Here is a 46,525-nt window from a genome sequence, read left to right as displayed (position 1 = left end):
GCTGATGGTACTGCACCCGGGAGGGTGTGGGAGAGTAAGTTACCGCCGACCAACAACAACAAAAACAACTCAATACACAAGCACCCTGGACACACACCGTGCCCAGGGTGCTTTTCGCACGCCCAAAGACGCCATAACGCCGCATCGGGATGAACCCCTCCCAACGCAATCACGCCGCTCAATTTCGCCGCATCTTCCCTGGTGACGTACGATGCAAGGGCTTGATAGTTTGCCTGCTGGGAGGTTTCCGTGGACGTTCTACCCTCGATTCTGCTGTTCTTCATGGGCATCATGGCGGGCATTATCAACTCCGCTGTGGGTTCGGGTTCGCTGCTCACGCTCCCGGTGCTTCTCGCCATGGGCGTGCCACCCGGTGTGGCGGTACGCACCAACACGATCGGCCTGATGTTCGCGTCTTTTGGTTCGGCGTGGGGCTTCCGCCACGAGACGAAGCGTGAGATGCCGTGGCTGCGTCCACTGATCATCATGACCATTATTGGTGCGGCGTCGGGCTCGTTGCTGTTATTGTTCACACCGACCCGTGCGCTCGACTTCGTTATTCCCATTCTCATCGTTGTGGCATTACTGTTGGTGGTGTTCCAGCAGCGGATCGTCGACACGCTTGCGCGTGTGGGCAAGGATTCTGAGACCCGTAATGCCGAGGTACAGGCGGAAAGCGACGAGCCTGTGGGGGAGGCGTACAAGAAGCCTGGCCTCGTCGGAGCGATGGGTCTAGCGTCCGTCTACGGCGGATTTTTCACCGCGGCTCAAGGCATTATCTACTTGGCTGTCATGGGCGTGGGCACTGGTAGGTCGTTCAAGGATGTCAACCCGGTGAAGAACTTCCTGTCCATGATCGTCAACACCGTCGCCGCGCTGGTGTACCTCATCGCCTACCTCTTCTTTGGAGCTGAGGTTCTATGGCTCGGTGTTCTCATCCTCGCGGCCGGCGGTGTCATTGGCGGACTGGTCGGCGCCCGCATTGCTAAGCGGGTCTCCAACCGCTTCCTCAAGGGTGTCATCGTTGTTGTCGCGGTCATTGCGCTCATTCGCCAGTTCATCTAGAAGCGTGAGCAGATAGCAATGCGAAAAGCCGGGCTTATGCCCGGCTTCTCTTGTCTCACGCGGCTGGGTGATCAGCCACCTGCGAGCATTTACTCCTTAGTGATGCCGTAGGAGTTGTACAGCTTGACCTCGCGGTCCTCACCGTTGTGCAGGTCACCCTCGACCTGGTAGAAGTCGATCTTGAATTCCTTCTCGGTGACGGTGTAGACGGCGAAACTCTGGATCGTCGACTGGCGGTAGTTGTCGTGCTTGTGGTCGAACTTCGGAGTCTTCTCCGGCTGCTCAGCGACATCGAAGAGATCGTTCCAGGTGTCGACGTCCTCCTCGGTCATCCAGTCGAGCTTCTCGCGGACCTTGTGAACGTGGTCAGCGCCCTTCTGGTAGATCGCGTCGTAGGTCTTGGTGCCCGAGGTGTTCGGAATGACGTAGGTGACGCCGTCCGGGTTGACGTGGTGCTCAACGCCGTCGATCTCACGCTTCTCGGTGTCCTCGACTTCGCCGTAGGAGAAGTTGTCCGGGCTGTAGGTCAGAGACTTCGTGCGGGTCAGGTTGTGGTCGTGGCCCTGGAGAACCAGGTCGACATCAAGCTCGTCAGCCATCTGGACGAACTCCTCACGGGTGACCTGGACGTCCTCGTCCTGCAGGGAGTGGTAGGACGCGGAGTAGACCGGCTTGTGGTAGGCCAGGATGATCCAGTTCGCACCGTTCTCGCGGGCCTTACGGATGTCCTCCTTCGCCCACTCCATCTGCTCGCGGCCGACTGCACCCTCGTCCGGGTTGTCGTCAGACTCCTTGTTGTCGTTGGTGTTCATCACCACGAAGTGTGCACCGGAGTAGTCGAAGGAGTAGTAGGAGCCGCCATCGATCTTGTCATTGCTGACGGGCACGTTGGTGTGCTCGTTGAAGGCGGTCTCGTGAACGCCCTCTTCCCAACGCAGGTTGTACTCATCGTGGTTACCCGGCGTGTAGGCGTGCGGCAGCTTAATGTTGGCGTCGTGGGAAGCGTTGAGGTTATCGACCCACTCATCCTCGACGGCCGCGGTCTCAACGAAGTCACCGGTGTGGAGCGCGAAGTTGGCGTCCGGAGCGACCTCCATGGCCTTCTCGAGGGTGTTGGCACCGTACGCCGCCTCGTTGTTCACGTGCTCGTTCCAGTAGGCGTTCTGGGTGTCGGTGTAGTGAATGAACTGGAAGCCTTCCTCATCCGGGTTCGAGGTGGTGAAGGTGCCAGTCTCGGAATAACCCTCGGATTCGGACCCGACCTGGAAGTAGTAGGTCTTGCCGGGCTCCAAGCCGGTGGCGGTCGCCTTGTTGGAGTGCTCCTTGACGTCGACAAGCGAAAGGTGCGCAAGCTTGGAACCGTCAGCGGTCCACTTCGTGTTCTCGCGGTCGATCTGCTCGTCGGTGAAGTAGCCCTCGACCTCTTCGGGGTTACCCTCATCGTCGACAAGCATGTCGCCTTCATCGTCGAAGGTCGCAGCGGAGTAGATGAAGTAGCCATCCTGGTCGCGCTCAGCGTACCGGTTGGTCACCTCGGTAGCCTCGGCAGGGAACTCCATGGCGTCGGACATGTTCTCCTGCTCGGAGACGAGCAGGATGGAGTCGTCGAGGTCGTCCTTGGTGTACCAGTTGAAGCCCATCTCAGTGGAGGTGTCCTCCATGAGGTTCATGGCAATACGGTCAGGCTCATTATCAACCTCAACCTCAGCGACCTCAGGCTTGTCGTCCTGCAGCTCAATCAGGTCAAGGCCATTCTTCTCGCCGTAGACCGGGTCGACTTCTTCGACATCGGTTTCGGTGGCGGTAGCGGTTTCTTCAGCTACGTTCTCGCCGTTCTCATTCTCCGCGGTGCACGCGGTGATGAACAGTGCGGAACCGGAAACGATCGCAATGGTTTTGAAATACTTGGATTTGGTGAACACGTGAAAACCTTCGGCATGTTGTTGTCGGAGTGGTCACTATCCACTGTGGGCATGCCGCCCTAACCCGAGGTTTCCCGAGCCTAAATTCAAAATGAACAATCTTGTAGGATCTTTTAACTTCCCTGAAAGGTAGGCCGTCGACTTCTTGGAAGACGCTAAAGAACGAGCAAATTGTACGGGGTCTCTTTGACCTCGCTGTACCGCTTGCGGGCCTTTTCCAGTTTCTGCCACTGTTCCTGCGGGATCGCTTCTCGCGCGTTATCGACGACCTCCGCATCCGGTGTCGCCCACGCAATCGGCATCGGTGTGACCTCTTGGAAGTGTTCCGTGTCGCGGGAGGTGCGGCGCCCGCCGACCGCCACGGCCGGCAGTTTCATGCCCTTTTTGGGGTCTTCGATTCCCGGGATCGAGGTCACGGTCCGCAGCGCGGCGGCGTACGTTGGCGGCTGATTCTCGTCGACGTTGACGTTCACCAGCGCCATGATGACGCTGTCGCGCGGGTTGACCTCAGCGATGACCGCCGGCACTAGCGGGTACCGGTCGTACAGATCCTGGGCCGAACCGACAGAACGGGGGACCAGAAAGGCCACAATCAGCATCATCAACCCGAACAGGATCAGGCCGAGTCCGCCTATCCACCGCCACGGCGATGCGGGATCCACAAGGAACCAGACGGCCAGGCCCGCGACAAGGCAGATCACGAACAGTGAAACACCGGAGATGACCGCTTTGCGGGTGTCCCGGAGCATCTCGTTGTGCTGCTTTGCGTAGGCCTCGTCGACATCGAAGTGGAACTGCATGCTCTCCACTTTAGGAGGCAGGCACGTGCTCCGACGTGATCGGACCCGTCATACGTCCCGTCGCGTGAACCGCAGTCCTCCCAGCAGCGCCAGAACCGCAGTCGTACCCACGAGAGTAGCTAGCGCGGTGGGTTGGGGCACCGACTCAGAGGCGAAGATCTCTGCTAGGAAACCTCCGCCTAGGCTGGCGTCGATAAGCGAAGAAGGAAGATAGCTCTGCGCCCCAGAGGGGGCGATGACGCGGATGATGGGCTCAATAATCTGCGTCCACAGTATGACGATCACGATCGCTATCAGTGGTTTTGTGATCAACGCACCGATTGCTCCGCCTGCGATTCCAAGGAGCGCACCGACAAGTACTACAAGTCCGAGCGTTTTGAGGGTTTCACCGGTGAAGACATCGTGCGAATAGTCGGAGCCCGCAATAATCGCGCCGACTGCGCCAGATGTCAGCAGCGCTGCAACCGCAGAGAATAAACCTGCTGAACAGGCCCCAGTTATGAGTTTGGCGGTGTACAGTCCCGAGCGGCTTGAGCTGCCGATCAGGGAATAAAGGATCGTATTATTCTGGAACTCAAGGTTGACAATGAGCATGCCGAGGATCAGGGGCAGCACGAAGCCGAACCCCATTCCTACCGTGAGCAAACCGCGCACGGTTTCCGGATCATCCAGGTTGACCGGAGATGCTTCTAGGTTCGCTCCCGCGAAAGCGAAGAACGCGCTGACGCCCACGTAAGCGAGCACCATCACCACGCCTAGCGCCCACCAAGCAGTGCTTGAGGTTGCTTTGCGCCATTCTGATTTGAGCTGCGGTGCTAACACTTTTAATCATTCCCCCTTGCGGTGACGATGCGGTAGGCTTCCTCCAAGTCGTTCACGTCCTGGCCGGTGTACTCTCGGCACAGCTCGTTGAGTCTCTCCAGATCTCCCTCATACTCGACGCGGCCGTTTTTAATGATCACCGCGTAATCAATGAACCTTTGAGCCTCATTGAGCAAGTGCGAAGAAACAACAATCGTCTTGCCTTGATCGGCGAGCGCACGCAAATGTTCGCGTAGCCACACAATGCCATCGGGATCTAATCCGTTGGCGGGTTCATCCAACACCAAGAAGTCGGGGTCCCCGAGCATGGTCATTGCCAAGGCTAGGCGCTGCTTCATTCCCATGGAATACGAACCGACGCGCTTCTTCTTCGCGTGCCCTAAGCCGACGTCGTCCAACAGCTGGTCGATGCGTGAATCAGGGCAGTCCGCTAGCGGGGCGTAGGCCTTCAGATGGTCAACGGCTTTACGGCGCTTGTCCATCGCGTTGACTTCCAGGGACGCTCCAACCTTAGTGAAGGGCATCGGGAAAGAGTTCAACGGTTCTCCGTCGAATGTGACAGAGGCGTCGGAGTTATCGGGCTGCATCAGGTTCAAAGCGACTTTGAAAGTCGTCGTCTTGCCTGCCCCATTTGGGCCAAGGAACCCGGTGATCTTCCCAGACGGCGCGGTGAATGACACTCCGTGCAAGATCTGTTCCCCAGATAACGTCTTCTTTACGTTGCTTACTTCGATCATGACCTACCTTTCAATCTCTCGGCCACGAGTCTAGGGATTTCTTCCGGAACGCATCTTCCTAGAGGTCAGCGGCATCCACAAGCCGGTAGGCGTAGCCCTGTTCCGCGAGGAATCGCTGGCGGCGCGCGGCGTACTCGGCGTCGAGAGTGTCGCGCGCGACGATGGTGTAGAACAGCGCCTCTTTGCCGTCTTCTTTCGGCCGGAGCAGCCGCCCCAGCCGCTGCGCCTCTTCTTGGCGCGATCCGAAGGTGCCGGAGACTTGAATGCCCACGGCTGCTTCCGGCAAATCGATGGAGAAGTTCGCCACCTTCGAGACCACCAGCGTGCGCAGCTCGCCACTCCGGAACGCGTCGAAGAAGGATTCGCGTTGGGTGGTCGATGTTTTGCCGTCGATAAGCGGTGCGCCTGTGCGTGCGGCGATCTCTTCGAGCTGTTCGATGAACGCCCCAATAATGAGGATCTGCTCGCCATCGTGTTGCGCAAGAAGCTTATCGACGACACCCAGCTTCCCCTCACTACACGCCGCCACCCGGTACCTTTCGCGGGTCTCGGCGGTGGCGTACACCATCTTTTCCTCGGAGCTGAGTGCCGTGCGGACCTCGACGCATTCGGCGGTGGCAATGTAGCCGGCCATCTCGAGCTCTTTCCACGGGGCGTCGTACCGCTTCGGGCCGATGAGGGAGAACACGTCGTCCTCGCGGCCGTCCTCACGCACGAGCGTGGCGGTCAGGCCGAGCCTGCGGCGCGACTGGAGATCCGCCGCCATGCGGAAGACAGGGGCGGGGAGGAGGTGGACCTCGTCGTAGATGATCAGGCCCCAGTCGCGAGAGTCGAACAGCTCCAAAGCCTTGTACTCGCCCTGTGTTTTGCGTGTGACCACCTGGTATGTGGCAATGGTGACAGGGCGGATCTCCTTGCGCTCGCCGGAATACTCGCCGATCTCCTCTGGCGTGAGCGTGGTGCGGCGCAACAGTTCATCGCGCCACTGCCGTCCAGCGACCGTGTTGGTGACTAGGATTAACGTGGTTGTCTGCGCCTGCGCCATGGATGCCGCACCGACGATCGTTTTGCCTGCTCCGCAGGGCAGCACCACGACGCCGGAGCCGCCCTCCCAGAATGACTCGGTGGCGTATTGCTGATAATCGCGCAGCTCCCAGCCGTCGTGGTTGAGCTCGATTGGGTGGGATTCGCCGTCGACGTAGCCGGCGCGGTCGTCCACAGGCCAGCCGAGCTTGGTCAACTCCTGCTTGATCCGGCCGCGTTCGGAGGGGTGGACGGGGGCGGTGGTGTCGTCGATAAGCGCGCCCACCATGGGCTGAATCTTCTTGTTGCGGGTGATCTCGGTGAGGATCGCGGCGTCGTCAGCCTCGAGGATGAGGCCGTGGGCCGGATGCTTGATCAAGCGGATGCGGCCATAACGGGCCATGGTCTCGGCGACGTCGATAAGCAATGCCTGCGGAACCGGGAAGCGAGAGAAGCGCTCGAGGACGTCCACGGCCTGCTCCGCGTCGAAACCGGCTGCGCGGGCGTTCCACAACGCCAGTGGGGTGATGCGGTAGGTGTGCACGTGCTCCGGCGCGCGCTCCAGCTCCGCGTACGGCGCAATCGCCGCACGCGCCTGCGCAGCTTCCGGATGCGCGACGTCGAGGAGGACAGTCTTGTCGGACTGAACGATGAGCGGGCCGTCACCTAAAGGCATACGGGACATTATGCCTGCCTGGTACTAGCGTAGTGCTGGCAGGGTTAGGGGTCCCCGGCGGTAGACACGGAGCGGATACCTAAAATTGGTACTATTGGTGCATGGCTAAGAACACGTCCGTAACCCTTGGGCCGCACTATGAGGAATTCATCGCTCAGATGGTGGCAAGTGGACGCTATGCAACGTCCAGTGAAGTGATCCGCGCTGGCCTCCGCATGATTGAGGACTACGAGCAGCGGCTAGAGGTCCTGCGTCGTGAGATCCAGAAGGGGGAGGAGTCTGGTCTCGCAGAGGACTTTGATTTCAATAAGTTCATAGAAAAAATGAAGCGTGGCAATGACATACCGGCTTAAGGAAGAAGCCGTTGAGGACCTGCGGGGAATCTGGTCCTATTCCGAAACTCAATGGGGGCCAGCACAGGCGGAGCGCTATTTGCGAACCTTGGAAAGGCAATTTGCCTGGATTGCCGATCAACCGACTTCGGGGAAGCTAGTGCCGGGGATTTCTGGGTACCGTCAACGGGCCGCAGGCAGTCACATGATCATCTATCGTCTCGATGATCGAGGCGTGATTGTGATTCGCGTGCTCCATCAAAAAATGGACCCGTCCCGGCACCTCTAAGGCGCACGGAACAGATCCAGATAGGAAGCTAGCCCCGCAGTGCCTCCGACCACTTGGTGGTTTGGCCGTTGTTGAGGATGGTGCGGCGGTAAATGCGCGCGGCGATCCAGACGACGACCACGGTCGCTACGGCAGCCAGGGCGAGGGAGCCCGTGAGCTGAAGTGCGGTGAAGTCGCCGGCCGCGTACGACAGTGGTGCGGCGAAGATGGATACCGGCGGGATCCAGCTGGCCACCTGCATCCAGGTGGCGTCTGTGGCCATCCAGCCGAATGCCGGAATGTAGGCGCTGACAATGATCAGCAGCAGGACGGGCATCTGTGTGGACTGGAGGTCTTCAGTGCGCTGGACCATCGCGCCGGCAGCGGCGTAGAGGCCGGCGAAGAAGAGCATGGCCAGCAGGTAGGAGACGAGCATGATGGGCAGGATGGACCATTCGATGCTGATATCTTCCAGCAGACCTGTGAACTGCAGCGCGGCGAAACCAGCGCCGAGCAAGATCGCGGTGGAGATGAAGCCGAAGACGAGGTTGCCCAGGATCTTCCCGGCCAGGAAGTCCAGCGGACGGACGGCAGCGAGGACGAGCTCGACGACGCGGGAGGACTTCTCCTCCGTCACGCGGCTGCCCACCTGCGCGGCGAAGGTGATCACCATGAACACGATGAGCATGAGCAAGATGAATGCGGTGAGCAGGCGTGCGAAGTCCTGTTCGGAAGCAGCATCGTCTTTGCCTTCGTCGATATTGGCAATGTTTACTGCTTCGACGTTGATCTCTGGGGAGGCGGACTGGAAGTCGGTGGGTGAAATGCCCAGCTGTTCCAGCGCGGCGGCTTGTGAATAGGACTCGGCGAGGGCATCCACGGTGGTCATCACGGAAGTGTCGGGAAGACCGTCGGAGATGACCTGCCAAGTGTCGTTTTCAGCGACGAGCGCGGCATCGACATCACCGTCACGCACGAGGTTCTCGGCTTCCGCGCGGTCGGCAACATCGCGGGCCTCAAGGCCGGACCCCTCGAGCGTCTGCTTATCGACGTTGACTACCGCCACCGGCGTGGCTTTGTCCTCTGGGTCCTTATCCTTCTGCCAGGACGCGAAACCGACGGCTGCGAGAATGGCCACGAGCATGATGACCAGGGTGATGATCACGGATTTCTTGCTGAACAGAATCTGGATCTCGCGCTTAGCGGCGGTGAGGACGGTGTGGAGCGGGGAATAGGTGCTCGTGGTCATTACTTCACAACCTCCTTGAACAGGTCGGTCAGGTCGGGGACGACACGGGTGAATTCATGGACATCGCCGGCGGCAAGGGCAGCGTGCAGGATGCGCTGGTCGTCGCCGGTGGAAGAGGTCTCGAGGATGACGTGGTTCGCGGCGTCGTCGATAAGCGTCGTGCCCTCCGGGAACCATCCGCGGGCCGTGGTGCCGACCTTGTAGCGGATCGGGCCGTGGGTGCGCAGCTCGTCGACTGTGCCTTCGGCGACCATGCGGCCGCGGGTGACGATGCCGACGCGGTCGCACAGGCGCTGGACGAGGTCGAGCTGGTGGGATGAGAAAACGACGGGGACACCATTGCGGGCGCGGTCGGTGAGCATGGTGCTCATGACGTCCACAGCGACGGGGTCGAGGCCGGAGAACGGCTCGTCGAGGATGAGGATGTCCGGGTCGTGGATCAAGCTTGCGGCGAGCTGGACGCGCTGCTGGTTGCCCAGCGAGAGATCGTCAAGCTTGTCGTTCACACGCTCGCCCAGGCCGAGCTCGCCTAGCAGGTCCTCGCCGCGCTTTTTCGCGGCGGCTCGGTCGACACCGTGGAGCTGAGCCAAAAAGACCAGCTGGTCGAGGACTTTCTCCTTGCCGTACAGGCCGCGCTCTTCGGGCATGTAGCCAATGCGGCGCCGCGTGGCGTCGTCAAGCGGGGTGCCGTCGAGGAGGACTTCACCGGAATCGGCCTCGAGCACGCCGAGCGCGATGCGCATTGTGGTGGACTTGCCGGCACCGTTGGAGCCGACGAAACCGTAAATCTCGCCGTCACCGACACCGAAAGTCATGCCGTCGAGCGCGGTGACGTCGCCATAGCTTTTGTGCAAGTCCTTTATCTCTAACGTGGTCATTATTCCTCCACTGGCTGGTCTTCAGGGTGATCGCGGTTGATGGTGGCAGCGAAACCGATCATCGGCAGGGTGGCCACAAACAGGTAGGTGAACACCATGTACAGGCCGGCCGTTTCGTAAGCGGCACTATTAGCAGAGTCAGCGATGAAGTTCGCATACAGGAGAAACCCAGCCCCGCCCACGAAAGTGAGCGCGGAATACGCCTTGAACGCGCGTTGACGCCATGTAGCGAAGATGTCGCGCTCGTATTCATCGAGCTGCGAATCTGGTAACCGGTCCTTGCTGTCGTTAGCCCCGCGGATATAGGTCCACGCGGCCATGGAGAGGAGCATAGCAACGATGTACGACAGCGAGAACGGCCACGAATCCAGTTCTGCGATCAGTGAGATGCCGAACAGTAGCGCCGCAACGATCAGGCCAGCGAAGTAAACCGCGATGAGAGCACGCGTCGCTTTCTGGTTGCGTACTCTTTTCGAGCCGGGAAGTGATGCTCGGTTCTGTCTTGATATGGAAGTCATCGCTGGTATAGCTCCTTCGACATAGGGGCGAATTCATTGCGCGAAAAAACCGCTTCGACCGGGAGCTCAAAGACCTCACAGATTCGGAATGCGAGGTCGAGGCTGGGGGAGTGGTCGCCGCGCTCCAAAGCGCCGATGGTCTGCGGGTTCACGTCGATGAGTTCCGCGAGTTGGTTGCGCGACATGTCGCGCTCAGTCCTCAGTACGCGAACCCGATTGAAAATCGGACTCTTCGGTTCTTTTCGTGCTGCCACACAATCAAGTGTTGTATAAACCCAACAATCTGTCAACGAATTGGAGGAAAAAAGTTTGGTGAACCCGATGGGGATAGCATGAAACTATGACTGCAACAATCACATCCCCTGCTGCGCATCTGGCCCGCGAATTAGGCTCCGATCAGACGATTTCCACCCGCCAGATCGATCGGATCAAGTACGCGCACGATGCATCGCACTTCCTGTACACCCCGCAGGTGGTCGCGGAAGCGCGCAACGCGAACGATGTCGCCGCGGCCTTCCGGGCATCGGCATCGTCCGGCACGCCAGTCGTGCTGCGTGCGGGCGGTACCTCGCTGTCCGGGCAGGCTGGGGGCGGGGGCATGCTTGTCGACGTCCGCAAGCACTTCCGCGGCGTCGAGGTCCTCGATGCCGGTAAACGTGTGCGCGTCCAACCCGGCTCGACGGTGCGGCAGGTCAACGCGCACCTCGCGCCCTACGGCCGGAAACTCGGTCCCGATCCTGCTTCCGAAGGTGCGGCCACGCTCGGCGGCGTGATTTCCAATAACTCCTCCGGTATGGCGTGCGGCACGCAGTACAACACCTACAACACGCTCGAATCCTTGACGTTCGTGCTGCCGTCCGGCACCGTCATCGACACCGCGCATGCGGATGCGGAGGCGCAGTTTGCACGGGAGGAACCGGAGCTCGCGGAAAAGCTCGAGCAATTGAAGCGTCGCGTTCGCGGCAATGCTGAATCCGTGAAGAAGATCGAGCAGCACTTCGCGCTGAAGAACACGATGGGCTACTCGCTCAACGCGTTCCTGGACTACGAGTCTCCGCTGGAGATCTTCACGCACCTGCTGGTCGCCTCGGAGGGCACCCTGGCGTTCATCGCTGAGGCGGTGCTGCGCACGGTCGAGGTGCCCAAGCTGAAAACCACCACGATCGCGGTGTACCCGACGATCGATGCGGCGACGCGCTCGTTGCCCGCGCTGTTCGATTCCAAGGCCGCGACGCTCGAGCTGATGGATTCGCGCTCCATCGCGGTCGGCCGCGGTTTTGACTCGGTGCCGGAGCAGATCACCGGCTTCGAGCTGGACCAGCACGCCGCGCTGCTCATCGAGTACCACGCGAACGAGGAAGAGCAGCTGCGCGAGTACGAGCGCGCCGGCACGAAGCTCTTGGGCGAGCTGGATCTGGCCACGCCTGCGGAATTCTCCACCGACCCGAAACAAGCTGCGAAGGCGTGGGCTTTCCGCAAGGGCCTCTACGCCCAGGTCGCGGAGGCGCGCCCGTCCGGCACGACGGCGCTGCTGGAGGACATTGCCGTGCCGGTCGAGGATCTGGCCGACACCTGCGGCGGGCTGCAGGGGCTGTTTGACGAATACTCCTACGACGACGCTGTCATCTTTGGCCATGCCAAGGACGGCAATATCCACTTCCTCATCACCGACCGGTTCGAGGGCGATGAGAACTTGGGCCGCTACGACGGGTTCAACGAGGCGATGGTGGATCTCGTGCTCGGCGCGGGAGGAAACCTCAAGGCTGAGCACGGCACCGGCCGCGTTATGGCACCGTACGTGCGCCGCCAGTACGGCGACGAACTCTACGAGGTCATGGTGGAGCTCAAGCGCGCCGTCGACCCGCGCGGGGTGATGAACCCGGGGGTGATCATCACCGATGATGACCGCGAGCACATGAAGAACTTCAAGCTCAACCCACAGGTCGAAGACGAAATCGACTCGTGCGTGGAGTGCGGCTACTGCGAGCCGGTCTGCCCGTCGCGCGATCTCACCATGACGCCGCGCCAGCGCATCGTGGTCCGCCGCGCCCGCGCCAAGGCGATTCAGGAAGGCGATACTGAGCTGGTCAAGCACATTGACGCCGAGTACCAGTACGAGGGCATCGATACCTGCGCCGTCGACTCGATGTGCGTGACCGCCTGCCCGGTGGGCATCGACACCGGAAAACTCATTAAGTCGCTACGCCGCGGCCAGGCCGGTGCCGTCGAATCCGCCGGCTGGGCCGCCGCTGCGAAGGCATGGGGCCCGGGTAATAAGCTCGCGTCCACCGCGCTTACCGGCGCGTACTACCTGCCGTCTTCCCTCGTGGAGAAGGTCACTGGCGTTGCCCGCGCACTCGTGGGTGAGGACACCGTGCCGTCGTACCGTCCGGAGCTGACAAAGGGGGGCGCATCCCGCGCCAAGGCGTTCGGCACGCACATCGGGGACCCGAACGCCGAACCCGTAGGCGTGTTCGTCCCCGCCTGCGTGAACTCCATGTTCGGCCCGCAAGGCGAGGGCATCGGTGCCTCCGCCGCATTCGCCAAACTGGTCGAGCGCGCCGGGCTGTCGCTCGTCGTGCCGGAAGGCATCGACGGCATGTGCTGCGGCACTCCGTGGGCGTCGAAAGGCATGGCCGCCGGACACGACATCATGCAGAGCCGCGTCAACGATGAGCTCATCGCCGCCACCGATGGCGGCCGCCTACCTGTCATCGTCGACGCCACCAGTTGCACACACGGCTTCCAGGACATGGCGGAGACCATCGGCATCACTGTGATCGATGCCGTCGCATTCGTGGGCGACAAGGTGGTGGACAAGCTCGACGTCACTGACAAGATCGATTCGATCACGCTGCACCCAACATGTTCGGCGGCGCACCTTTCGCTTATCGACGACCTCTCCCAGGTCGCCGCTGCCGCCGCCGAGACGGTCAACGTGCCGCCGGAGTGGAACTGCTGCGGCTACGCCGGCGACCGCGGCATGCTCCACCCGGAGTTGACCCAGGCTGCCACGAAGCGTGAGGCGGAGGAAGTCGCCGGATTCGACTCCCAATGCCACGCGTCCTCCAACCGCACCTGCGAGCTGGGCCTGACTGCCGCCACAGGCAAGGACTACGAGCACGTGCTGGAGGTGCTCGAGCGGGTGAGCCGCTAGGCCATCACGACCTTGGTGATGCGCGGCAACGCGATGCGCACCACCCTGTCAGTGGCGGCAACGTGCACGTCGACCTGCCCGGCAGACACGGACAGCGGTAGGACAGTAAGTGTCTGCCCTCGGCCGTTCTTGTCCACGTAGCCGAGCGTGACCTTGCGCTTGCCGCGCGCCGCCGCGCGGAGCACCTCGATGGTGTCGCCGGCGGGCGCTGGCGCGGGCACTGCACTGGTGCCCTTGGAACGCAGGCGCGCAATGATCTGCTCAGCCTGCTCGTCGGTGACGGTGGCCGGGCGCGGTAGGCGCGACGGGGTGGCCGGAACGAGCGCCGGCTCCGGCGCCATGTTCAGCTGTGCTCCGGTTTCGTCCTCCGCGGTGGGCTGGAGACCGGCCTTGCGCAGGGCGTGCATGAGCTTCGGCAGCGGAAGCTGCGAGACCGCGACGGTGGGCGCGAGCGGGCGGATGATTCCACTGAGCTTCACTGATGCCGTCGTGATCAGTGCAGGGTCCGCGCTGCGGAGATAGCTCATTGCGGCTCCCGCGCGGATGGAGCCGTGGGTCCGAGCGGTGTCGTCGATGAGGAATGTGATGCCCTGGGGGACCTCGCCCATGACATGGTCGTTCAGCCAGGAATGAATCTCGTCGGCGGTCAGCCCACTGTCCAGGCCGCGGCGGACGGATGCGTCGGTGATGCGCCAGACGCTGGCTACGCCAGGCGACTCGAGCTGCGCGATGTTCTCCAGGAATGCAACCATCTCCAGTTCCAGCGGGCCGGGGGCGAGCACCGTCATGTCCGCCTGTGCGATAAGCATGTCCACCGGGGCCGGTACGAGCGCGCGGGTGGCGGCGGCGATGTCCGCGTTTTCTAAGAGTGCTTTCAACGGTGTCGATGCGGCAGGCGTTGCATCCAAGGCGCCGACGAAACGGGCTTCTTCGACGGTGGTGTCGATGAATGACGGCGGAAACTGGGAGGCTGCCAGGGGAGCAAAGTAGAAGAGTCGCTGAGGATCGCCGTGGTGGTGCAGGATGGTCAGGCGTGCGCCGCGGGCGTCGGGGGAGTGCATCTCCGGCGAGAGGAGCTTTTCCTCCTTGTCCGTCCGCCACGGGGAAGCAGCCCATCCCGTGAGCAGGATCGCCCACTGGTCGGGCAACGTCGCATCCAGCCACGTCAGGGCGTCCTTCGTAGCAGCAAGTACATCGGTGTCGTCCACATTGCCGCGGCCGATCAGCCCGGCAGATTCACCGATGGTGATCAATAACGCTGGGTCGAAGCCGAGTTCTTTGCCTACGTTCGTTCGTACGCGCACGCCGACGGAGCCGTCCTTGTTCAGCGGGACGGGCTCAGCGAGTAGTAGCGTGATCAACTGGCGCAATTGGCGCACGGCGTCGAGCCCCTGCGTCGCGGCGGCGGTGTCGACGCTGTCCTGGTCGATGCCCGGGGCAGACGGTTCCGTCATGGGGAAGGTCCGTGGCGGGTGGCCGCGCAGCACATCGCGGACAGGTCGGGGGAGCCGGACGGTGCTTGAATCGACGCGAACGAGGAGGCCCTTGGCGATGAGAGCGCCGATCGGCGTCGTCGGATCCGCGTCTGGGGCGGCGGCCTTGGTGGTTCCCACGCCGCCGTTGGTGGCGAGCCTTTCCAGCACCTTGCGCTCTGGTCCGGAGATTTCCGCCATCAGGTCGTCGAAGTCGTCCGGCACAAGATCGGTCACGCGCCAGCCGGCGGGCACTGCGCTCAACACCCCCGGTGCAATGCGGAGCTCATCGTCCTTACCGAAGACCAGCGCATGCGCGCGGAGATTATCGAGTGCTCCTTCTCCCGCCTCAGCAGTGGCATCGTACGGGTCGAATTCTGCCCCGGCATCGGCGAGGCGTTCCAGGAGTGCCAGGTCGGGGGCGGTCAAGCGTCGTAAAGCTCGTGCAATCGACCCTGGAAGCGCAAGGCGAGTTGCCAGCGAAGCGATCTGCGGTGGCGCGGGGAAGAACGCGTCCGGGCGGGCGGAGATGAGCCGGCGTAGCGCGCCGTCGTCGAGTTCGGTGAGCGAACGGGTGAAGGAAGTCATTGCGGGGGTGATTTTACGTGCGTTTTCCCTTCCGGCGTGAAAGAATGATGTCCATGGCTAAAGACGTTGACAACATCACCCAGATCAACCCGGCTTGGCCCGCCCACACCCCGGGCAACGGTCACCCGGTGACGGAGATTTCCTCCAAGCTCACAGGCGCATCCAGTCCCTACGGCGACGACCTGATCCTGCCCCGCCCGTGGGAGGAGACCGGGTACGTTCACCCGACGACGCGCATCAACATCGCGCAGTAGTCGCTGCCGACGTAGATCCGCACCGTGCAAAAACGCATGGTGCGGATCTTTTTCGCACGTGTGACTATACCGCTTGGTCTAGTTGAATGGGTAGAATTCTAGACAGATTGGTGCAGAACGGCTATTCTTTCACAGGTCAGTACTAGTTCCCTTTTATCGGGAGGTTTTCATGCTTGTGTCCGGATTAGCGGTGGGAGTTGCGCTCGGCGCTGTTATGCAGAGGGGTAGATTCTGCGTGACGGGCATGATGCGCGACGTGTTCCTACAGAAGAAGGGCCGTGGTCTAGTCGCCCTTTTCATCGTCATCGCTGTGCATGCGGTCGGCTTGGCGGCTCTGACATCCTTGGGCGTCATCGCGCCGGAGTACCGCACCTTCGCCCCGCTCGCCGTGATCGTGGGCGGCCTCATCTTCGGCCTATCCATTGTTCTTGCAGGCGGGTGTGCGTCGGGTACGTGGTACCGCTCGGCTGAGGGGCTCGTTGGCTCCTGGTTCGCGTTGGTGTTCTACGGTCTGTCCGCTGCCGCAATGAAGAACGGCGCGTTGTCGGGATTCAACGACTGGATGAAGCAATGGGATACCGGCTGGACCACTCTGCCAGAAACGTTCGGTGTGTCCGCTTGGTGGTTTGCCATCCCACTGGCGCTGGCCACCGCGTATGCCGCTCACTTTTACCTTGAGCAGGATGCCGCTGCCCCGAAGGTGACCCTCGACGCACCGTGGTACCGCAAGGCGTTGCACCCGTACGTTGCTGGAGCCATCATTGGCGTACTCGGTGTTGTCGCGTGGCCGCTGTCAGCCGCGACTGGGCGTAATGACGGCCTGGGGATCACCACCCCCACTTCCCATGTGACCTCCTACATTGTCACTGGCGAAGCGGAGTATGTTAACTGGGGCACCCTGCTGGTGCTCGGCCTTTTCGTCGGAGCGTTCATTGCGGCGAAGGCCTCCGGCGAATTCCGAGTTCGGGTTCCGGACGCAGTCACGAGCGTGCGCGCCATCGTCGGGGGAATCGGCATGGGTGTCGGTGCCTCTCTGGCCGGCGGCTGCACCGTGGGCAACGGCATGGTTCAAACGTCCCTGTTTAGCTACCAGGGCTGGGTCGCACTCATCTTCATTGCGGCTGGTGTCTATATCGGTGCGAAGATCTGGCTAAAGCCCAGCAAGGCGGGAGTGTCCCCCGAGGACGCTGGAGACCTGTACACCACCGATGAGTCTGTCCGTTCCAGTCACGATGCTGTTCACGACAGTCAAGAGGCCACCCCGGCTTTCAGCTTCCCGGTCGCTAACGGCGCATTGGCAGTGCAGACCAAGCCGAAGCAGGCCTGTAAGGCCCTCCCACTTGGCGGCGGTCGCTACAAACTGGACACTCTCGGCGCTGTGTGCCCATTCCCGCTCATCGAAGCGAAGGATGCGATCGCTGAGCTGGACAGCGGTGAGGCATTGGTGATCGATTTCGATTGCACGCAGGCTACAGAATCAATTCCCCAGTGGGCAGCCGACAACGGCCATTCCGTGAAGGACTTTGTGCAGAACCAGAATGCTGGCTGGCAGATCACAGTCGTTAAGGATGGCGCTTCCTAGGCTGAGTGCCGTCGCACAAAGGGCTTGATTCCGATCTCGTCGGAATCAAGCCCTTTGTGCTTGCTGTTTAGCTAGCGGCCTTAACGCGGCAGCCTAGCGTTGACGGCAGCGATGAAAGCCTGTGCATCGCCAGACAGGAGAGCGTCGATCAAGTCCTTGTTGGCCTGGTAGAACGCGTTGTAGTCGTTGCGGTTGGCCTTGTATGTTGCCTCAACCTGCGGCGGGACATTCAGGCCGCGGTTGTTCAGCTCGCGGGTGAGGGACTTGTAGAGCTTGTCCACCTCGAGCTCGTTGTTCTTCTTCGGCTGCGGAGCTGCGGCTGGCTTCGGTGCCGGAGCCGGCTTCGCTGCCGGTGCGGTGCGCGGGGTCGGGGCGGAGTTCAGGCCCAGCTTGCGGGAGCATGCCGGCCATGCGCCCCAGCCCTGGCTTGCGAGGGTGCGCTCCGCGACAGCAATCTGCTGCTCGCGGGTTGCCTGGTGTGCGTACGGTGCGAACTCGCCGCCGCCGTATGCGCGCCAGGTGGAAGCGGAGAACTGCAGACCGCCGTAGTAGCCGTTACCGGTGTTGATGTGCCAGTTGCCGCCAGCCTCGCACTGAGCCAGGCGGTCCCAGTCGGAGTCCGGAGCTGCGGACGCGGTCGGCGCGACAAGTGCGGTGGTGGCGATGGCTGCGGTAGCGCCAGCCAGTGCCTTAGCGGACACGGCCTTGGAGTTCTGCTTGCGGTGACGTCCCATGGGGGTGTGTTTTCCTCTCTTGTTCTACGTCTGCGGGGTGAGCTGTCGGGTTCAGGCTGAGGGGGTTCAAGCGCCTGGCCGCGGTGCGCGGCTTCACCCCTAGCGGTCTCGAATATGAGGGTCCGCGTTGCGCCGGAAAATATTCCCGCGCGGGTGGGTCCCCCGCTTCTGTCCTGTTGAGTTATATCGGGCATTGAGCCGGACAAAATTGAACGTGGCTCGTAGCTTGAATTGCACGCCCGTCTGTGGGCATGAGCGTAACTCTAGCGGTTTATAACGATTCAGTCACGTTCCGGAAGCAAGTTGTTGTCAGTGTGACTGATGTGACTCAACTTGCGCACGTTTTGCCGGCGCTGCCTGCGTGAACATAGTAAATGTGACCTATCTAACATCAAGCTGAGTTGGCGTGTTAGCCGGGGCGGTGGGTTCGTCGTAAAGCATGAGTAAACGCGCATTTTCGTGCCGTCGGAAGCGGCTCCGTAAAGGCCCAGTTCGCGTGTGGCTGATGAGGTGTCAGTTACTTGACGTGTGGACGGCACGAAAGTGGGTTTGTCGCGCAGGGAATGTTTTGCCCTGCCGGTGGGTTGTTCTAGGCCAGTAACTAAGATGGATAGCCCTAGTGATTAACGGTGGTGAATGACTAATGCCAGTAGGAAAAGTGAAGTGGTTCGACGCGGAGAAGGGCTTCGGCTTCGTCTCCAACCCGGGGGACGAGGATGTCTACGTGGGCAAGAACGTGCTGCCCGACGGCGTTGAGGACCTGCACCCCGGTCAGCGCATTGAGTTCGATTTCGCAGCCGGTCGCCGTGGGCCGCAAGCACTGCGCGTGAAGCTTCTCGACGCTCCCCGCCGCCGCGCCGTCAACCGCCGCAAGCCCGAGGAACTTGCCAGCATGCTTGCGGATGTCATGTCGATGCTGGAAACCCAAGTTCAACCCGCCCTGGACGCTGGCCGCTACCCGGAGCGCAAGGAAGCCCGCCAGATCGCCGAGATCCTGCGCGCGGTGGCCAAGGAGCTCGACGCCTAGCCAGCCCCGCTATGAGGCTTATGACGCTTCGGTGGAGAAGGCCCAGGTGACCATGACCGGGGTTTCTTCCCCTTGCGCATCGGCGCCGACCATGAGGGCGGAAATTTCGATCACCACGAGATTCGCATCCTCGGAGACGACGGGGACATCGACCTCGTCTGCCTCCCCAGGGGTGAAGGTGCGCTCAGTGTTAGCGGCGGGGTCGTCGTAAATGCTCAACAGGGACCACTGCAGTTGGGCCACGTCGTTCGGCACGCTGACGCGGACGTTTTCGGTGCCGGGCTCGACGGGGAGCAGCGCGACATCGCCCTCCGGGCACTCCTGACCGAACTCACAAATGGAGAAGGGCATCGTCGACACCTCGTCACCGGATTCGCCGGCGCTGGCCGTGACTTCGATCTCCTGTGGTGGGGTGCCGGGACGGTTGTTCTGCCAATCCATGTAAAAGTACAGCCCGGCCACAATAGCGACGATGACCACGGCAATGACCGCCAGCATGACGACGGACCGCTGGTTACGTGCAGTGCGTGTTGTGCGAGATTTCGTGCTGCCCATGCCTTTAACTCTACGGTCTACTGCGGGACGAACTTCACGCGGTACAGGTCGGGCCAGCGTTTGCCGGACAGGAGAAACTCCTGGCCGGCGCCAGACGTGTTGGGGAGGTAGGCGATCCCGTTGAGGACGTGGTTGGGGTCGGGGGTGGCGTTGTTTTGCAGAGAAGAGGCGTCGATAAGCGCTTCGACAGTACCCGTGTCCGCATTGATGCGCACGATGTCGGTCGTCAGGAAGATATTGGCGTAGATGTCGTCGCCGACGCATTCGAGCTCGTTGAGTCCATCGACAGGTTGCCCATCCATGGTCACGGTGAAACGTTCACGTTCGGCGAAGGTGTCAGGGTCGATGCGGCGCAGCTGGTCACTGCCGTCGCTGAACATGACCTCCCCGCCGTCGTCGCGGTGGCAGATGCCCCAGCCATCGCCGTCGTAGTTCACCCGGTCGATCTCATCGAGCGTGTCCGCATCGCGCTTGATGGCAACCCCGTTTTGCCAGGTGAGCTGCCAAAGATGATCGTTGACACGCGTAATGCCCTCTCCGAAAAACTCACGGTCCACGTCCTGGCTGGCCAGTTCCTCTCCTTCGATGGTGGAGCGGTAGATGCGGGACTCACCCTCCTGGCCGGTAGCCACGTAGAGCGTGCCGTCGGGAGCGACTTCAAGTCCCTGGGTGAAACTGCTTTCATCGAAGTCGTAGCGCTGGAGAACTTCAGCGCTGAGCTGCTCGATGTCCCCCGAGTCCTGCTGTGAACCAGAGTCCTCCGAGCTCGACGGGGCGCACGCGGTGAGGGCGGCAATGCTCACTGCTGCCACCGCAGACACAGTGACCTGGGGGAGTCGGACACGAATCGGAGAGTGGACCATACGGTCTATCTTGCAACACGGTACGCAATAATGGATGCGTGCCACGAAGAAACTCGCGACGTCAACAAACCGGACCGCTGCTGAGCGCCTCCGCCGTAGATACTGCGCGGCAGGCTCTCGAAGAGCTCGATCAAGGGGAGATCGGCGACCACATCGGCGTCCACGGCATGAGCGGCAACGTGGCGACGCACCGCTTCGAAGCGTCCGTGCCGGGCTACCCTGGCTGGGAATGGAATGCGGTCGTTGCCTGCGCTGACGGTGCTGACTATGTAACCGTAAACGAGGTCGCCCTCGTGCCCGCCCCCACCGGCGACGCCTTGCAGGCTCCCGACTGGGTGCCCTACAGCGAACGCGTCCGCCCCGGCGACCTGCGCCCGGGCGACCTGATGGAGCCCGCGCCTGACGACGAGCGTCTCACCGACGACTCCTTCGCCCCCAATGCCGTCACCTTCCCCGGCCGCGAAACCAACCAGTATCTGACCACCGCCGGGCTGCGCGCCGCCAAGGAGAGGTGGCGCCGCGGCGACTACGGCCCCAATTCGGCCCACGCCAGCCAAGCCGCTCTACAGTGCCGGACCTGCGCCTTTTACATTCCGGCCGCCGAGCCCCTGGGCAAGAACTTCGGTATCTGCTCCAACGAATACTCCGCTGACGGCCACGTTGTCGCCGCCGTGTACGGGTGTGGCGCCCACTCCGAAACCAAGGTGGCCTCCCACGAGCTCGAGGGTGCCGGGGAGCTTTACGACGACGAAAGCCCCGTCTTCTAGCCGCCGAAAGGGCGCACCCGTTTTGGAAAAACGCCCGTGTAGTGGGACGCTTATCGCGTCATTTTCCGTTTGCTTGTCATGAAAAGGGGACGCGCCCGTGAGCGATCAACCCGCATCGGCTGGATCCACCTCTGGATCGACCAAGGTCACAGCTGACGCAGCCGCCACTGAGACTGCCGACACTACCGGCACGAATACCACCCGCAGCGAACCGCAGTCCGGCCTGGACCGGTTCTTCCACATCTCCGAGCGCGGCTCGAGTGTGGGCACAGAGATTCGTGGTGGTGTGGTCACGTTCTTCGCGATGGCCTACATCGTGTTGCTCAACCCGCTGATCATCGGCACCGGTGAGGACGTCAACGGCACCGTCCTCGGCGTGCCGCAGGTCGCGGCGGCGACCGCCCTGGTCGCCGGCGTCATGTGCATCCTCTTCGGTGTCGTGGCGAACTACCCGTTCGGTATCGCGGCCGGTCTCGGCCTGAACACGCTGGTCGCGGTGACCTTGGTCGGTACGGAGGGACTGACCTGGGCGGAAGCGATGGGCCTGGTGGTCATCGACGGTATCGTCATCGTGATCCTGGCTGTATCCGGTTTCCGTACTGCAGTCTTCCGCGCGATCCCGGCGTCAATGAAGGCAGCGATCGGCGTGGGCATCGGCCTGTTCATCGCCATGATCGGTTTCGTGGACGCCGGCTTCGTCCGCCGCATCCCGGACGCTGCGATGACCACCGTGCCGGTGCAGCTGGGCAACGGCGGTTCGATCGCCACGTGGCCGACGGTCGTGTTCATCCTCGGCCTGTTCATCTGCGGCTTCATGGTGACGCGCAAGATTCCGGGCGGCCTGTTCATCGGTATCGTCCTCAACACCATCATCGCTCTGATCGTCGAGGCGGTTGCCGGTGCAGGTTCCTCTGCAGAGGACCCGTCCGGTTGGTCCCTTGCTGTTCCGTCCCTGCCGGAGTCCCTCGGCGGCGTACCGGACCTGTCCATCGTGGGCAATATTGACCTCATCGGCGCGTTCGCCCGCGTCGGCGGCATCACCGCGACTCTGCTGGTGTTCACCCTGGTGCTAGCGAACTTCTTCGACGCGATGGGCACCATGACGGCGCTCGGCCGGCAGGCAGGCCTCAACGACGAGCGCGGTGAATTGCCGAACATGAAGAAGGCCCTCGTTGTTGAGGGCTGCGGCGCTATCGCGGGTGGCCTCGGCTCCGCATCGTCGGCAACGGTCTACGTCGATTCGTCGGCAGGCATCGCGGACGGCGCACGCACCGGTCTGGCCAACATCGTCACCGGCCTGCTGTTTTTGGCCGCGATGTTCTTCACCCCGCTCTACGAGATGGTGCCCATTGAAGCCGCCGCTCCGGTGCTGGTCATTGTCGGTGCGCTGATGATGATGCAGATCACCGAAATCGACTGGGACAAGTTCCACATCGCGCTGCCGTCCTTCCTGACCATCGTGGTCATGCCGTTCACGTACTCCATTGCTAACGGCATCGGCGTCGGCTTCATCGCCTTCACCCTCATGTCGCTCTTCGCCGGCAAGGCGCGCGAGATTCACTGGATCATGTGGCTGATCTCGGCCCTGTTCGTGGTCTTCTTCACGATTGATCCCATTTTGGCGGCGCTCGCTTAAATGGAACGCATCACCGACCCTGCCGACCCGCGTCTAGACGACGTCCGCGACCTCAAAAACACCGATAACTCCAAGCGTTACGTGTTCGGTGAGGGGCCGCTTGTGGCCGGCAGGGTCATTGATTCCCGCTTTCCGCTGCGCTGCGTTGTGGGCTTTGAGAAAAAGCTCGACACGTTCTTCGCCGATCGCGCGGAGCAGGGTCTTGCGCCTATCGACGCACCCGTTTACGTTGTCACCCGCGAACTCCTCGCCGAGGTCGCCGGGTACGACATGCATCGGGGTTTGATTGCGGTGGCGGACAGGGCGGAGGAGACGTCGATAAGCGAGATGCTGAACGCGCGCACGCTGATCGTGCTGGAAGGCGTCGGGGACCACGAGAACATTGGCGCGATCTTCCGCAACGCCGCGGGCATGGATGTCGACGGTGTGCTGCTCGGCGCAGGCACGGCTGATCCGCTGTATCGCCGCAGCGTGCGCGTGTCGATGGGGCATGTGCTGCGCCTGCCGTTCGCGCATTTAGATGGCACGTCGACGACATGGCAGCGCTCGCTGGACCAGCTGCGGGAGCAAGGTTTCCGCTTGGTGTCGCTGACCCCCGACTCGCGCGCGGTGCATCTCGCCGAAGCGCTTGTCGACGACACCGGCCACCCCTATAAGAAAGTCGCCCTCCTCGTCGGTGGCGAGGGACCTGGGCTGACGGAGCACGCAATGCGCGCGACCGATGTCCGTGCGCGCATTCCGATGGCGGCGGGCACTGATTCACTGAACGTGGCCACGTCCGCCGCGATTGCGTTCTACGAACGGCAGCGGTCCTTGCGGTAGCTGGCTGGCTAACCCCGGTCGGAGTGGCGCAGCTTCTCCTGCAGCGTCTCCTTGAGGTTGCGGAACCGGCGGGTCAGGCCGCGGGACACGCGGCGGGCGGCGGCTGCGGAGGCATCGGCGAACTCTGCGAACTCAGTGCCGCCGTCTTCCTCTGGCTCCTCATAGTCGTCGTAGGCATTGGCGGGCTCGGCGAACTTGGCGGCCACCTGATTGACGTTCTTCGGCCCGGGGGAGCGGGGCTCAATTTTCGGCTCCGGGCGGCCGTCGACCGCATAGGCGACAACGTTGACATCCGGGCCACTCGGGGAGATATCCACGCCCAGCAACTCGCGCTGCGCGGTCGCCGCGAGGTCGGCCGGTTCGAACGGCAAGGTAATGCCTCCGAGTTGCTCGGTCGTTTTGCCCGCCCAGAAGTCAGCCTCGAACCACTCGGGGATTCCACTGTCTTCGACGAGCTCCCGGCGCGTTCCACACAGGGAGCGCTTGAGGGTGTCGCCGCTGAAGTGAGCGTAACCGGCGTAACCTGCGCCGTCTGCACCTACGCCTTCGGCGATGACGAATACGTCAGCGGCGGGGACTGCCCGGCGTAGGTGCGCCGGGATCTCCGAAAGCTTCGCACAGTGTGGAAGGAATGTTTGCAGGACGGCCACGCCGGGGTAGCCCGCAATGTAGAACTCGTCCCGCGAGGCCTTTGACGAGCGGTTCAAGGGGAACTGGCCGATCGGGGTGATCGGCCACGCCGGGTTGAGCTGTGCCAGAAGCTTACGGCCGAAACCGCGGTCTGCCTTCGGCTCCGAGTTCAATACAGCCGCCGGATCAGCCGCGTTGACATACCAAATAGTGACCGCCGCAGGGTAACTCATCTGCCGTGACCTACTTCGGGCGCTTCGTGTTTGTCCGCACGCCCAACAACACATCTTCCCAGTGCGGGGTCACAGCCTTGCGGCGGCGCTTCTGCGGCTTGTCCCGCGGGTCTGGTTGCTGGAGGACCTCGCCCTCACTGAAAAGGTTGGGCTGGGTGCGGCTGTTCGGGTGGTCAGCCCCTGGGGGCTGCGCGTTGTGCTCGTCGTACTCGTTGTAGACGTTGTACTCGCCGTGCGGTTGTGGGACCGTCTCGGGGCCGAGGTCGGCCTGGTGGGCGTAGTCGTCGTAGTCTCTGTGGTCGCGGTAGCCGCGTGGATCCACCGTCGGCTCTGTGAGGTCGGCCGGGGCGTTGTACACCGGGTGGCCCACAGAGGAAAGGGAACGGACTGGCTGCACAAAGGATGGGTCGATCAGGTCGGCGGCGACTGCGTCACGCGGTTCCGTCGTCGCGCCGCTGGCCATGGAGCGACGGAAGTACCATTCGGCCTGGTGCTCTTGGAGGCCAGCCTGCCACGCCACACGCACGACCCACGGTTCGCCAGCTTCGCGGACTGCATCCCAGTGAGCTTCAGCCAAAGCGTGGCCGCGGGAGGCGAAGGTGAGCGCGAGCACCTCGAAAAGGGTCTCCGACGCCGGGCCGTCCTCACGAACCGGGTGGGACTGGCGGGCAGCCTCGGCGACCTGGGCCCTCTCAAGCAAAACCGGGTGCGCGTAGGGTTCCACGCGGCTGACTGCCACGCCCATTTCCTCAGCGAGTTCCTCCGTTGTAGCGCCTGCCCGAATGCGCGCTTGAATATCTTTCGGCCGTAGCGACAGGGGAGTAGAGAGTGGATCAGGCTCGGCGGGGGTGCGTTGTGACTCTTCTGGTTCCGCCGGCTCGGCCGGTTGAGCAGGTTCGACAGATCCGGCCTGCTTGACCGGATCCGCTGGCTGCGCATCCGCGGGCTCCACGATGGAATCGGCGGAATACACCGTGAAGGTGGGGCGGGTGAATTCGGGTTCGGGGGAGTCGGCGGGTTCGTCGACAAGCTCTGCCTCGACTACCTCATAGTTCTCGCTGTCGTCGTCGAAACCGCTGTCGAAGCCTTCGGTCACTGGTTGGGAGGGGATAGCTAGCGGGACCAGTTCCTCGCGCGGAATGCAGAACCGTTCCCCCTCGTGGGTGCTCAACACCCACAGGGTCTCAGTCGATTCTTCAGCGACAACGAAAAGCTCGCGCATCAGGTCTCCTTACACCGATGTCAATCGAGACACCAGCTTAACTGACACGCGAGTGAAAATTGTGGTACTAAGCGCCGTCGGAGCGTTGCACAGTCGCCCGACGGCCCTCCCAAAGAGACTACTTGACGCCGACGCCCTGCTCGAGCAAGAAGTCGATGGCGCTGGTCAGCTTCTCCACGTCGGCGGTGTCCACAGCCGGGAACATGCCGATGCGCAGCTGGTTGCGGCCCAGCTTGCGGTATGGCTCCGTGTCGATGACACCGTTGGCGCGCAGAGCCTTGGCCAGCTCGGCAGCATCGATAGAGTCATCAAAGTCGATCGTGCCCACGACGTAGGAGCGCTTCTCGGTTTCGGTGACGAACGGTGTGGCGTGCGCGTGATTCTCAGCCCAGGAGTACAGGGCCTGGGAGTTGGCCTTGGTGCGCTCCACCATGCCGTCCAAGCCGCCGTTGTCATTCATCCACTTGACCTGGTCGGCCATCATCAACAGCGTGGCCACAGCCGGGGTGTTGTACGTCTGGTTCTTCCGCGAATTGTCCACGGCTGTCTGCAGGTCCAGGAAGGCCGGGATGAAGCGGCCGGACTCCTTGATCTTCGCGATGCGCTCAAGTGCTGCGGGACTCATTGCGGCGAACCACAGGCCACCGTCGGACGCGAAGCACTTCTGGGGGGAGAAGTAGTAGGCGTCAGCGTTGGTCATGTCGACGGGGAGGCCGCCGGAGCCGGACGTGGCGTCGATAAGCACCAGCGCGTCAGTGTTGGGGCGGGTGACGGGCACCATGGCGCCTGTCGACGTCTCATTGTGCGCCCACGCAACAACATCTGCGTCGGTGCCGTCCAGCGCGGACGGGTCCGGAGCGCTGCCTGGCTCGGCCTCAATGACCGCCGGCTCCTCCAGCCACGGAGCCTGCTTGGAGGCCTTGGCGAACTTCGAGGAGAACTCGCCGTAGCTCAGGTGAGCGGACTTGTTCTGGATCAGACCGAAAGTAGCTGCATCCCAAAAGGCGGTCGCGCCACCGAGCGACAGCACGATCTCGTAGCCCTCCGGCAGGGAAAACAGCTGGGACAGTCCCTCGCGCACCTCACCAACCACGTCCTTCACGCCCGGCTGGCGGTGGGAGGTGCCAATGATGTGGGCGCCGTCCGCAATCGCATCGAGCTGAGTTTGGCGCACCTTCGAAGGGCCGCATCCGAAACGGCCGTCCTCCGGCACAAGGTCCGCGGGAAGTGTTGGGTAATCGGTCATGGGTGCCCCTTTTAAGATTCAAACTGGAAACTGCACTCACAACAATACTGTGGTGCGCTCTATCGAACCGAAACGGTGTCTGCATGGTCACATCTGCTGATAGAGTTAGCTCATGTCAATTTCGGTGTGATCCGATGTGCACCGTCTGTCGGGGAGAACCTGCAGGCCAGCGCGGGGGCGCACCGCCCAACGACTCTTTTGAAAGGTTCGACACGTGGCTACTGACAACAACAAGGCAGTGCTTCACTACCCCGGGGGCGAGTATGAGATGGACCTCATGCCCGCAACCGAGGGCAACGACGGCTTCGTCCTAGGCAACCTCCTGGGTGAAACGGGATTGGTGACCTTCGATCCGGGCTACGTCTCTACCGGCTCGACCGAGTCCAAGATCACCTACATCGACGGTGATGCCGGCATTCTGCGTTACCGCGGCTACGACATCGCGGACTTGGCTAACAACGCCACCTTCAACGAGGTGTCTTACCTGCTGATCAACGGTGAGCTGCCGACGCAGGAGGAGCTCGACGCATTCAGCGACGACATCCGCCACCACACGCTGCTCGACGAGGACTTCAAGGCCGCGTTCAACGTCTTCCCGCGCAACGCTCACCCGATGGCTGTGCTGGCGTCTTCGGTGAACATTCTCTCCGCTTACTACCAGGACCAGCTCGACCCGCTGAACGAAGAGCAGCTGAACAAGGCCACGGTCCGCCTGATGGCGAAGGTGCCGATGCTGGCTGCATACGCCTACCGCGCATCCCAGGGTAAGCCGTACATGTACCCGAACAACGCCCTGAACCCGCGCGAGAACTTCCTGCGCATGATGTTCGGTTACCCGACCGAGCCATATGAGGTTGACCCGGTCGTCGTCGATGCACTGGACAAGCTGCTCATCCTCCACGCCGACCACGAGCAGAACTGCTCCACCTCCACGGTCCGCATGATCGGTTCTGCGCAGGCCAACATGTTCGTGTCTATCGCCGGCGGCATCAACGCCCTGGCTGGCCCGCTGCACGGCGGCGCTAACCAGGCTGTCCTGGAGATGCTCGAGGACATCGAGAAGAACAACGGCGGCGACGCAACCGAATTCATGAACCGCGTGAAGAACAAGGAAAAGGGCGTCCGCCTGATGGGCTTCGGCCACCGCGTGTACAAGAACTACGACCCGCGCGCAGCCATCGTCAAGGAATCCGCACACGAGGTGCTCAACCACCTCGGCGGCGACCACCTGCTGGACCTGGCTATGGAGCTCGAAGAGATCGCCCTGAAGGATGACTACTTCGTCGAGCGCAAGCTGTACCCGAACGTCGACTTCTACACTGGCCTGATTTACCGCGCCATGGGCTTCCCGACGGACTTCTTCACCGTCCTGTTCGCCATCGGCCGCCTGCCGGGCTGGATTGCCCACTACCGTGAGCAGTTGGCGATGAACACGAAGATCAACCGCCCGCGCCAGATCTACACCGGTGAGACCCAGCGCGAGTTCGTACCGCGCGACCAGCGCTAAGGAGCGATTTTTTCATGGAGAAGCCCACCATCGACATCCCTGCCGAGCCGGCGCCGGTCGACCTGGTCATTGAGGACCTGGTCTCCGGCGAGGGCGAGGAAGCTCAAGCAGGCGGCATGGTCAAGGTCCACTACTTGGGCGTTGACTACGAGACAGGAGAGGAGTTCGACTCGTCTTGGGACCGCGGCGAAGCCGCTGAGTTCCCGCTGACCGGCCTGATCGAGGGATGGCAAGAAGGTATCCCGGGCATGAAGGTTGGCGGCCGCCGCGAACTGACCATCCCGCCGGAGAAGGCCTACGGGCCTGCTGGCGGCGGACACCCGCTGTCGGGCCGCACACTCATCTTCGTCATCGATCTCCTCGAGGCGAATTAATACCCAACGCTCACCCCGGTGAGCGTGCACAATAGGGGGCTATGGCACATTCCGTAGCCCCCTTTGCCACGCTTAACGACGGTTCATCTCTCCCCCTCATCGGCCTCGGCACCTATAAACTGACCGGGCCGGACGCGGTCCCCATCATCCGCCGCGCCATCGAGCTGGGGTACCGCCACTTCGACACAGCATCGATGTACGGCAACGAGGAGATCCTCGGCCAGACGCTCCGTGAAGCCATTGCGGCCGGTGATGTCACCCGCGAGGAACTCTTTGTCACCTCCAAGGTATGGAACGATGACCAGCACCGAGCCGGTGAAGCTCTAGAGGAGTCGCTGACGCGGAGCGGTCTCGACTACTTCGACCTGTTCCTGGTGCACTGGCCGTGGCCGCAGAACGGCACGTTCATTACCGCGTACGAACAGCTGCTCAGCGCCCGTGAAGCTGGCACGATCCGTTCGGTCGGGGTGGCGAACTTCTACGAAGAAGTGCTGGCCGAGCTGATCGACGCCACCGGTGTCGCCCCCGCCGTCAACCAGGTTGAGATGCACACGGGATTCACCCAGCCTGATCTGCGTGCCTTCCACGACCGCCACGGCATTATTACGGAGGCATGGGCACCGTTGGGTAGGGGAGAGGTGCTGAATGAGGAAGCGGTGCGGGGAGTCGTCGATAAGCATGCGGAAAGCGGCGCAACAGCTGCGCAGGTCGCACTCGCGCACCTCATGGCGCACGGCGTGTCGGTGATTCCAAAAACCTCGGATCCGCAGCGCTTGGAGGAAAACCTCGGGGCGGTGCACCTCGAGCTCGACAGTGACGATGTGCGTTCTTTAGATGGTGTCGTCGGGGCGCGCCAGTCCAACGATCCGCGTGTTTTCCCTGGCTGAAAGTACTTGCAGTAACTACCTATCGTTGTGGGGGTGGAAGCTCCACAATAGTTTTCGCACGTAAACATGTTTTGCGGGGGTAACCGGGGATGCATGGACGGTTAGATCGTTCAATTCGCCCACGGTTTTGTGTGCTTTAAGTTACATTCGTTGCAGGTTGTAATCACCTCAACTGATGAAAGGACACGGCCATGGCCAATGGTTCGACAGCGGTGTCGCAGCGCAGGGAGCCCACCCCGCAGGACTTCGTGAACATGCAGCAAAGCGAGCAGTTCCAGAAGCTCCGGGGCACCTACCGCACGTTCACCTTCCCGGTCTCTATCGCCTTCTTTGTCTGGTACATCTTCTACGTCGTGTTCGCGACGTTCTGGCCGGACGTCATGGCACAGCCCTTCCTTGGCCTGAACGTGGGCCTGTGGCTGGGTATTGCACAGTTCGTGACCACGTTTGCCATCACCTGGGCATACGTCGTCTACGCGAACAAGAACATCGAGCCGCAGGCAGCGGCGATCCGTGAAGAGATGGAGGGCTAACCCATGAACCCCGACGTTTTTCACCTCGCCCAGGACGCTGCTCCAGAGGGCGCGGGCAACCCGATCCTCAACATTGTCGTCTTCGGTCTGTTCATCGTGATCACCATGGGGATCGTGACAAAGGCCGGCAAGACCACTTCCGAGGCATCCGACTTCTACACTGGCGGCGCACAGTTCTCCGGTACTCAAAACGGTCTGGCCATCGCCGGCGACTACCTCTCTGCCGCGTCCTTCCTCGGCATTGTCGGCGCGATTGCTTTGAGCGGTTACGACGGCTTCTTGTACTCCATCGGCTTCTTCGTCGCATGGCTGGTCGCCCTGCTGCTGGTTGCCGAGCCGCTGCGCAACGTCGGCCGCTTCACCATGGCTGACGTGCTGTCCTTCCGCCTGCGTCAGAAGCCGGTTCGTGTGGCAGCTGCCTTCGGCACCCTGTTCGTGTCGCTGTTCTACCTCATCGCCCAGATGGCTGGCGCCGGCTCGCTGGTCTCGGTGCTGCTGAACCTGCACAGCTTCAGTGCGCAGGCCATCTGCGTCGCCATCGTCGGCGTCATCATGATCGCCTACGTTCTCATCGGCGGTATGAAGGGCACCACCTACGTGCAGATGATCAAGGCCGTCCTTCTGGTCGGTGCCGTGGCCATCATGACGATTCTCTGCTTCGTTGCCGTCAAGGGCGGCATGAACGCGCTGTTCGACCGCGCCATCGACATGCACGCCGGTTCCGAGTACATCAAGGAGCAGGGCTACGAAGCATCAGAGATTCTCGCACCTGGTCTGAAGTACGGCGGTACCGTGACCAGCCAGCTCGACTTCATCTCGCTGGGTCTTTCCCTGGTGCTGGGTACCGCTGGTTTGCCGCACGTGCTCATGCGCTTCTACACCGTCCCGACGGCTACCGAAGCACGTAAGTCCGTGACCTGGGCCATCGTCCTCATTGGCTCGTTCTACCTGATGACCCTGGTGCTCGGCTACGCAGCGGGCGCCCTCGTCGGCCCGGACAACATCAACGCTGCGCCCGGTAAGGCGAACTCCGCGGCGCCGCTGCTGGCCTTCGAGCTCGGTGGCTCCATCTTCATGGCGGTCGTCTCCGCCGTCGCGTTCGCGACAGTGCTCGCGGTCGTCGCCGGCCTGGCCATTACGGCTTCCGCTTCTGTCGCGCACGACATTTACGACGCCGTGCTTCGCGACGGCCAAGCTCCCGAAGAAGAGCAGGTCCGCGTCTCCCGCATCACCGTGGTCGTCATTGGTATCGTCGCCATCGTCCTGGGCATCCTGGCCATGAAGCAGAACGTGGCCTTCCTGGTCTCCCTAGCATTCGCTATCGCTGCGTCCGCTAATCTGCCGACCATTCTGTACTCCCTGTACTGGAAGCGCTTCAACACCACCGGTGCCGTCGCCTCCATGTACACCGGTCTGGTCGTCGCGCTGGTGCTCATCTTCTTCTCCCCGGCAGTCTCCGGGTCAGAGACCGCAATGTTCGCTAACGCAGACTGGGCATGGTTCCCGCTGACCAGCCCGGGCATTGTCTCCATCCCGGCGGCCTTCCTGGCCGGCATCATCGGCACCTTCGTGGGCAAGCCGGACAACCTGGATGAACTCCAGGCTGAGATGGAAGTCCGCTCGCTGACCGGTGTTGGTGTGGAGGCCCCGGTCGACCACTAGAGCGTTCGCCGGCACGCGTTCACTAGCGAAAAGAAGAGAGGCTGCCCCGTCGTGGGGCAGCCTCTCCGCGTTGCCGGATCCGGGCCAGATTTAGATTGCATCCTTGCCACGTCACGCGAAAACGACCTGGGGTTTTGGCGCCGGAAGAAGGCGCCGATGTCATCTATATCTTGGAGGTCCTGCTATATCTTGGCGGTCCTGTGGTGCCGCCCGCCGTGGCCTACTTGATGAACTGTTTGGCGAAGTTCACTGCATTCTCAATATCCTGCGGTGTGACGTTCTGCGCGAAACGCTGCGCCTCCGAGGATATGCCCTGCGGAGTCGGATCGGAGGAGAAGTCTGGCAGGGATGAGTTTTCCGGGATGCCCGGGATGCCCTGTGCTGGCTGAGGTGCGGGGGCAGGCTTCGCAGGAGCCGGAGCTGGTGCGCGGTTGTTGTTCGCTGCGACCGGTTGCCATTGGCCCCAGTCGGCGGCGTAGACGTTGTTGATGTCGCAGAGGTGGCCGTCGATATGCGTTTGCCACTTGGCTTTCTGGTGAATGGTGGCCCGCGGGTGGAGCTTTCCGCCGGAGCCCCAGTCGTGCTGCCAGTAGTAGGTGCCGATGCCATCTTTGATGCACCACTCAATGGTGTTGTAGTTGCCGTAGACACCGGTGCGCAGGCCCGCCGTGGCAAGTGCTGCCTGGAACGTACGCAGGTACGGGCGGATCTGGTTCTCGTACTGAGCGCGGGAGGGATTGTCATCAATGGCGACGTAGATGGGCTTGTTGTTCGGGCCGCCCGCCGCACGGTGCAGGTTGGTGGCCTGCGGAGCGTGGGTGGCTGCAGCGCCCGCGCCGCCGAGCCAGTCAGCGGTCTCTGCACGACCGAACTGGTAGACCGAGGCGGTCCACAGTCCGTTGGCGGCGAAGTCGCGGGTCTCCTTCAATGAGACCGGCTTGCCCAGCATCCAGTCGGCGCCGGGGCGGCGCTGGGACACGTAGCGCACCGCGCCCAAATGGCCGGCTGCACGCACAGAGCGTCCCGACGGAACACCAGCGGCGTAGTCCACCACCGTTCCTACAGGGCGGCGGCCCTGGGCGTCGGCGGACGGGAGGCGGGAGACTCCGGCGGCGCCGAGCAGGGCGAGGGCGGATGCTCGGCTCAGGAAGCGGCGGCGGGAGAAATCGTTAGTAGTCACAATCAAAACATTAGCAACATGAATAACAAGTAGCCAGCGCAAACGTCGAAGCCTCAATTATCCACTTGTTTTCTAATCTGGAAAGTGTCATGCTTTCCTATGTGGAAAACAAAGGGGATGCAATGAATGCGACAGAGGTGAATGAATCGCTCGCGGCCGTCCGCGATATTGAGGCGCGCGCCGCGCAGATGCCGGTGCCGTGGGGCATGGTGACTGCCGTGGGGCTGACCTTCGGTCTCGGTGTCGGCATCATGGTGGCCGGATACGTGTGGGGACTGCTTGTCCTTCTCGCTTCGCTAGTTCTCATGATCGTGCTTGATTTTGGCAGCAAGCGGACTGTCCGCACCGCGATGAAGCAGGACGTGCAGCAAGAAGAGAATTCGTGGAGCTGGAAGCGGTTCCTGTCGTTCTTAGTGCTCTACACGATCGCGTATATCGGAATGCAGGTCTATGCCGACCACTACCCGGACGGGAACACAACGGTCGGCATCGTCGTGGGAATCATTGCCGCCGCAGCGATGATTGCGGGCTACGGCCTGACGTGGAGGAAATACCATTGATCGATCCAGTTATTCACCCTCTCAACCGCCTGAAAATCTGCGCGGCGCTGCGCGCTAGCGGTGCGACGGAGGGCACGACGCGCCGTGAAATGAAGTTCTCATGGTTGCGCGATATCACTGATTTGTCGGATGCAACCCTGTCCAAGCAGCTCAGCGTCTTAGAGGAGCACGGCTACGTCTCCAGGTTCCGCGAATACGGGTCATCTCGTGCGAAGGACACCGTGTGGGTGACACTCACCAAGGCAGGGGAAAAGGCCCTCGAAGGCCACCTCGACGCACTCAACCGATACGCTGAGCCGCATGACGATTCTGACTAGGACCCCGCAGGAGCTCAAACAAGCGCTTATCAGCGCCACTGGGGTCTCCCTCGTCCCCACCATGGGTGCCCTGCACAGTGGCCATATCTCGCTCGTCCGGGAAGCTCAGAAGGTGGGCAACCCGGTGGTGGTGAGCATCTTCGTCAACCCCCTGCAGTTCGCGCCGGGGGAGGATTTGGAGGCCTACCCGCGCACGCTTGAGGAGGACATCGCGAAGCTCGAGGCCGAGGGCGTTGACGCAGTCTTCGCGCCGAGCGTATCGACGATGTACCCCCACGGTCCCCGCACCACGATCCACCCGGGGCCGCTCGGATCGGTGCTGGAAGGAACAACCCGCCCGACCCACTTCGCGGGCGTGCTCACAGTGGTAGCCAAGCTGTTCTGCCTCACTGGCGCCACCGACGCGTTCTTCGGTGAGAAAGACTACCAGCAGCTGGCTCTCATCCGTCAGATGGTTGAGGATCTGCACTTGCCGGTGCTCGTGCACGGCTGCCCGATCATCCGCGAGGACAGCGGCCTGGCCTTATCGTCGCGGAACCGTTACCTGAGCGAGGGCGAGCACCACACTGCGCTGACGTTGTCCCGCGCATTGGCGACGGGCAGCTATGGCGAAGCTCTAGCGGTTCTCGAGTCTGCCGAAGACATCGACCTCGACTATCTCGCCGTGATCACGCCGGAACTCGAGGAGCTTCCGGAGGGCTACACCGGCCCCGCGCGCATGCTCGTCGCCGCGAAGGTGGGGCAGACCCGCCTTATCGACAACGCCGAAATCCAGGTCTAAGCTCTAGAACGTGTGCGCGTCCGCGGGGAAGTCTCCCTCGTGGACAGCGCGCTTGTAATCGGCGGCGGCTGCGCCGAGCGCCTCTCCGACCGCACCGAACTGGCGCACGAAACGCGCGCGGTGGCCGCCTGCCGGGAAATCGGCCAAGTCGTGCCAGACCAGCACTTGCGCATCCGTGTCCGGGCCAGCGCCGATGCCGATGGTGGGAATGGGGCAATTGGCGGTGATCTCCTTGGCCAGCTCAGCCGGGACCATCTCGAAGACGACCATGTCCGCGCCCGCTTTGACGACGGCGCTGGTGTCGGCCCACAGCTGGTCAGCACTGTCATCGCGGCCCTGCACTTTGAAGCCGCTTAGGTTGTCCACGGACTGCGGGGTGAATCCGACGTGGGCGCACACTGCGAGCCCGGCGCCCTTGAGCGCCTTGATACGCGGGGCGATGCGGACGCCGCCCTCGAGCTTGACCATGTGGGCGCCGCTGCGGCGGATCATCTCGGTGGCGGTGCGCACGCACTGCTCGTCGGACGCTTCGTAACTGCCGAAGGGAAGATCAGCCACGACTAGGGAGTGACCGGCACCGCGCACGACGGCGGCGGCGAGGTAGGTCATCTCCTCGACGGAGACCTGGTTGGTGGTCTCGTAGCCGTAGACGACATTGGCGGCGGAGTCGCCGACGAGCAGGCACTCGATGCCGGCCTCCGCGAACACACGGGCGGTGGAGTAGTCGTAAGCGGTGAGCATCGCCCACTTCTCCCCGTCGAGCTTCTTTTGCTTCAGGTCCGCGACCCGAATTTTCTTGGTGGGGGCCAGGTATCCAGTCATGCAGACAGTCTAGGCACGTGTCGATGTGACGGCGTTGATCACGTCCGGATCCGTGTCTTCCACATTCACCGCGATCGGGTCCATCGGACCCGCGTCGGTCGGTGTTTCGTGGCGGGGGAGACGCAGTACTGGGCAGACGATCGGCACCCCGGCATCGTTAATGATGCGGGCGGAAATGCCGTACACCCGCTCGAGGAGCTCCGGGGTCAGTACCTCAGTGGGAGTTCCTTTGGCGATAGTGTGGCCGTCCTTGATCACCAGCAGCTCGTCGCAGAAGCGGGCGGCCAAGTTCAGATCGTGGAGGGCCACGAGTGCCTGCCGGTCGTCGCCGCGGACCTCGTCCTGGATGATCTGCAGCAGTTCCACCTGGTGGCGCAGGTCGAGGGCGGAGGTCGGTTCGTCGAGAAGCATGATGCGCGGCGAGCGCACGAGCATCTGCGCGACGGCCACGAGCTGACGTTGGCCGCCCGACATGTCGGAGATCATGCGGTCCGACAGCTTTGTGATGCCGAGGCGGTGCATGACCGCAGCCGTGCTTTCCAGTGCCTTGCTGGTGCCTTCGCCGCGGCGGGCGGAGACCATGACGGATTCGAATGCGGTGAGCGCTGCGCGCGAGAGCATGTCCTGCGGCACATAGCCGACGGCTTGAACGCGCTCCTTGGGGCTCAGCGCGCGGCCGTCGACGACAATGTCCGCGCTGCCCTCGGAGGGTGTGTTGATGCCGGCGAGCGTTTTCACGAGCGTCGATTTACCGGCGCCGTTCGGGCCAATGAGGCCGGTGATCTTGCCGTCGTCGAGCGGGCCGAACGTCATGTCGTCGATGATCGTCGAGCGGCCGTACCGCACGGTGAGATTCTTTGCGCTGATGGCCATCGGGGCTTAAGCACTCCTTCCACGCGAGCGGGTGAAGATGAGGAACACGAAGAACGGTACGCCAACAAGTGCGGTGATAATGCCCAGCGGAATCGCCACGCCGGGAATGATCGACAGCGACACTGCGTACGCGAGGCTCATGAGCATGGCGCCGGCAGCGGCCGCGCCGGGGAGGAAGAATTTCTGGTCTTCGCCGACGATCATGCGCGCGATGTGCGGGCCGACCAGGCCGATGAAACCGATGATGCCGGTGAACGCCACAGACGCGGACGCCAGCAGCGAAGCGACGATCAGGGTGGTCACGCGCAGGCGCTGCACGTTGATGCCGAGCGCCGCCGCACGGTCGTCGCCAAGCCGCAGCGCGGTGAGCCGCCACGAGTTGACCACACAGAAGGGGATCGCCAGAGCGAGCACGACGGCGATCACGATATTCGCCGTCCACGACGCGCGCTGCATCGAGCCCATCGTCCAGAACACGATCTGCTGGAGCGCCTCATTGGAAGCCACGTATTGCAGCAGGGAGAGCACCGCCTGGAAGAAGAAGGACAGGGCGATGCCGAGCAGAATCATCGATTCCGCGTTCGCACCGCGCCAGATCGCCGCGCCCGCGATGATCAGCACCGCGAAGAGAGCGGAGAGCGCCGCGGTGAGCGCGAGGTTGAGCTGCGCGTTCAGGATGAGCGTCCAGCCCATCACGATGGACACCGCCGCGCCGAGAGCAGCCGCGGCTGAGATGCCGAGGGTGAACGGCTCCGCCAACGGGTTGTCCAGGATCGTCTGCATTTGCGCGCCGGACAGCCCCAACGACGCGCCGACGAGCACCGCCATCACCGCCGCCGGGAGGCGGAGAGTGCGCACGACGGTCTCAGTCTGCTGGTCGACGGAATCGGGGTCAAAGACGGCGCGGAAGACGTCGCTAAGCGAAAGATCGATGGGCCCAACGACAACCGCGACGAGGAAGCTCGCGATCGCACCGAGGATCAGGAGAGCAATTGCGATTGCTTTACGACGGCCGCGGCGACGGTAACTTTCAATCCCACGGTCCGGCGAATCCTTCTCTTGCTCGGTGTCGGGCGCTACGCGTGTGGTCATTGAGCTCTTTTCTTATCGCTTATTTGGCTTCGTATCCGTCGAGGAAGAAGGTGCCGCTGTAATCGATCGGCATCCACTCGGCGTGGAAGTCCTCGAAGTCCTTCGCCGGGTCCAGGTCCCCGAATTCCTCCGGGTGGAGCCACTTGGCGAATGCCTCGAGAGCGAACACGTTGTACGGGCTGTCGTAGAACTGATGGTAGACGGCGAAGAAATCGCCCTCCTTAGGGGCCGTCAGTTGTTCCATACCCGGGCCGTGGAGCGGGCCGCCGAAGGACTCGCGTGCCGCTGCCTCGTCGGCCTGGTAGCCCAGCTCGACATGGCTGAACGCGTCGGTCTTCTGCGGGTCGGGCGCCCACTCGCCGCCGGAAACGACGAGCTTGTCCGGGTTGACCTCGACGAGCTTCTCCGGGGTGATCTCCGTTTCATCGGTGCCCAGAATCTCCGGGCCGACATTGTGGCCTCCCGCCGCATCGACGAGCTTGCCCAGGTTGGCGTCGCCCGCGATGGCGCAGCAGTCCTTGAAGCCGGCTGCCATCCACACAACGGTCTTGGGCTTCTCCGTCGTTGTGTCGACGCGCTCGGTGATATCGCTGGCTTTCTCGGACCAGAACTTGTTGTAGCTTGCCGCGCGGTCGGACTTGCCGAAGAGATCGCCGAAGAGCTTCATGGACACCTCGGTGTTTGCCAGCGGGTCCTGGCGGAAGTCAGTGAAGACGTACTTCAATCCGACGGCGTCCATGTCGGTGAGGAAGCCGTTCTGCTCGGCGACTGTCTTCTGGTCCAGCGTCATGACAACGACATCCGGCTTCTGTGCCAGGAGGTTCTCCACGGTCACATCGCCCTTCTGCAGGGAACCGATCTGCGGCAGCTCCTTGGCCTCCGGGAACTTCTCCAGGATCTTGTCGCGCATGGCCGGCGCCGCCTTTTCAAAGTCGTCGCCGTATGCCACGACCTTCTCAAACGGATTGTCCTGCAAGATAGAGGTGGCGAAGATGCCGCGGCCCTCAGCCAGCAGGATGCGCTCCGGCTGCTTGTCGAAATCGACCGTGCGGCCCGCCGCGTCGGTGACGGTCAGAACTGCCTCGCCGTTTTTCTCGTCCCCGTTGGAACCCGCGGCGTCACTGCCGCTGGAATCGGAGGCGCAGCCGGCGAGACCGAGCACTGCGATGAACGAAAACAGCAGCGCTGCGAGTGTGCGTGGAAACTTCACGATCCACCTTTCGATATAAGTAAGCCTATGCTTAGTTTCGGGTAACCCTTTGCATGGTAAGGCCTACCTAATTAGAAAACAAGATTGTGTCCTAATTCGGTTTGTGGGGCGAATTCCTCGGCCAATGGGTTTTTGGGCACCTACCATTGGGGCAACGCCGCGGCAGTGAAGGGCGGAAACGTCATCCATGTCGTCATTACCGATGACTCTGAGGAATCCATCCAGGCCGCCAACGAAACGCTCGACCAGATTCTGGCACGGCTCTAGGCCATCTTCGCCGGGGCGTGGGCAGTTCGGGACGTTTCTTTCATGCCGTGAACGCGGTGCGGTAACGTAGCTTCTCGTTGCCCTAGTAGCTCAGTGGATAGAGCACGGCTCTCCTAAAGCCGGTGTCGGAGGTTCGATTCCTCTCTGGGGCGCCAATTTTTTAGGTCAATTCAACCCCAGCACATCGAGGGCTTTTGGAGTCAGAGCGAGCTCCAAAGGGCGTTTCTTCACAGCGACGATAAGACCGCTTTCCTGGAGTTCTGTCACGTGATCGCGAACGGTATTCCAGGAACGGTTGAGGTATTCCTGCAAGTCTCTTGCTGCCACCGGTGCATCGGGGCCGAAGAGCTTGGCTTGGCCAAGAATGAAGAGAATCTGGCTTTGGTTTTCGGGTAGTTCTATTTTCGCTGTGTTCTCGCGAAGCGAATTCAGCAATGTCAGTTTTTCCGAAAGGGACTTCTCGAGCTGCTCTTGAGCGTCGGTCAAAATTGCGAGCATTTTGAGCAGGAAGAAGGTTCCTTCGCCTCGATTGAGAGGTGCCTCTGTCTCCTCGAACGCTTTGTAGTACTTGGAGCGCTGGATGGAAAACTGGTGCGACACTGACATTGCTGAAGTGTCCTGGGTTTAGTTCCGATCGTTTCTAGAGGAGGATTGGATCATGCCTAGGAAGTTCAGTGACGAGTTCAAGGACAAGGCGGTGCGGTTAGCCGAGGAGCTCGTTGAGCTTGAGGGGTGTTCGAAGTGGGCGGCGGCGGAGGAGATCGGCGAGAAGCTCGGCGTCTCGGCGCACACGCTCAACAACTGGTTGAAACCTGTCAAAGCGTCCCCCGACGTTCAGCGGAGCACTGGCGAGTCGGTCGACGACGAACTGAAGCGTCTGCGGAAAGAGATTAAGGAGCTACGCAGGGCAAACGAGATCTTGAAGACCGCGTCAGCTTTTTTCGCGGCGGAACTCGACCGTCCCACCAGAAGATGATCGAATACATCGACACGTATCGCGATCGCTTCGGGGTCGAGGCTATCTGTCGCACATTGAAAGAGACAGAGTGTGGGTTTATCACCTCTCGCGGCTACCGAGCAGCGAAAACACGAGCCCCGTCGGCCAGGAGCTTGTCAGACGCGCTGCTTATCCCCGAATTGGTGAAAGTCTTCGAGGACAACTTCAGCGTCTACGGGGTACGCAAGATGTGGAAGGCCATGCAGCGCGCCGGCTGGGACATCGGTCGTGATCAGACCGCCCGGTTGATGAAACTCGCCGGCATCCAAGGCCGCAGAAGGGGCCGCACTCCGATCACAACGCTTCGGGCTGATGTCCCGGATTGTCGTCCTGATCTGGTCAATCGTGACTTCACCGCGTCAGCGCCGCACCGGCTGTGGGTCGCTGACATCACCTACGTGCGTACCCTGTCGGGGTTTGCGTACACCGCGTTCATCACCGATGCGTACTCCCGCAAGATTGTCGGGGTTGCCACCAGGGCGAGCATGCGCACCGATGAGCTGCCTCTTGAGGCTTTTGAGCATGCTGTTTATCACGCAGGTGATCTTCTTCGTGCTGAAGGACTTGTCCACCACAGCGATCGCGGCTCGCAGTACGTGTCCATCCGTTACAGTGAGGCACTTGCTCAAGCTGGGATCGATCCGTCCGTTGGCACCGTCGGCGATTCCTACGACAACGCGTTGGCGGAAACGGTCAACGGTCTCTACAAGACCGAGCTGATCTATCCCCACCGGCCGTGGGCGTCGGTTGGGGAAGTCGAGATCGCGACCCTTCGCTGGGTGTACTGGTGGAACAACCACCGCCTGCACGAGTCATTGGGATATATCACTCCACAGGAGATGGAAGACGCCTACTATCAACAATCACACGCCCACCCGTTGGGCGTTCAATAAGCGGAACGAAAACCAGGACACTTCACAAACGCATCGCCGATGCCCACCGCAGCCGACCAGCCTTCTACGACAACGCAGAATGCTCGAGTGGTACCTACATACGAAAACGCAACTGCCTGACGACCCGTTAGCAATCGCCAGGCAGTGCGCTTATGGACAAGACCAACTCGCCAAAGTTCCCGATCTTGTCGATGAAGACCGAAACAAAGCCGACCACCAAACAGGCCGACCAGCCTTCTACGACAACGCTATCCCAACCGAATACGAACACTCGATAGGAATCAGAAAAAGACCCCTCAAATAACAAAAAGCGTGCCCCACCGGCGACACGCCGGGCAGACACACTTTTTGCTACTTAACCCCAGATTTAGATCGCATCGTTGCCGCGTCAGGTGAAAACGACCTGGGGTTTTGGCGCCGGAAGAAGGCGCCGATGTCATCTATATCTTGGAGGTCCTGCTATATCTTGGCGGTCCTGTGGTGCCGCCCGCCGTGGCCTACTTGATGAACTGTTTGGCGAAGTTCACTGCATTCTCAATATCCTGCGGTGTGACGTTCTGCGCGAAACGCTGCGCCTCCGAGGATATGCCCTGCGGAGTCGGATCGGAGGAGAAGTCTGGCAGGGATGAGTTTTCCGGGATGCCCGGGATGCCCTGTGCTGGCTGAGGCGCGGGGGCAGGCTTCGCAGGAGCCGGAGCTGGTGCGCGGTTGTTGTTCGCTGCGACCGGTTGCCACTGGCCCCAATCGGCGGCGTAGACGTTGTTGATGTCGCAGAGGTGGCCGTCGATATGCGTTTGCCACTTGGCTTTCTGGTGAATGGTCGCCCGCGGGTGGAGCTTTCCGCCGGAGCCCCAGTCGTGCTGCCAGTAGTAGGTGCCGATGCCATCTTTGATGCACCACTCAATGGTGTTGTAGTTGCCGTAGACACCGGTGCGCAGGCCCGCCGTGGCAAGTGCTGCCTGGAACGTACGCAGGTACGGGCGGATCTGGTTCTCGTACTGAGCGCGGGAGGGATTGTCATCAATGGCGACGTAGATGGGCTTGTTGTTCGGGCCGCCCGCCGCACGGTGCAGGTTGGTGGCCTGCGGAGCGTGGGTGGCTGCAGCGCCCGCGCCGCCGAGCCAGTCAGCGGTCTCTGCACGACCGAACTGGTAGACCGAGGCGGTCCACAGTCCGTTGGCGGCGAAGTCGCGGGTCTCCTTCAATGAGACCGGCTTGCCCAGCATCCAGTCGGCGCCGGGGCGGCGCTGGGACACGTAGCGCACCGCGCCCAAATGGCCGGCCGCACGCACAGAGCGTCCCGACGGAACACCAGCGGCGTAGTCAACCACCGTTCCTACAGGGCGGCGGCCCTGTGCGATGGCAGAGGGGGAGAGGGCCAGGCCAGCTGCACCGGCGGCACCGAGGGCGGTGGCGATAGTGGCTGCGCCGAGGAAACGACGCCGAGAATACGTACCACGGGAATTAGTCACATGCGTAACGCTAGCAACAGAAGTGGGGTTTGGGTAGTCGAAACGCATACCGCAGGGCGAGTGAACGGTAAGCAATCGTTAGATAACGGTTACGACTAATGGGTTAAGGCTTGGTGAAGAAAAACTCTGGGCGTAATAACTAAGAAAAGGATAAATAGACTCGGGTTAGTTCAGGACCGAAGTCTGGACGCCATTTTCGAGAGGGTTTTGAGAGGATCATCCGGAATGAAAAAGCACGCTTTTCAAACGATTGCCGCATTGACGGGGCTCTGCATTTCGATGTCAGCTTGCTCGTCAGACGAGACCGACACCGCTTCCACTGAAACGACCACTGCCGAAGAGACCAATACCGTGACACAAACGTCTGGCAACAAGCGGGACGATGTTGTTCCGGTCGCAGAGAACTCGTCCTCAGCAGTTGAAAATCTTCCCCCGAATTTCGATTTCCAAGCGCACCGCGGTGGCCGCGGTGAGTGGACCGAAGAATCTCAGAAGGCGTTCGAAGCCGCCCTCGACATGGGTGTCACCACATTGGAGCTTGACATTGTCATGTCCGCGGATGGGGTCCCAGTCGTCTGGCACGACCCTGAGATTCAGGAGGACAAGTGCAAGGGCACCGAGCCAGCGGCGGAAGGGGATGAGCAGTTCCCGTACGTCGGCAAACTGGTTCATGAGCTGAACTGGGACCAGCTCCAAACCTTGGACTGCAGCCTCAAACTGGAAGAAGACTTCCCTGAGCAACAGCCAGTTCCTGGTAACAAGCTCCTGCAGCTAGCGGACGTGTTCGAGCTTTCCAAGAACGACCCGGACGTCTACTTCAACATCGAGACAAAGATCGAAGCTGAAGAGCGCGAAAAGTCTGCTGAACCACAGGAATTCGTTGACGCGATCTTGGACGCAGCCGACGAAGCTGGCACCACAGACCGGCTCATGATCCAGTCCTTCGACTGGCGATCCCTTCCGTTGGTTCGCGAAAAGAATCCGAACGTGCCGCTCGTGGCGCTTTACGACGAGACAACCTGGGTTGAAGGCTCGAAGTGGATTGGCGACATCGACTACAACGAGTTCGACGGAGACGTCATTGCAGCAGTGAAGGAACTCGGCGCTGAGGTGATCTCTCCGGGGTTTGCGGTTCCTTACGAGTCGAAGGCGGGAGAGGACGACTACAACCCGACCGCGACCCGCGAATACATCAATAAGGCTCACGAGGCAGGAATCCGCGTCGTGCCCTGGACGGTTAACGACGCAGAAACCATGGAAGAGCAGCTTGATGCGGGTGTCGACGGCATCATCACCGATTACCCTACGCGGTTGAAGGAGATTCTTGACGAGCGCGAGATCGAGTACGGCCGCATGAAGTAAGGCGAGCAGCGGATCCCCAGTGAATATCGGGGAGCAGTCGAATAAACCTTAGCCCAGCTACTCCACCACCACCACCACCTCAGCTGGGCTTCCTCTCGCCATTTTTGAGTTGTCCTCACACTGCTGCTGCCCGAAATGGGATGGTTCCGTCAAGACAAAAGTTTCTTGATGCCCTCGGAGAGGATCTCTCGTGGGCTAATGTGGTGCGCCGCGTGGAGGCGCGCATAGGTTGGGGCTTGTCTGGGGTCGATGGGGACACGCTTTTCGTCGGGCGCCATGGGAGCGGTCAGGGCGGCGCCGATCACTAGGTTCGATAACCGGTAGGCAGTTCCCAACGGATCCGGGACGCCTTCTTGCTCGAGCAGGATGCACATGCGCTCCGAAAGGGCCAGGTAAGTAGGGCCTCTGGGTGCGCGCATGCCGATGACTTGACCGGCCCACCGGTGGGTCGTGAGGTGCGTGAAGAAAGTCTGCATCAGGGTGGGCAGGTCGGCGTTGTTGATCGACTCGGACATCACGGGATCGTCTGCAAGCACTATATCGAGAGCAAGGTCGAACAGGTCGTCAACCGACTCCACACGGGAGTACAGGCTGGCTGGAGCGACACCCACCTGTTGTGCCACAGCTCTCATGGTGAGCGCTCTCAACCCGCCTTCATCCAGCAACCTCGCTGATGCTTTTGCAACTTCCGCAATATCCACGGCGCGATGGCGTTGCACAGGTTTTTGATGTTCCCAATAACTCACCCCACCAGCCTAACCAAACACGCTTGAGCCACCTATCCAAACTATGTTAGTTTTGGGCACATGCTGGATGCCACCGACCTCCCGATCGCCTTTGAGAACACTCGCCTACGCCCTCTCTCCGAACTGGACGCAGACGCGTATGCAGCAGGCACAAAAGACGAAGCTGTGCGGCGCTTCGCTCACCTGCCTGAACCTGATTACACCCCGGAGTCCGTGCGACGGATGATCCGTGAAGAGGCTGCGGCAGGCCTCTCATCCGGCACGTTGGCAGTCCTCGCACTTGCCGACGCCAAGACCGACCGGTTCGTGGGTTCCATGGTTCTCTTTGACGTTAGCTCCGAGGCTGCTGAGGTCGGGTTCTGGATTCATCCCGGTGCGCGAGGGGAAGGACATGCCCGTCGGGGCTTGGAGCTGGCATCACGCTTCGCGCGTAGCAGTGGACTTCAAACCTTGAAGGCACGCACGCTTCCGGAAAACAAGGCCTCCCAGCACTGCTTGACGACGGCGGGCTTTCGCGAGACTGGACAAGGAGTAGGAATCACGCCCGCAGGACAGCGCGAGGAGTTGTTCCATTACCGGCGTGATCTCGTGCCCGCATCCGAGTGGCCGTTGGTGACAGAACGGCTTCGACTCCGTCTGCATGAGACGGGTGATATCACATGGCTTCACGATTTGTACTCACGACCTGACGTTGCTCGTTACCTGTTGGACGAACCATGGACTTTGGAAGTCACCCGCGACAAGCTCACGGAGCGGCTATTAAAAACTGACCTCGATGGTGAGGCTGCTGCGCTTGCGCTGGTTATCGAACATGAAGGCATCGCGATCGGGGACGTCGCACTATGGCTCACAGATCAGGAGCACCGCCAGGGCGAGATCGGGTGGGTGCTGAACCCGGCGCACCGAGGACAAGGCTTCGCCAGTGAAGCCGTCCGCGCGGTACTTTCCCTCGGGTTTGATAGGTACCATCTCCACCGCATCACCGCGCAGATGGATGCCCGCAACAGCGCCTCCGCGGCACTTGCTAACCGCGTTGGGTTCCGGCTCGAAGCGCATCACGTCCAGGACTGGTTCAGCAAGGGCGAATGGACCGACACCCTCATCTACGCGCGACTCGCCTCCGAGAACATGGGCCAATGATTGGACGCTGATTTGAGAAGAGGAGCGGCTAGAAGCGATTAACGAACAGTGTATCTAGCAGCATTTCGGGTCGAATGTCCCCGACAGCGGCCCCTACATAACACAAAAGCCCAACCTATTTTTGCAGGTAGAGGTGTTTTGCTCATTTCTAGCGGTTGTCCGAACGATCAAACCAGATTGTTCGCTCCCCAAACGCGCCCCTGGTAGTGTCCGGTTCGACGACATCGTTCCGGCGTGTCCGGCCCGTATGTCTCATTACATTGTTCCGGTTGGGCACCGGTGCCTCCAAATTGCCCCGACTGGCTGAAAAACGATGTCTCGGGACATCATTCCTGAGGGTGTCCGTTTGTTTGTGTGTGTGGGGGGGTGGTTTACAAGTAGTCGGCGAATCGGTCGGGGTATGCCACAGCTAGTTGGTTGATGGCTTGTTTCCACCCGGTGGCCTTCGCTCCTTCAATATAGCCGTTGGATTCGGTTACCCGTTTTGCTTTCTTTGCTCGTTGGGCGGCGCGTTTGTCTTCGATGTTGCAGATCATCAGCCACAGCGTCTTCAGTGCCGCGGTGTCGTTGGGGAACTGGCCCGGTTGTGGGTTGCTTTGCGCAGTTCAGCATTGAGCGACTCGATCGCGTTCGTGGTGTAGAGCACCCTGCGGGCTGCTGGCGGGAACTGCAGAAACGGCACGAAACGATCCCACGCATCACGCCACACTTTCACCGACTGCGGGTACTTCCGGCCCAGCTCACAGGCCTCGAACGCGTCTAGGGCGGCACG

General features: G+C 61.6%; 46 protein-coding genes, 1 tRNA gene, 2 pseudogenes and 1 riboswitch. Of the genes and pseudogenes, 24 read left to right on the top strand and 25 right to left on the bottom strand.

Annotation, left to right across the window (positions count from 1 at the left end; genetic code table 11):
• Nucleotides 1-249: 249 nt before the first annotated feature.
• Nucleotides 250-1,065, top strand: a complete 816-nt coding sequence (locus tag KBX18_RS09420; protein ID WP_255995788.1) for a sulfite exporter TauE/SafE family protein — start codon at nucleotides 250-252, stop codon at nucleotides 1,063-1,065.
• Between the two features lie 89 nt (nucleotides 1,066-1,154).
• On the opposite strand, the gene KBX18_RS09415 is transcribed toward KBX18_RS09420, so the two are convergent.
• From KBX18_RS09415 to KBX18_RS09395, 5 genes are all read right to left on the bottom strand, one after another.
• Entirely contained in the window at nucleotides 1,155-2,987 is a 1,833-nt protein-coding gene (locus KBX18_RS09415; RefSeq protein WP_255995787.1) for a metallophosphoesterase family protein, read from the bottom strand.
• Between the two features lie 155 nt (nucleotides 2,988-3,142).
• Nucleotides 3,143-3,787, bottom strand: coding sequence for a DUF3239 domain-containing protein (locus KBX18_RS09410; protein WP_255995786.1), 645 nt, complete (start codon nucleotides 3,785-3,787; stop codon nucleotides 3,143-3,145).
• A 48-nt stretch (nucleotides 3,788-3,835) separates the two neighbouring features.
• Nucleotides 3,836-4,609, bottom strand: coding sequence for an ABC transporter permease (locus KBX18_RS09405; RefSeq protein WP_255995785.1), 774 nt, complete (start codon nucleotides 4,607-4,609; stop codon nucleotides 3,836-3,838).
• Between the two features lie 2 nt (nucleotides 4,610-4,611).
• Nucleotides 4,612-5,346, bottom strand: coding sequence for an ABC transporter ATP-binding protein (locus tag KBX18_RS09400; protein WP_255995784.1), 735 nt, complete (start codon nucleotides 5,344-5,346; stop codon nucleotides 4,612-4,614).
• 58 nt (nucleotides 5,347-5,404) lie between these two features.
• On the bottom strand, nucleotides 5,405-7,045 hold the full coding sequence (locus KBX18_RS09395; protein ID WP_255995783.1) for a DNA repair helicase XPB: 1,641 nt from the start codon (nucleotides 7,043-7,045) through the stop codon (nucleotides 5,405-5,407).
• Between the two features lie 101 nt (nucleotides 7,046-7,146).
• Here KBX18_RS09395 and KBX18_RS09390 point away from each other — a divergent pair, with 101 nt between their 5' ends.
• The gene (locus tag KBX18_RS09390) at nucleotides 7,147-7,398 is read left to right on the top strand and encodes a type II toxin-antitoxin system ParD family antitoxin (RefSeq protein WP_005291485.1); all 252 of its coding nucleotides are present in this window, start codon (nucleotides 7,147-7,149) and stop codon (nucleotides 7,396-7,398) included.
• A complete protein-coding gene (locus KBX18_RS09385) occupies nucleotides 7,382-7,666 on the top strand; it encodes a type II toxin-antitoxin system RelE/ParE family toxin (protein WP_255995794.1) in 285 nt (94 codons plus the stop codon). The genes KBX18_RS09390 and KBX18_RS09385 overlap by 17 nt, the downstream gene beginning before the upstream one ends.
• A gap of 28 nt (nucleotides 7,667-7,694) precedes the next feature.
• Here KBX18_RS09385 and KBX18_RS09380 read toward each other — a convergent pair whose 3' ends face one another.
• Genes KBX18_RS09380 through KBX18_RS09365 form a run of 4 tightly spaced genes read right to left on the bottom strand, consistent with a single transcriptional unit; the run spans nucleotide 7,695 to nucleotide 10,544 of the window.
• On the bottom strand, nucleotides 7,695-8,894 hold the full coding sequence (locus KBX18_RS09380) for an ABC transporter permease (RefSeq protein ID WP_255995782.1): 1,200 nt from the start codon (nucleotides 8,892-8,894) through the stop codon (nucleotides 7,695-7,697).
• Nucleotides 8,894-9,772 (bottom strand): ABC transporter ATP-binding protein, encoded by an 879-nt coding sequence (locus tag KBX18_RS09375; protein ID WP_255995781.1) that lies wholly within the window; start codon nucleotides 9,770-9,772, stop codon nucleotides 8,894-8,896. The genes KBX18_RS09380 and KBX18_RS09375 overlap by 1 nt, the downstream gene beginning before the upstream one ends.
• Entirely contained in the window at nucleotides 9,772-10,290 is a 519-nt protein-coding gene (locus KBX18_RS09370) for a hypothetical protein (protein ID WP_255995780.1), read from the bottom strand. The genes KBX18_RS09375 and KBX18_RS09370 overlap by 1 nt, the downstream gene beginning before the upstream one ends.
• Nucleotides 10,287-10,544 carry a helix-turn-helix transcriptional regulator gene (locus tag KBX18_RS09365; RefSeq protein WP_255995779.1) on the bottom strand — a complete coding sequence of 86 codons (258 nt, stop codon included), beginning with the start codon at nucleotides 10,542-10,544 and terminating at the stop codon, nucleotides 10,287-10,289. The genes KBX18_RS09370 and KBX18_RS09365 overlap by 4 nt, the downstream gene beginning before the upstream one ends.
• Nucleotides 10,545-10,630: 86 nt before the next feature.
• Here KBX18_RS09365 and KBX18_RS09360 point away from each other — a divergent pair, with 86 nt between their 5' ends.
• The gene (locus KBX18_RS09360; protein WP_255995778.1) at nucleotides 10,631-13,447 is read left to right on the top strand and encodes an FAD-binding and (Fe-S)-binding domain-containing protein; all 2,817 of its coding nucleotides are present in this window, start codon (nucleotides 10,631-10,633) and stop codon (nucleotides 13,445-13,447) included.
• Here KBX18_RS09360 and KBX18_RS09355 read toward each other — a convergent pair.
• Nucleotides 13,444-15,507, bottom strand: coding sequence for a helicase-associated domain-containing protein (locus KBX18_RS09355; RefSeq protein ID WP_255995777.1), 2,064 nt, complete (start codon nucleotides 15,505-15,507; stop codon nucleotides 13,444-13,446). The genes KBX18_RS09360 and KBX18_RS09355 overlap by 4 nt on opposite strands.
• Before the next feature lie 53 nt (nucleotides 15,508-15,560).
• Between KBX18_RS09355 and KBX18_RS09350 the strand changes: the two genes are divergently transcribed.
• Nucleotides 15,561-15,761, top strand: coding sequence for a hypothetical protein (locus KBX18_RS09350; RefSeq protein ID WP_255995776.1), 201 nt, complete (start codon nucleotides 15,561-15,563; stop codon nucleotides 15,759-15,761).
• Between the two features lie 169 nt (nucleotides 15,762-15,930).
• The gene (locus KBX18_RS09345) at nucleotides 15,931-17,343 is read left to right on the top strand and encodes a YeeE/YedE thiosulfate transporter family protein (protein WP_005291466.1); all 1,413 of its coding nucleotides are present in this window, start codon (nucleotides 15,931-15,933) and stop codon (nucleotides 17,341-17,343) included.
• Between the two features lie 80 nt (nucleotides 17,344-17,423).
• On the opposite strand, the gene KBX18_RS09340 is transcribed toward KBX18_RS09345, so the two are convergent.
• Entirely contained in the window at nucleotides 17,424-18,077 is a 654-nt protein-coding gene (locus KBX18_RS09340) for a resuscitation-promoting factor Rpf1 domain-containing protein (RefSeq protein ID WP_005291464.1), read from the bottom strand.
• A 9-nt stretch (nucleotides 18,078-18,086) separates the two neighbouring features.
• Nucleotides 18,087-18,288, bottom strand: a riboswitch (cyclic di-AMP (ydaO/yuaA leader).
• A gap of 432 nt (nucleotides 18,289-18,720) precedes the next feature.
• Between KBX18_RS09340 and KBX18_RS09335 the strand changes: the two genes are divergently transcribed.
• Nucleotides 18,721-19,104, top strand: coding sequence for a cold-shock protein (locus KBX18_RS09335; RefSeq protein ID WP_005291463.1), 384 nt, complete (start codon nucleotides 18,721-18,723; stop codon nucleotides 19,102-19,104).
• Nucleotides 19,105-19,122: 18 nt separating this feature from the next.
• On the opposite strand, the gene KBX18_RS09330 is transcribed toward KBX18_RS09335, so the two are convergent.
• Both KBX18_RS09330 and KBX18_RS09325 read right to left on the bottom strand, forming a co-directional pair.
• On the bottom strand, nucleotides 19,123-19,659 hold the full coding sequence (locus tag KBX18_RS09330) for a DUF2771 domain-containing protein (RefSeq protein ID WP_005291461.1): 537 nt from the start codon (nucleotides 19,657-19,659) through the stop codon (nucleotides 19,123-19,125).
• A gap of 17 nt (nucleotides 19,660-19,676) precedes the next feature.
• Nucleotides 19,677-20,522 (bottom strand): glutaminyl-peptide cyclotransferase, encoded by an 846-nt coding sequence (locus KBX18_RS09325; protein ID WP_255995775.1) that lies wholly within the window; start codon nucleotides 20,520-20,522, stop codon nucleotides 19,677-19,679.
• A gap of 38 nt (nucleotides 20,523-20,560) precedes the next feature.
• Here KBX18_RS09325 and KBX18_RS09320 point away from each other — a divergent pair, with 38 nt between their 5' ends.
• From KBX18_RS09320 to KBX18_RS09310, 3 genes are all read left to right on the top strand, one after another.
• Entirely contained in the window at nucleotides 20,561-21,289 is a 729-nt protein-coding gene (locus KBX18_RS09320; protein ID WP_255995774.1) for a DUF3027 domain-containing protein, read from the top strand.
• 223 nt (nucleotides 21,290-21,512) lie between these two features.
• Nucleotides 21,513-22,925: an NCS2 family permease gene (locus tag KBX18_RS09315; protein WP_255995793.1), complete on the top strand. Its 1,413-nt coding sequence runs from the start codon at nucleotides 21,513-21,515 to the stop codon at nucleotides 22,923-22,925.
• Nucleotides 22,926-23,747 carry an RNA methyltransferase gene (locus KBX18_RS09310; RefSeq protein ID WP_005291453.1) on the top strand — a complete coding sequence of 274 codons (822 nt, stop codon included), beginning with the start codon at nucleotides 22,926-22,928 and terminating at the stop codon, nucleotides 23,745-23,747. It begins immediately after the preceding gene.
• Nucleotides 23,748-23,755: 8 nt separating this feature from the next.
• Here the strand turns inward: KBX18_RS09310 and KBX18_RS09305 are convergent, their stop codons facing one another.
• The 3 genes from KBX18_RS09305 to serC all read right to left on the bottom strand — a co-directional run bounded on the left by KBX18_RS09305 (nucleotide 23,756) and on the right by serC (nucleotide 27,078).
• Nucleotides 23,756-24,610, bottom strand: a complete 855-nt coding sequence (locus KBX18_RS09305) for a hypothetical protein (RefSeq protein ID WP_005291451.1) — start codon at nucleotides 24,608-24,610, stop codon at nucleotides 23,756-23,758.
• Nucleotides 24,611-24,620: 10 nt separating this feature from the next.
• Nucleotides 24,621-25,832: a septation protein SepH gene (gene sepH, locus KBX18_RS09300; RefSeq protein ID WP_255995772.1), complete on the bottom strand. Its 1,212-nt coding sequence runs from the start codon at nucleotides 25,830-25,832 to the stop codon at nucleotides 24,621-24,623.
• A 118-nt stretch (nucleotides 25,833-25,950) separates the two neighbouring features.
• Nucleotides 25,951-27,078, bottom strand: coding sequence for a phosphoserine transaminase (gene serC / locus KBX18_RS09295; RefSeq protein WP_255995771.1), 1,128 nt, complete (start codon nucleotides 27,076-27,078; stop codon nucleotides 25,951-25,953).
• Nucleotides 27,079-27,292: 214 nt separating this feature from the next.
• Between serC and KBX18_RS09290 the strand changes: the two genes are divergently transcribed.
• From KBX18_RS09290 to KBX18_RS09270, 5 genes are all read left to right on the top strand, one after another.
• Nucleotides 27,293-28,585, top strand: a complete 1,293-nt coding sequence (locus KBX18_RS09290; RefSeq protein ID WP_255995770.1) for a citrate synthase — start codon at nucleotides 27,293-27,295, stop codon at nucleotides 28,583-28,585.
• Nucleotides 28,586-28,599: 14 nt separating this feature from the next.
• A complete protein-coding gene (locus KBX18_RS09285; protein WP_005291441.1) occupies nucleotides 28,600-28,959 on the top strand; it encodes an FKBP-type peptidyl-prolyl cis-trans isomerase in 360 nt (119 codons plus the stop codon).
• Nucleotides 28,960-29,000: 41 nt separating this feature from the next.
• Nucleotides 29,001-29,846 carry an aldo/keto reductase gene (locus KBX18_RS09280; protein WP_255995769.1) on the top strand — a complete coding sequence of 282 codons (846 nt, stop codon included), beginning with the start codon at nucleotides 29,001-29,003 and terminating at the stop codon, nucleotides 29,844-29,846.
• A gap of 191 nt (nucleotides 29,847-30,037) precedes the next feature.
• On the top strand, nucleotides 30,038-30,379 hold the full coding sequence (locus KBX18_RS09275) for a DUF485 domain-containing protein (protein ID WP_005291437.1): 342 nt from the start codon (nucleotides 30,038-30,040) through the stop codon (nucleotides 30,377-30,379).
• 3 nt (nucleotides 30,380-30,382) lie between these two features.
• Entirely contained in the window at nucleotides 30,383-32,041 is a 1,659-nt protein-coding gene (locus KBX18_RS09270) for a cation acetate symporter (RefSeq protein ID WP_255995768.1), read from the top strand.
• Nucleotides 32,042-32,261: 220 nt separating this feature from the next.
• Here KBX18_RS09270 and KBX18_RS09265 read toward each other — a convergent pair whose 3' ends face one another.
• Nucleotides 32,262-33,227, bottom strand: coding sequence for a DUF1906 domain-containing protein (locus KBX18_RS09265; protein WP_255995766.1), 966 nt, complete (start codon nucleotides 33,225-33,227; stop codon nucleotides 32,262-32,264).
• Nucleotides 33,228-33,343: 116 nt separating this feature from the next.
• Between KBX18_RS09265 and KBX18_RS09260 the strand changes: the two genes are divergently transcribed.
• From KBX18_RS09260 to panC, 3 genes are read left to right on the top strand one after another with little or no spacing between them, the layout of a single operon-like run.
• Complete coding sequence (locus KBX18_RS09260) at nucleotides 33,344-33,781, top strand: hypothetical protein (RefSeq protein WP_255995765.1); 438 nt, start codon at nucleotides 33,344-33,346, stop codon at nucleotides 33,779-33,781.
• Nucleotides 33,778-34,098 (top strand): transcriptional regulator, encoded by a 321-nt coding sequence (locus tag KBX18_RS09255; protein WP_305083049.1) that lies wholly within the window; start codon nucleotides 33,778-33,780, stop codon nucleotides 34,096-34,098. Before KBX18_RS09260 ends, KBX18_RS09255 begins: the two co-directional genes overlap by 4 nt.
• Nucleotides 34,082-34,879 carry a pantoate--beta-alanine ligase gene (gene panC / locus KBX18_RS09250; protein WP_255995764.1) on the top strand — a complete coding sequence of 266 codons (798 nt, stop codon included), beginning with the start codon at nucleotides 34,082-34,084 and terminating at the stop codon, nucleotides 34,877-34,879. The genes KBX18_RS09255 and panC overlap by 17 nt, the downstream gene beginning before the upstream one ends.
• Nucleotides 34,880-34,882: 3 nt before the next feature.
• Here panC and panB read toward each other — a convergent pair whose 3' ends face one another.
• The 4 genes from panB to KBX18_RS09230 are packed head-to-tail and all read right to left on the bottom strand — an operon-like array spanning nucleotide 34,883 to nucleotide 38,876.
• Nucleotides 34,883-35,701: a 3-methyl-2-oxobutanoate hydroxymethyltransferase gene (gene panB / locus KBX18_RS09245; RefSeq protein WP_255995763.1), complete on the bottom strand. Its 819-nt coding sequence runs from the start codon at nucleotides 35,699-35,701 to the stop codon at nucleotides 34,883-34,885.
• 9 nt (nucleotides 35,702-35,710) lie between these two features.
• Nucleotides 35,711-36,574, bottom strand: a complete 864-nt coding sequence (locus KBX18_RS09240; RefSeq protein WP_255995762.1) for an ABC transporter ATP-binding protein — start codon at nucleotides 36,572-36,574, stop codon at nucleotides 35,711-35,713.
• 6 nt (nucleotides 36,575-36,580) lie between these two features.
• Nucleotides 36,581-37,666 carry an iron ABC transporter permease gene (locus KBX18_RS09235; RefSeq protein WP_255995761.1) on the bottom strand — a complete coding sequence of 362 codons (1,086 nt, stop codon included), beginning with the start codon at nucleotides 37,664-37,666 and terminating at the stop codon, nucleotides 36,581-36,583.
• A gap of 19 nt (nucleotides 37,667-37,685) precedes the next feature.
• Nucleotides 37,686-38,876, bottom strand: a complete 1,191-nt coding sequence (locus KBX18_RS09230; protein WP_255995760.1) for an ABC transporter substrate-binding protein — start codon at nucleotides 38,874-38,876, stop codon at nucleotides 37,686-37,688.
• A gap of 132 nt (nucleotides 38,877-39,008) precedes the next feature.
• On the opposite strand from KBX18_RS09230, the gene KBX18_RS09225 reads away from it, so the two are divergent.
• Entirely contained in the window at nucleotides 39,009-39,143 is a 135-nt protein-coding gene (locus KBX18_RS09225) for a hypothetical protein (protein WP_255995759.1), read from the top strand.
• 79 nt (nucleotides 39,144-39,222) lie between these two features.
• Nucleotides 39,223-39,298, top strand: a tRNA-Arg gene (locus KBX18_RS09220).
• A 10-nt stretch (nucleotides 39,299-39,308) separates the two neighbouring features.
• On the opposite strand, the gene KBX18_RS09215 is transcribed toward KBX18_RS09220, so the two are convergent.
• Entirely contained in the window at nucleotides 39,309-39,749 is a 441-nt protein-coding gene (locus tag KBX18_RS09215; protein ID WP_255995758.1) for a hypothetical protein, read from the bottom strand.
• Nucleotides 39,750-39,801: 52 nt separating this feature from the next.
• Between KBX18_RS09215 and KBX18_RS09210 the strand changes: the two genes are divergently transcribed.
• Nucleotides 39,802-41,033, top strand: a protein-coding gene (locus KBX18_RS09210) for an IS3 family transposase (protein ID WP_255995757.1) whose coding sequence is annotated in 2 segments (ribosomal slippage) — nucleotides 39,802-40,078 and nucleotides 40,078-41,033 — 1,233 coding nt in all. Because the reading frame shifts where the segments join, the coding sequence is not laid out codon by codon here.
• A 67-nt stretch (nucleotides 41,034-41,100) separates the two neighbouring features.
• A pseudogene (locus KBX18_RS09205) lies at nucleotides 41,101-41,337 on the top strand (IS256 family transposase); the annotation flags it as partial.
• 193 nt (nucleotides 41,338-41,530) lie between these two features.
• Here the strand turns inward: KBX18_RS09205 and KBX18_RS09200 are convergent.
• Entirely contained in the window at nucleotides 41,531-42,505 is a 975-nt protein-coding gene (locus KBX18_RS09200) for a DUF1906 domain-containing protein (RefSeq protein ID WP_255995756.1), read from the bottom strand.
• 351 nt (nucleotides 42,506-42,856) lie between these two features.
• Here KBX18_RS09200 and KBX18_RS09195 point away from each other — a divergent pair, with 351 nt between their 5' ends.
• Entirely contained in the window at nucleotides 42,857-43,867 is a 1,011-nt protein-coding gene (locus KBX18_RS09195; protein WP_370687243.1) for a glycerophosphodiester phosphodiesterase family protein, read from the top strand.
• Between the two features lie 149 nt (nucleotides 43,868-44,016).
• Here KBX18_RS09195 and KBX18_RS09190 read toward each other — a convergent pair whose 3' ends face one another.
• Nucleotides 44,017-44,568 carry a helix-turn-helix domain-containing protein gene (locus tag KBX18_RS09190; protein WP_255995789.1) on the bottom strand — a complete coding sequence of 184 codons (552 nt, stop codon included), beginning with the start codon at nucleotides 44,566-44,568 and terminating at the stop codon, nucleotides 44,017-44,019.
• Nucleotides 44,569-44,673: 105 nt separating this feature from the next.
• Here KBX18_RS09190 and KBX18_RS09185 point away from each other — a divergent pair, with 105 nt between their 5' ends.
• Nucleotides 44,674-45,753 carry a GNAT family N-acetyltransferase gene (locus KBX18_RS09185; protein ID WP_255995755.1) on the top strand — a complete coding sequence of 360 codons (1,080 nt, stop codon included), beginning with the start codon at nucleotides 44,674-44,676 and terminating at the stop codon, nucleotides 45,751-45,753.
• Nucleotides 45,754-46,124: 371 nt separating this feature from the next.
• Here the strand turns inward: KBX18_RS09185 and KBX18_RS09180 are convergent.
• Nucleotides 46,125-46,525 (bottom strand): annotated as a pseudogene (locus KBX18_RS09180) (transposase); the annotation flags it as partial.

The sequence above is a fragment of the Corynebacterium sp. CCUG 69979 genome, assembly GCF_024454095.1.
GTDB classification, from domain to species: Bacteria; Actinomycetota; Actinomycetes; order Mycobacteriales; family Mycobacteriaceae; genus Corynebacterium; species Corynebacterium genitalium.
The sequence above is the reverse complement of the archived record's forward strand: the minus strand, read 5'-3'. Positions and strand labels throughout refer to the sequence as shown.

Excerpts from the sequence above, each read along its gene's own strand:
- KBX18_RS09410 (WP_255995786.1), bottom strand. The coding sequence starts at position 3,787 with ATGCAGTTCCACTTCGATGTCGACGAGGCCTACGCAAAGCAGCACAAC.
- KBX18_RS09400 (WP_255995784.1), bottom strand. The coding sequence starts at position 5,346 with ATGATCGAAGTAAGCAACGTAAAGAAGACGTTATCTGGGGAACAGATC.
- KBX18_RS09395 (WP_255995783.1), bottom strand. The coding sequence starts at position 7,045 with ATGCCTTTAGGTGACGGCCCGCTCATCGTTCAGTCCGACAAGACTGTC.
- KBX18_RS09390 (WP_005291485.1), top strand. The coding sequence starts at position 7,147 with ATGGCTAAGAACACGTCCGTAACCCTTGGGCCGCACTATGAGGAATTC.
- KBX18_RS09385 (WP_255995794.1), top strand. The coding sequence starts at position 7,382 with ATGACATACCGGCTTAAGGAAGAAGCCGTTGAGGACCTGCGGGGAATC.
- KBX18_RS09380 (WP_255995782.1), bottom strand. The coding sequence starts at position 8,894 with ATGACCACGAGCACCTATTCCCCGCTCCACACCGTCCTCACCGCCGCT.
- KBX18_RS09375 (WP_255995781.1), bottom strand. The coding sequence starts at position 9,772 with ATGACCACGTTAGAGATAAAGGACTTGCACAAAAGCTATGGCGACGTC.
- KBX18_RS09370 (WP_255995780.1), bottom strand. The coding sequence starts at position 10,290 with ATGACTTCCATATCAAGACAGAACCGAGCATCACTTCCCGGCTCGAAA.
- KBX18_RS09360 (WP_255995778.1), top strand. The coding sequence starts at position 10,631 with ATGACTGCAACAATCACATCCCCTGCTGCGCATCTGGCCCGCGAATTA.
- KBX18_RS09355 (WP_255995777.1), bottom strand. The coding sequence starts at position 15,507 with ATGACTTCCTTCACCCGTTCGCTCACCGAACTCGACGACGGCGCGCTA.
- KBX18_RS09350 (WP_255995776.1), top strand. The coding sequence starts at position 15,561 with ATGGCTAAAGACGTTGACAACATCACCCAGATCAACCCGGCTTGGCCC.
- KBX18_RS09345 (WP_005291466.1), top strand. The coding sequence starts at position 15,931 with ATGCTTGTGTCCGGATTAGCGGTGGGAGTTGCGCTCGGCGCTGTTATG.
- KBX18_RS09340 (WP_005291464.1), bottom strand. The coding sequence starts at position 18,077 with ATGGGACGTCACCGCAAGCAGAACTCCAAGGCCGTGTCCGCTAAGGCA.
- KBX18_RS09335 (WP_005291463.1), top strand. The coding sequence starts at position 18,721 with ATGCCAGTAGGAAAAGTGAAGTGGTTCGACGCGGAGAAGGGCTTCGGC.
- KBX18_RS09330 (WP_005291461.1), bottom strand. The coding sequence starts at position 19,659 with ATGGGCAGCACGAAATCTCGCACAACACGCACTGCACGTAACCAGCGG.
- KBX18_RS09325 (WP_255995775.1), bottom strand. The coding sequence starts at position 20,522 with ATGGTCCACTCTCCGATTCGTGTCCGACTCCCCCAGGTCACTGTGTCT.
- KBX18_RS09310 (WP_005291453.1), top strand. The coding sequence starts at position 22,926 with ATGGAACGCATCACCGACCCTGCCGACCCGCGTCTAGACGACGTCCGC.
- KBX18_RS09305 (WP_005291451.1), bottom strand. The coding sequence starts at position 24,610 with ATGAGTTACCCTGCGGCGGTCACTATTTGGTATGTCAACGCGGCTGAT.
- sepH (WP_255995772.1), bottom strand. The coding sequence starts at position 25,832 with ATGCGCGAGCTTTTCGTTGTCGCTGAAGAATCGACTGAGACCCTGTGG.
- serC (WP_255995771.1), bottom strand. The coding sequence starts at position 27,078 with ATGACCGATTACCCAACACTTCCCGCGGACCTTGTGCCGGAGGACGGC.
- KBX18_RS09285 (WP_005291441.1), top strand. The coding sequence starts at position 28,600 with ATGGAGAAGCCCACCATCGACATCCCTGCCGAGCCGGCGCCGGTCGAC.
- KBX18_RS09280 (WP_255995769.1), top strand. The coding sequence starts at position 29,001 with ATGGCACATTCCGTAGCCCCCTTTGCCACGCTTAACGACGGTTCATCT.
- KBX18_RS09275 (WP_005291437.1), top strand. The coding sequence starts at position 30,038 with ATGGCCAATGGTTCGACAGCGGTGTCGCAGCGCAGGGAGCCCACCCCG.
- KBX18_RS09270 (WP_255995768.1), top strand. The coding sequence starts at position 30,383 with ATGAACCCCGACGTTTTTCACCTCGCCCAGGACGCTGCTCCAGAGGGC.
- KBX18_RS09260 (WP_255995765.1), top strand. The coding sequence starts at position 33,344 with ATGAATGCGACAGAGGTGAATGAATCGCTCGCGGCCGTCCGCGATATT.
- panC (WP_255995764.1), top strand. The coding sequence starts at position 34,082 with ATGACGATTCTGACTAGGACCCCGCAGGAGCTCAAACAAGCGCTTATC.
- panB (WP_255995763.1), bottom strand. The coding sequence starts at position 35,701 with ATGACTGGATACCTGGCCCCCACCAAGAAAATTCGGGTCGCGGACCTG.
- KBX18_RS09240 (WP_255995762.1), bottom strand. The coding sequence starts at position 36,574 with ATGGCCATCAGCGCAAAGAATCTCACCGTGCGGTACGGCCGCTCGACG.
- KBX18_RS09235 (WP_255995761.1), bottom strand. The coding sequence starts at position 37,666 with ATGACCACACGCGTAGCGCCCGACACCGAGCAAGAGAAGGATTCGCCG.
- KBX18_RS09215 (WP_255995758.1), bottom strand. The coding sequence starts at position 39,749 with ATGTCAGTGTCGCACCAGTTTTCCATCCAGCGCTCCAAGTACTACAAA.
- KBX18_RS09185 (WP_255995755.1), top strand. The coding sequence starts at position 44,674 with ATGCTGGATGCCACCGACCTCCCGATCGCCTTTGAGAACACTCGCCTA.